A 53,565-nucleotide genomic window follows, 5' to 3' on the forward strand; every position below is an offset into this window, starting at 1 on the left:
AGGCCGCGGCGGCCGCGCCGGCGACGTCGGAGCGGTGCTTCGGGAGGGTCGTCGTCCCGGCGCCCTCCACCTCGAAGCCCGCGTCCGCGATCATGTCGAGGTCGGCCTGGCCCGCCTGGCCCTCACTGGTGAGGTAGTCGCCGAGGAAGATCGAGTTGACCAGGTGCAGCGCCAGGGGCTGCATGGTCCGCAGGTGGACCTCGCGTCCGCCCGCCAGGCGGACCTCGACGTCGGGGCAGACGAAGCGCACCATCGCCAGGATCCGCAGGGCGCGCTGCGGGGTGAGGTTCCACTCCTTGGCGAGCGGGGTGCCCTCGAACGGGATCAGGAAGTTGACCGGCACCGAGTCGGGGTCGAGCTCGCGCAGCGAGTAGACGACGTCGACGAGGTCCTCGTCGCTCTCGCCCATGCCCGCGATCAGGCCCGAGCAGGCCGACAGGCCGGCCGCGTGGGCCTTCTGCACGGTGTCGACGCGGTCCGCGTACGTGTGGGTCTTGGTGATCTGGCCGTAGGTGGCCTCGGAGGTGTTGAGGTTGTGGTTGTAGGCGTCGGCGCCCGCGTCGCGCAGCCGCTCGGCCTGGCCGTCGGAGAGCAGACCGAGGCAGGCGCACACCTCGACGCCCTCGTTCTGCTCCTTGATGGCCGCGATCGTCTTCCCGACGCGGTCCACGTCCCGGTCGGTCGGGCCGCGGCCGCTGGCCACCAGGCAGACCCGCTTGGCGCCGCCGGCGACACCCGCCGCCGCGGCCTCGGATGCCTCCTCCGGCTTCAGCCACGTGTACTTGAGGATCTCGGCCTTCGATCCCAGGCGCTGGGAACAGTACGAGCAGTCCTCGGGACAGAGGCCGGACTTCAGGTTGACCAGGTAGTTCAGCTTGACCCGACGGCCGAACCACTGGCGGCGCACCTTGCCGGCCGCGGCCACCACGTCGAGCAGGTCGTCGTCAGAGGTCGCCAGCACGGCGAGTGCCTCTTCGCGGGTCGGCAGCTCGCGCCGCAGTCCCTTTTCCACCAAGGTGTTCAGCAGGTCCATGAGGCTGATCCTGAACCACGCGACCACTCCCGGCCAAGGAGAGAATGAACAACATGGCCGGAACGGAGTGTGTGTATCGCCACACCTGGCGCACGGGGTGCTGCGGCTAGGGTCTTTCTGATCTGTGGACTGCCGACAAAAATCGAGGACCCGCCGATGCCTGAGCACGCTTCCGAGCGCCCGGACGTCTTCACCTGGATCGACGAAGCCGAACGGGCCCGTGAGCGGGCCGGGCTGGTCCGGACCCTGCGTCCGCGCCCGGCCTCCTCCCCGCTGCTCGACCTGGCGAGCAACGACTATCTGGGGCTGTCCCGGCATCCCGAGACCGTCCGGGGCGCGTGCGAGGCGGCGGAGCGTTGGGGAGCGGGAGCGACCGGGTCCCGTCTGGTGACGGGCACGACCGAGCTTCATGCGGAGTTCGAGCGGGAACTGGCGGCGTTCTGCGGCTTCGAGGCCGCTCTGGTCCTTTCGTCCGGTTACGCCGCGAACCTGGCCGCCGTGACGGCGCTCAGCGACCGGGGCACCCTCGTCGTCTCCGACGCCGGCAACCACGCCTCGATCGTCGACGGCTGCCGCCTCTCGCGCGCCGAGGTCGCGGTCACCCCGCACGGGGAGCCGGAGGCCGCGCACAAGACCCTCGCCGCGCACGCCGGGCGCGCGCTGCTGGTCAGCGACTCGGTGTTCTCCGTCGACGGCGACGCCGCCCCGCTCGCCGCGTACGCCGCGGCCTGCCGGGCCGAGGGCGCGGCGTTGGTCGTGGACGACGCCCACGGGCTCGGGGTGCTGGGTGAGGGCGGCCGGGGCGCGCTGCACGCGGCGGGCCTCGCGGGCGCGGCGGACGTGGTCGCGACGGTGACCCTCTCGAAGTCGCTGGGCAGCCAGGGCGGCGCCGTGCTGGGGCCGGCCAAGGTGATCCGACACTTGATCAACACGGCGAGGACGTTCATCTTCGACACCGGGCTGGCCCCGGCCGCCACGGGCGCGGCACTGGCGAGCCTGCGGTTGCTCCAGCGGGAGCCGCAACGCGCGGACCGGGCCCGGGAGGTGGCCGCCCTGCTGTACGAGCGGCTCACCGCGTCCGGCCTGACCGCGGCCCGGCCGGACGCGGCCGTGGTGTCGGTACGGTCCCCGTCGGCCTCGGAGGCACTGCGCTGGGCCGCCGATTGCCGCGAGGCGGGACTGTCCGTGGGGTGCTTCCGTCCGCCGTCCGTGCCGGACGGCATTTCCCGGCTGAGGCTGACGGCGCGCGCCGATCTCACGGGGGACGAGATCGGGCGGGCCGTGGAGACGATCCTGCGGACCGCTCCGGCGGGGGCCAGGGACCTGCGGGCGACCCGGGACCGGCCGAGCCCGTACCAGCCGGCCGACCGAACCCGTACCGCCCGGCAGGATCCGGAAGGGACGGCCTGGGGCGAGTTTGAGAAGTAGCGCCAGGCGTCTCGGGCCAGGCGGGACTTCTAAAACACGGCCTGGCCGAGCCCGTCCGCCCGTACGGATGCGAGGAAGCCGTCCCAGGCCGGCCCGGTGAAGAGCACGGCCGGGCCGTCCGTCCGCTTGGAGTCGCGGACGGCCAGCAGGCCGCCGGTGAGGGCGGCCGCTTCCACGCAGTTGTTCATTCCGGTGCTGCGGCTGCTCCGCCGCCACCGCGCGCTGTTCAGAAGTCCGCCGGTGGATAAGGGGGTTGCGGACACGGGGGGTGCCTCCTTACGCGTCGTCAGCGATAGAGCTGATGAGATCCGACGAGTCACGGGGCGGGAGGGCGTGCGCCTGGATGGTGCGGAACGCGGCGCTGTACGCGTCCAGGTCTTCCTTCCGCTCCAGATAGAGGCTACTCGTCAAATGGTCGAGTACCACCACATCCAGATCAGCGATGCTCGGAAATGAGAAAATTACGAACGGTCCGGTGAGGCCGAGATGTCCCCCCACGCTGAACGGCAGTACCTGTAGCCGCACTTGGGGCAGCCGCGCCACCTCCACCAGGTGCCCCAGCTGTTCCTCCATCACCCCCGGCCCCCCGATCTGCCGGCGCAGCACGGCCTCGTCCAGCACCGCGCTCAGCTCCAGCGGCGGATCCGCCCGCAACACCGCCTGCCGTGCCAGCCGCACCTCGACCAGCGCGTCCACCTTGGGCTCCGGCAGCCCGCCGAGGGCGGCGCGGGTCACGGCCCGCGCGTAGTCCGGGGTCTGCAACAGGCCCGGGACCACGGAGAGTTCCACGGTCCGGGCGGCGCGCGCCCCCGCCTCCAGGCTGATGAAGTCCCGGTACTCCTGCGGCAGCAGGCCCCGGTAGTCGTGCCACCACTGGCGGCCCCGCCCGGTGTCCGCGCCCGCGGCGGGCCCGGCCGCCGAGGCCCCCAGCGCCTCCAGCAGAGCCCGTTGCTGGACGCTCACCACCTCGCCGTAGGCGTCCAGGAGCAGGCGGATGTCCTCCGCCTTCACGCCACTGCGACCGGTTTCGATGCGGCTGATTTTTGACTGGTGCCATCCCACGATCCGGGCAACCTCACCGCTGGTGAGCCCCGACCGGTCGCGAAGGGCACGCAATTCCTCGCCGAGCTTGCGCCGACGCACTGCGGGACCGTGCTGCATACCCGCTCTCCTTCCACCGGCACAGCTCGCACCAGTCTGCCGTCCAAATACGCTCTTCCGTAGCAGAGTTCACCGCATCGAGCGACAGATATATGCATATCTTGGGGGATCTCCGGATTCGACGGCACGATGGGTGGCACTCTGGCGCTCAGCGTAGATCCGGGGCGGCTCCGTCCCGGTGGGAAAGGGACGTCGCCATGGCAGATCACCAGGAAGCATCCATCACTCTGCCGAGCGATCCGGTCTCGGTCGCCGCCGCCCGCCGCTACGTGGGGGAAGTGCTGGGCGCGTGGGGCCTGCCCGAGGACGCCGTCACCGCGGACACCGTCCGGCTGATCGTCTCGGAACTCGCCACCAACTCCGTCCAGCACACCTTCGGCAAGTCACCCACCTTCACCGTCGACGTCCGCCTGGAGCGCGAGGAATGGCTGCGCATCGGCGTGACGGACAGTCATCCCCGCTGGCCCAAGCGGCTCCCGGCCGCCGTCCAGCAGGACAACGGCCGCGGCATGGTCATCATCCGCTGGCTGGCCGCCGAGGCGGGTGGCCGGCTGTCGGTCAGCCCGACCGAGGACGGCGGCAAGACGGTGTGGATCGCGCTGCCCTGGCAACCCGTCGACGCGCCGGCGGCCGGCGCCGCCCGGGGGTGCTGACCGGATCCACCGAGCCCCGCCGCGGGTTCGGACACACGTGGCGATGAGCCGGACCGGGTCGAGGAACTCCCCTCCCCGCTCCCGTCGCCCCGGCCGTATACGGAAGCCGGTCCGAGTTCCCGCCCGGGCGCAACCGGGTGCCTCGTCGAAACGTGGGTTAACGCGGCGGAAAAGCGCGAGCCCTACCGTGGGGCCCGCGGTCTTCCGTCAATGATCACCCATGGTCCGGCAAAGCGACGGTGATGGGGGCGGAAAGCCTCTCCCCGCGTTGGGCAAGACCTGCTTGGCACGGATATGCACAGGTCAACAAAGCGTTGAAGGGGGCTACGGTCGTCCCGGCGCGATGTTGATCATGTCCTGGAAGCTTGGTGATACGTGTGCGACTGACACCACATGAACAAGAGAGACTCCTCATCCACGTCGCGGCCGACGTGGCCGAGAAGCGGAGGGCGCGCGGGCTCCTGCTGAACCACCCCGAAGCCATCGCCCTCATCACCTCGCACCTCCTCGAAGGGGCCCGCGACGGACGGACCGTGGCCGAGCTGATGACCTCCGGCCGGACCGTCCTGCGGCGCGACGAGGTCATGGAGGGGATCCCCGAGATGATCCACGACGTCCAGGTCGAGGCGACCTTCCCGGACGGCACCAAGCTCGTCACCGTCCACGACCCGATCGTCTAGAGGGAGTGCCCGCATGATCCCGGGGGAAATCGCCTACGGGGACGGTCCGGTGCGCCTCAACGAAGGCCGGCCCGTCACCCGCATCACCGTGCTCAACGCCGCCGACCGACCCGTCCAGGTCGGCTCGCACTACCACTTCGCCGAGGCCAACCCCGGCCTCGACTTCGACCGGCGGGCCGCGCACGGGCTGCGCCTGAACGTCGCCGCCGGAACCGCCGTCCGCTTCGAGCCGGGCATCCCGGTCGCCGTGGAACTCGTACCGCTCGGTGGCCTCAGGCAGGTACCCGGACTGCGCGGGGAGACCGGGGGGCCGCTCGATGGCTGAACTGTCGCGCCAGGTGTACGCCGGACTCTTCGGGCCGACGGTCGGCGACCGGATCCGGCTCGCCGACACCGACCTCTTCGTGGAGATCGAACAGGACCTCAGCGGAGGTCCCGCCCGCTCCGGCGACGAGGCCGTGTTCGGCGGTGGCAAGGTCATCCGCGAATCCATGGGCCAGGCCCGCACCACCCGCGCGGAGGGAGCCGCCGACACGGTGATCACGGGGGTGGTGGTCCTGGACCACTGGGGCATCGTCAAGGCCGACATCGGCATCCGGGACGGCCGCGTCAGCGCCCTCGGCAAGGCGGGCAACCCCGACACCATGGACGGCGTGGACCCGGCGCTGGTGATCGGCCCCGAGACCGAGATCATCGCGGGCAACGGGAAGATCCTCACCGCCGGCGCCATCGACGCGCACGTGCACTTCATCTCCCCGACCGTCATCGACGAGGCCCTCGCCTCCGGCATCACCACCCTCGTCGGCGGCGGCACCGGCCCCGCCGAGGGCTCCAAGGCCACCACCGTCACCCCCGGCCCCTGGCACCTCGCCCGGATGTTCGCCGCGCTGGAGGGCTACCCCGTCAACATCGGGCTGCTCGGCAAGGGCAACACCATGTCCCGCGAGGGCATGTACTCCCAACTGCGCGGCGGAGCCCTCGGTTTCAAGATCCATGAGGACTGGGGTGCCACCCCCGCCGTCATCGACGCCTGCCTGACCGTCTGCGAGGAGACCGGCGCCCAGGTCGCCATCCACACGGACACCCTCAACGAAGCCGGCTTCGTCGCCGACACCCTCGCCGCCATCGCGGGTCGGTCCATCCACTCGTACCACACCGAGGGCGCGGGCGGCGGGCACGCCCCCGACATCATCACCGTCGTCTCCGAGCCCAACATCCTGCCCAGCTCCACCAACCCGACCCGGCCGCACACCGTCAACACCGTCGAGGAACACCTCGACATGCTGATGGTCTGCCACCACCTCAACCCGGCCGTTCCCGAGGACCTCGCCTTCGCCGAATCGCGGATCAGACCCTCGACCATCGCCGCCGAGGACGTCCTGCACGACCTCGGAGCCATCTCCATCATCTCCTCCGACTCCCAGGCCATGGGACGGGTCGGCGAAGTGGTCATGCGCACCTGGCAGACCGCCCACGTGATGAAGAAGCGCCGCGGCTTCCTGCCCGGGGACGGCCCCGCCGACAACCACCGGGCACGCCGCTACGTCGCCAAGTACACGATCAACCCGGCCGTCGCCCAGGGGATCGCCCGCGACGTCGGCTCGGTCGAACCCGGCAAGCTCGCCGACCTCGTGCTGTGGGACCCCGCCTTCTTCGGAGTGAAGCCCGACGTCGTCATCAAGGGCGGCCAGATCGCCCACGCCCAGATGGGTGACGCGAACGCCTCGATCCCCACCCCCCAGCCCGTGCTGCCCCGGCCCATGTTCGGCGGCCGGGGGAGGGCGCCCGCGCTGAACTCCCTCAACTTCACCTCGCAGGCCGCTCTCGACGACGGCCTTCCCGAACGGCTCGGCCTCGTCAAGGAGTTCGTGGCGATCGAGAGCACCCGCAAGGTCGGCAAGGCGGACATGCGCAACAACGACGCCATGCCGAGGGTCGACGTCGATGCCGACACCTTCACGGTCACCATCGACGGCGAGGTCGTGGAACCCGCGCCCGCCCGGGAACTTCCCATGGCCCAGCGTTACTTCCTGTTCTGATGGGACGCCACACGAAGACGCGGGAGCTCCCGAGGTGAGCCTCGCCGCACTGCTCGTCCTCGCCGACGGCCGCTTCCCCGCCGGAGGGCACGCGCACTCCGGCGGGGCGGAGGCTGCCTGCAAGGCCGGACGCATCCACGACGCCACCACCCTGGCCGCGTTCTGCCGGGGCCGACTGCACACCGCCGGCCTCACCTGTGCCGGGCTCGCCGCCGCCGCGGCCCTCGGCCTCGACCCCGCCGCACTCGACGAGGCCGCCGACGCCCGCACCCCCTCGCCCGCGCTGCGCACCGCCGCGCGGCGCCTGGGACGGCAACTGCTGCGGGCCGCCCGCGCCACCTGGCCCGACCCCGAACTGGACGCGCTGGCCGCCGCCTTCCCGCGCGGGGCGCACCAGCCGGTGGTCCTGGGCGTCGCCGCCAGGGCGGCCGGGCTCGGACCGCTGGAGGCCGCGCACGTGGCGGCGTACGAGAGCGTCAGCGGGCCCGCCACCGCCACCGTACGGCTGCTGGGCCTGGACCCCTTCGAGGCGAGCGGGGTGCTGGCCCGGATGGCCCCCGAGCTGGACGCGGTGGCCGCGCGGGCGGCCGAAGCCGCCCTGCTGGCACGCACCCGGGGCCCGCGGGCACTACCGGCGGCCTCCTCGATCCTGCTGGACATCGCCGCCGAGGCCCATGCCGCCTGGCCCGTACGCCTCTTCGCTTCCTGACCACTTCCGAAGGAGCCCCATGCACCTCGACCACGACGTGATCCCGACCCACCGGCACACCCACAGCGCCGACCCGGTACGGGCCGACGGCAGCAGGCGCGCCCTGCGGATCGGCCTCGGCGGGCCCGTCGGTTCCGGGAAGACCGCCACCGTCGCCGCCCTCTGCCGGAGTCTGCGCACCGAACTGTCCATGGCCGTCGTCACCAACGACATCTACACGCGGGAGGACGCCGAGTTCCTGCTCCGGGAGGCGGTACTGCCGCCCGAGCGGATCGCCGCCGTCGAAACCGGGGCCTGCCCGCACACCGCGATCCGCGACGACATCTCCGCCAACCTGGAGGCCGTCGAGGAACTGGAGGAGGCCTTCCTGCACAGCGGCCCCCTCGACCTGATCCTCGTCGAGTCCGGCGGGGACAACCTGACCGCCACCTTCTCCCGGGGCCTGGTCGACGCCCAGATCTTCGTCATCGACGTGGCCGGGGGCGACGACATCCCCCGCAAGGGCGGGCCCGGAGTCACCACCGCCGACCTGCTGGTCGTCAACAAGACCGACCTCGCACCGCACGTCGGCTCCGACCTCGGCCGGATGGCCCGCGACGCGGCCGAGCAACGCGGCGACCTGCCCGTCACCTTCCAGTCCCTGCGCGGCCCCGAGGGCGTGGCCCCCGTGGCTGCCTGGGTGCGCGAGCGGATCGCGGCCTGGATCGTACGGTGACCCCCGCGCCCGCCGTCACCCCGCCGCCGGCGCCCCCGACCGCCCCACCCGCCGCGGGCCTGTCGGCCACCGCCCGGATCCAGGCCGTCGCCGACGGCAGGGGCGGCACCGCCCTGCCGCTCCTGTCCGGGGAGGGGCCGCTCGCGCTGCGCCGCGTCCGGGGCGCCGGGGGCGAGGCCGAGGTGATGCTGGTCGGCGCGATGAGCGCCCCACTCGGCGGTGATCACCTCACGGTCGAGGCGGCGGCGGGACCGGGCGCGCGCCTCGCCGTGCGTTCGGCGGCCGCCACCCTGGCCCTGCCCGGCCGGGGCGGCGAGCCCGCGCGGTACGACGTACGGCTGACCCTCACCGGGGACGCCGCCGTGCGCTGGCTCCCGGAGCAGTTGGTCTCCGTGCGCGGCAGCGACCTGCGCGTGCGGACCCGGGCCGAACTTGCGCCGGCCGCCCGGCTGGTGCTGCGGGAGGAGCAGGTGCTGGGCCGGAGCGGCGAGGATCCCGGTCTGCTGCGCAGCCGGCTCACCGTCACCCGGGACGGTCGCCCGCTCCTCGACCAGGACACGGCCTGCGGCCCCGGCGCGCCGGGCGGCTGGGACGGGCCGGCGGGACTCGCCGGACACCGGGCGCTCGGCCAGCTGCTGGTCGTCGACCCTGCGTTCGCCGCGGCTCCGCCGACCGCGGCGGTCCTGGGGGAGTTCGCGGCGGCCGCACCGTTGGCCGGTCCGGCCGTGCTGGTGACGGCACTGGCCCCCGACGCGCTGCGCCTGCGCGAGCTGCTGGACACCGCCTGCCGCACGTACGGTTGGTGACGGGAGGTCACATTCGAAGATCGACGGCATCCGGCACCGGTCAGCGGTACAGGCCTCTCCGGTTATCGGGTTGGCAAAGAACGGGCCCGGGCACTGTCGCCGGGTACGAGCCAGGCAGCAGGATCCCCTTGCACCCCAAGATCGAGGCAGACCGACCGGCCGCCGATGGCGGCACCTACGCAAGGGGAACCACCACGTGATACGTACCGCGGCGCTGGGGAGCGCCGCCACTCTCGTCACCGGCGCACTGGCCGCAGGCCTGTTGCTCGCGACGCCCGCCACGGCGGCTCCGGCCGGCCGTGACAACGGATCCGCCGAGGCGGCCGGGGTACGGATCGCCGCCGCGCGCGCCGCGCGGACCGGCATCGAGTGGAAGGACTGTCCGGCCGACTGGGGCTTCGAGAAGCCGATCCAGTGCGGCTGGGTCAAGGTCCCGCTCGACTACACGAAGCCCTTCGGCAAGACCATCGACCTCGCCGTCGACCGTGCCGTCAGCACCGGGACCAAGGAGGAGCGCCAGGGCGCCCTCGTCTACAACCCGGGCGGCCCCGGCGGCTCCGGCATGCGCTTCCCGCGCCGGGTCACCACCAAGAGCCCGCTGTGGGTGAACACCTCGAAGGCCTACGACTTCGTCGGCTTCGACCCCCGCGGCGTCGGGCACTCCGCGCCGATCTCCTGCGTGGACCCGCAGGAGTTCGTCAAGGCCCCCAAGGCCGACCCGGTCCCCTCCAACGAGGCCGACAAGCGCGCCCAGCGCAAGCTCGCCGCCGAGTACGCGGACGGCTGCAAGGAGCGCAGCGGCGAGATGCTGCCGCACATGACCACCCCCAACACCGCGCGCGACCTGGACGTCATCCGGGCCGCACTCGGCGAGCAGAAGCTGAACTTCCTCGGCGTCTCCTACGGCACCTACCTGGGCGGGGTCTACGCCACCCTGTTCCCGACCCACGTGCGCCGCATGATCGTCGACAGCGTGGTCGACCCCGACCAGGACAACATCTGGTACGAGGCCAACCTGGGCCAGGACGTCGCCTTCCAGATGCGTTGGAACGACTGGCAGGACTGGGTCGCCAAGAACGACAGCGTCTTCCACATCGGCGACACCCGCGCCAAGGTCGAGGCGAAGTACCAGGAACTGCGCGCCACCGCCAAGGCCAACCCCATCGGCGGGGTCGTCGGCCCGGCCGAGCTGATCGGCTTCTTCCAGGGCGCCCCCTACTACGACTCCTCCTGGGTGCCCGTCGCCCAGACCTGGAGCGCGTACCTCGCGGGTGACACGCAGGCGCTGGTCGACGCGATCGCCCCGGACATGTCCGACACGGTCGGCAACGCGGCGTCGGAGAACGGTAACGCCGTCTACACCGCCGTCGAGTGCGCCGACGCCAAGTGGCCCACCAGCTGGGCCAAGTGGGACCGCGACAACACCAAGCTGCACCAGAAGTACCCGTTCCTGACCTGGTCCAACGCATGGATGAACCTGCCCTGCGCGACCTGGAAGTCCAAGCAGAGCACCCCGATCGAGGTCGGTGCCAAGCGCGGTCTGCCGCCGGTGCTGATCGTCCAGTCCGAGCGGGACGCCGCCACCCCGTACAAGGGTGCGGTCTCGCTGCACAAGCGGCTGGCGGGCTCGCGCCTGATCACCGAGAAGAACGCCGGTTCGCACGGCGTCACCAGCCTGGTGAACCCCTGCATCAACACGCGGGTCGACACCTACCTGCTGACCGGCAAGGTCGACGCCAAGGACGTGACGTGCGCCCCGCACGCCACGCCGGTGCCGCCGGCCCCGGCCGCCGCGAAGTCGGCCGACCGGGCGACCGGCTCCGACCTGCCGGCGCGCGAGGAGCTCCCGGCCGTCCGTTGAGACCCGGAAGCACTGACGTGAGGTGAGGGAGAAGGCTCAGCGCCCCGGGCGCCGGGCCTTCTTCCGCTTCTCCTCCTCCTCGGCCTTGACCTCGCCCGCGTACCGGTCGACGTACTCCTGCCCCGACAGCCCGAGGATCGCGTACATGATCTCGTCGGTGACGGCCCGCAGGACCGCCCGCTCGCCCTCCATCCCGGCGTACCGGGAGAAGTCCAGCGGGGCACCGAAGCGGATCGTGACCCGCCGGACCTTGGGCAGCTTCTGACCGGGAGGCTGGATCTCGAAGGTTCCCACCATCGCGCAGGGCACCACCGGCACCCCGGCGCCGAGCGCCATCGCCGCCACCCCGACCTTGCCCTTGTACAGCCGGCCGTCGTGGGAGCGCGTGCCCTCGGGGTAGATGCCGAGCAGCTCGCCCTTCTCCAGCACGCCGAGCCCCTCGCGGAGCGCGGCCTTGCCGGCGTCCTTGCCGGAGCGGTCCACCGGGATCTGCCCGGCGCTGCGGAAGAAGGCGGCGGTCAGCCGGCCCTTGACCCCCGGCCCGGTGAAGTACTCGGCCTTAGCCAGGAAGGTGATCCTCCGCTTGAGGATCGCGGGCATGAGGAAATGGTCCGAGAAGGAGAGGTGGTTGCCCGCGACGATCGCGGCACCCTCCGGGGGGATGTTCTCCAGTCCTTCGATCCGCGGCCGGAACAGCAGCCGCAGCAGCGGGCCGAGCAGGACGTGCTTGAGCAAGTGGTAGAACACCGGGCAGCTCCCGTCGATGCCTCAAGGTCACGACCATCCTACGGACAGTCAGGCACCGAGCAGGAGGGGTGGGTACGGTCCACGGCGCGACGGGGCACGGGCCCGCGCCGGGCGGGCCCCGCCGGGCGGGTCGGTCAGACGCTGCGGGAGACGGCCAGTCCCAGGGTCAACAGCCCCAGCACGATCCAGCCGAACCACAGCCAGCCGTTGCTGCCGATCACCACGGAATACGCCGAGACGGCCACCAGGGCGGCGAAGGTCGTGACGGCCATCGCCTTAACGGATCCGGTCATGCCCCATGGTGGCGCGCGAGGGTGCCCCCGCGCTACTGGCCGCGCCCTTGGAGCGAGGCGAGATACGAGTTGTACGCCGCGAGCTCCTGGTCGCCGTCTCGGTCCGCGGCCCGGTCGGAGCGCTTCGCGGCCCGTTGCTCCGAGTGGTACCACTGGTAGACCAGCGCGATCAGGACCAGCACGGAGGGGATCTCGCTGAAGGCCCAGGCGATGCCGCCGCCCCACTGCTGGTCGAGCAGGGGGTCGATGTCGAGGGAGGCCGGGGGGCTCGCGTACGTCCCGATCATCGGCTCACTGGCCATCATCAGCGCGATGCCGAAGAAGGCGTGGAAGGGCATGCCCGCGAACAGCTCCAGCATCCGCATCACGTAGCCGGGGCGGTGCGGGCCCGGGTCCACGCCCATGATCGGCCAGAAGAAGATCAGACCGACGGCGAGGAAGTGGACCATCATCGCGATGTGCCCGGTCCGGCTCTCCATGAGGAAGTCGAAGAGCGGGGTGAAGTACAGCCCGTAGAGGCTCGCGATGAACATCGGGATGGTGAAGGCCGGGTGCGTGACGATCCGCATGTACCGGCTGTGCAGCAGCTTCAGCAGCAGCTCGCGGGGGCCCTTGCGGCCGCGCCCGGCGGGCGGCAGCGCGCGCAGCGCCAGCGTCACCGGGGCGCCGAGCAGCAGCAGGATCGGGGTGATCATGCTGATCACCATGTGCTGGACCATGTGCACGCTGAACATGACCATGCCGTAGTCGTTCAGCTTGGTGCACATCACCAGGATCACCGTCAGGACACCGATGGTGAAGGCGACCGTCCGGCCGACCGGCCAGGCGTCGCCGCGCCGGCGCAGTCGCAGCACGCCCCACGCGTAGAGGGCGAGTCCGGCCAGCGACGCGAACAGGAAGAAGGCGTCGAAGGAGAATTCCAACCCGCGCCCGAGAGTGAACGGCGGCAAGTCCATGGGCATGTCCATGCCGTGCCCGCTGTGATCCATCTGTTCACTCCCTTGACCGTGGTGCTCCACCACAGTAATGGGGGCCCCGGAGCCGAACGCGTCCGGGGCCGCCCTCAGAAGGGGGGAAACATCACAGAACGGTCTGGGCCTCTTCGTACCGCTCGGCCGGCACCGTCTTGAGGGTCTCCACGGCCCCGGCGAGCGGAACCATCTCGATGTCCGTACCGCGCAGGGCGGTCATCATGCCGAACTCGCCGCGGTGAGCGGCCTCGACCGCGTGCCAGCCGAAGCGGGTCGCGAGCACCCGGTCGTACGCGGTGGGCGTGCCCCCGCGCTGGACGTGGCCCAGGATCACCGGACGGGCCTCCTTGCCGAGGCGCTCCTCCAGTTCGACGGCGAGCCGGTTGCCGATGCCGGCGAACCGCTCGTGACCGTAGATGTCCGTACCGCCCTGCTCCAGGGCCATCGAGCCCTCGGCCGGCTTGGCGCCCTCGGCGACGACGACGATCGCGAACCGCTTGCCCGCCTCGAACCGCTCGCCGACGATCGCCGTCAGCTCCTCGATGTCGAAGGGCCGCTCCGGCACGACGATGGCGTGCGCGCCGGCCGCCATGCCCGAGTGCAGCGCGATCCAGCCGGTGTGGCGACCCATGACCTCGACGACCATCACGCGCTGGTGCGATTCGGCGGTGGTCTTCAGCCGGTCAAGGGCCTCGGTGGCGACGCCCACGGCCGTGTCGAAGCCGAAGGTCACGTCGGTCGAGGCGATGTCGTTGTCGATCGTCTTCGGCACGCCCACGATCGGCAGCCCGCCCTGGGACAGCAGGTGGGCGGCCTTCAGGGTGCCCTCGCCGCCGATCGGGATGATGGCGTCCAGACCGAGGTCCGCGACGTGTCCGCGAGCCCGCTCCACACCGTCGCGCAGGTGCGCGGGCTGGACGCGGGAGGAGCCGAGGATGGTGCCGCCGCGGGCCAGGATGCCGCTCACGGCGTCCAGGTCGAGCTTGCGGTAGTCGCACTCCAGCAGGCCGCGCCAGCCGTCGTGGAAGCCGATCACCTCGTCGCCGTGGTCGACGACGGCGCGGTGCACGACGGAACGGATGACGGCATTGAGGCCGGGGCAGTCGCCTCCGGAAGTGAGCACACCAATGCGCATGGCAGGAAGAACCTTTGCAACGTGGGCCGACGACCGGACCACGTCGTCCGGTTGGAACTAACCGTCACCCTACAAGCGGATCCGCGATGGACTGAACCATCCTCCACATGCTGGTCCGATCAATCGTACGAACGAACGCACGCCGGGCCCGGATCCCCGCGGGGGGATCCGGGCCCGGCGTGCGGTACGGAGCGGCCGCGCGTTACGCGGGCTGCGTGGCCGCCGCGATGCGCTCGGCGCGCAGCGCGTCGTACCAACGGTCGTCTATGGCCGGCAGCGCGTTCACGTCGAGGGCCAGCTTCAGCAGCAGGTCCGCGATGAGCGGGTTGCGGGCCATCACGGGGCCGTGCATGTACGTACCGAAGACGGTGTCGTTGTACGCGCCCTCGGTGCCGTCGCCGGTGCCGTTGCCCCGGCCCATGCTCACCCGGGCGAACGGGCGGGCCGTCGGACCGAGGTGGGTGACGCCCTGGTGGTTCTCGAAGCCCGTCAGCTGCGGCAGGCCCAGGCGCGGGTCGATGTCCGCGAGGACGTCGCCGACGCACCGCTCGCCCTCGCCGCGCACGGTGACGACGTCCAGCAGGCCGAGGCCCTCCTGACGCTGGCCGACGTCGTTGACGAACTCCTGGCCCAGGATCTGGTACCCGGCGCACACCGAGAAGACGATCGCCCCGTTCGAGACGGCCCGCTCCAGACCGCCGTCGCGCAGCAGGCGCTCCGCGGCCAGTCGCTGCGGCCGGTCCTCACCGCCGCCGATCAGGTAGATGTCGCCCGACGTGGGGATGGGCTGGTCGCTGCGCACGTCCACGCGCTGCACGTCCAGGCCGCGCTGACGCGCCCGGCGCTCCACGACGAGGGCGTTGCCCTGGTCTCCGTACGTGCTGAGCAGGTCGGGGTAGACCCACACCAGACGCAGGCTGTTGTCGCTCATGCTCTTGTCCTCTGCGTTTCTGACGGGGGCTAGTTGCCGACGCGGCGGCGCACGTCCTGGAAGGCGGTGTAGTTCGCGATCAGCTCGATCTGTCCGGGCGGCGCGAGCTGCACGGCCTCGTCGAGGGTCTCGCACACCCGGAAGTCCAGCCCCGCGACCTCCAGGCGCACCGCCAGGTCCAGCTTGCGGTCGCCGATCACGAAGATCGGGTGACCGGCCAGGCGCGGGTAGTCGACGTCCCACAGCCAGGAGGTGTCGGTGCCGTCGGCGCCGCGCGCGTTCACCGAGAGGATCACCGGGGTCGGCGGCGGGTCGATCAGCGAAAACGTTTCGAGCCAGCCCGCGGGGTTCTTCGCGAGCAGCAGCCGCAGCTCGCGCCCCATGAAGTTGACGACGTCGTACCGGCCGGCAACCGCCTGCACCTGGTACATGCGCTCCAGCGCGACCTGCGGCGGCACGCCGAACACGGCGGCCACGGCGGCCGACTGCGCGGCGTTGGCCTTGTTGGCGCGGCCCGGCAGCTGGAGGTGGATCGGCCAGGCCGAGCCGTGCGGGTCCAGGACGTGGTCGCCGGAGAGGACCCAGCTCGGGGTCGGGCGGCGGAAACCGCACTCGGCGCAGAACCAGTCGTCGCCCGGACGCTGCATCACGCCACCGCAGGAGGGGCACGACCAGGCGTCGTCCTTCCACTCCTGGCCGGCGGCGACCCACACCACGTTCTGCGAGGACGAGGCCGACCACACGATCAGCGGGTCGTCGCAGTTCGCGACGATGACCGCCTTCGAACCCTCCAGGCCCTCGCGCCACTTCTCGGCGAGCATGCGGGTCTCCGCCGCCCGGTCGAGCTGGTCGCGGGAGAGGTTGAGCAGGGCGATCACCTTGGGGGTGACGTCCCGGGCCACTCCGGCCAGGTACTTCTCGTCGACCTCGATGACTCCGTACTTGGCGTCCGAGCCGCCGGCCAGGGCCGAGGTGATGCCCGCCGGCATGTTGGCGCCCAGCGCGTTGGAGACGACCGGACCGGCGGCGCGCAGGGCCTCCGCGATCAGGCGGGTCGTCGTGGTCTTGCCGTTCGTCGCGGACACGAGGACGACATCGAGGTGCTGCGCCAGCGCGCCGAGAAGATCGGGGTCCAGCCTGAGTGCGACCTTGCCACCGATTACCGATCCGCTTCCGCGTCCCGCGGCCCGCGACACCGCCGCCGCGGCCTTGCCCGCCGTCACGGCCAGCTTGGCCCGCGGCGAAAGCGGCTCCGTGTTGCCTGCCATCGTCCCTTGTCCTCCTTGCGTCGGTCGGCCCCAGCCTATCCAGTACCGGCCGCGGCCTTGACCGCGGCGCCCCCGGGCCGCCGCGGATCTCCTCATATATTCGCCCGTCGTACCCTTACGGCCATGCGACAGCGCCCCCTTCCCGGTACCACCGGACTCGTCCGCACCATGAGCCTGCTGGGCGATCCGGTGCTCCATTCCGCCTGTGCGGAGGTCACCGCCTTCGGCCCGGAGCTCGACCGGCTCATCGAGGACATGTTCGCGACGATGTACGCGGCCCAGGGAGTCGGCCTCGCCGCGAACCAGGTCGGTGTCGGGCAGCGCGTCTTCGTCTACGACTGCCCGGACGACGAGGACGTGCGCCACGTCGGGCACGTCGTCAACCCGCGTCTGGTGGAGGCCGACGGGGGCGAGTACCGCGGCCCCGAGGGCTGTCTGTCCCTGCCCGGGTTGGAGGCGGGGACCGTGCGTCACGACCGCGCGGTCGTCGAGGGCGTGACCTCCGACGGTTCGCCCGTGCGCATCGAGGGCACCGGGTTCTTCGCCCGCTGCCTCCAGCACGAGTGCGACCACCTCGACGGCACGGTGTACGCGGACCGCGTCACCGGACTGCGGGCCGGGCGGCTCCGGCGGGCGATCCGCAAGGCCCCGTGGGGCGCACGGGAACCTCGCGGCTGAGCCGGGGCCGCCGACCGGGGCCGGGCGCCGGTGTGGCGGTCCGTCAGAAGCCGGGGCCGTCCGCGCGGTTGCCCGCGGTGGCCAGCCGGCCCCACAGCAGGTCGGTCAGGCCCTCGACCAGTTCCGCCCGGTCGCAGGGGCGCTCGCCGAGCCACCAGTCCCCGGCCGCGTGCATCATGCCGACGATGCCGTGGCCCCAGATCCGGGCCAGGCGTTCGCCGCCGGGGCCGAGGTCGACCCGTTCGCCGACGACCTGGGCCAGTTCCTCGCCGAGGCGGCGCAGCAGCGGGGCCGAGTGCAGGCCGACGTCGAAGCCGCGCTCGGGGCTCTGCGGGTCCTCGGCGGGGTGCATCAGGAAGCGGTAGACCTGGGGGCGGGCCTCGATGGCGGCGAGGTAGGTGTCGAGCGTGGCCTCGACCCGCCGACGCCGTTCGGCGGGTGCGTCCAGCGCGGCCCGCAGCGAGTCCAGGAGCGCGTCGGTGTGCCGGACGGCGAGGGCCTGGTAGAGGCCCGCCTTGTCCCCGAAGTGTCGGTAGAGGATCGGCTTCGTGATGCCGGCCTCGGCCGCGATGGCGTTCATGGAGGCCTTCGGGCCGTCCCGGAGTACGACGCGGTCGGCCGCTTCCAGCAGCTCCCGACGGCGGCGGTCCGCCGCTCCCGGTTCGCCGGCCTGCTGAGTGGTCTGCATGACGTGTTTCTCTCCCCGCCCTTGCGATGTGCGTGACGCCCACGCAACGTAACACCCCGCACACCCTGGCGATCGAACCGGCGGCGCTTGACAGTGCTTACCGGCCGGTAACAGACTGTGGTCATTGTTCAGGTTACCGGCAGTAACTTCGTTGGTGGCCACGTGAGACAGCTGGAGGGGACATGGCGGAGTTCACCATGGAGCTCAACGACGACCAGAAGCAGGTGCGCGATTGGATCCACGGCTTCGCCGCCGACGTGATCCGCCCCGCCGCCGCCGAATGGGACGAGCGCGAAGAGACTCCGTGGCCCGTCATCCAGGAGGCGGCCAAGGTCGGCATCTACTCCCTGGACTTCTACGCCCAGCAGTTCTTCGACCCCACCGGCCTCGGCATCCCGATGGCGATGGAGGAGCTCTTCTGGGGCGACGCGGGCATCGCCCTGTCGATCGTCGGCACCGGCCTCGCGGCCATCGGCGTCGTCGCCAACGGCACCGAGGAGCAGATCGGCACCTGGATACCCCAGATGTACGGCACTCCCGACGACGTCAAGGTCGCCGCCTTCTGCTCCTCCGAGCCGGACGCGGGCTCGGACGTCGGCGCGATGCGCACCCGCGCGGTGTACGACCAGGCCAAGGACGAGTGGGTGCTGAACGGCACCAAGACCTGGGCGACCAACGGCGGCATCGCCAACGTCCACATCGTGGTGGCCGTGGTCGACCCCGAACTCGGCACCAAGGGGCACGCCTCCTTCATCGTGCCGCCCGGCACCCCGGGGCTCTCGCAGGGGCAGAAGTTCAAGAAACACGGCATCCGCGCCTCGCACACCGCGGAGGTGGTCCTGGAGGACTGCCGGATCCCGGGCTCCTGCCTGCTCGGCGGCAAGGACAAGCTGGACGAGCGGCTCGCGCGGGCCCGCGAGCGGGCGGCGGCGGGCGGCGGCGAGCGGGTGAAGAACGCCGCGATGGCCACCTTCGAGGCCTCCCGGCCCGCGGTCGGCGCGATGGCCGTCGGCACGGCCCGCGCGGCGTACGAGGTGGCCCTGGACTACGCGAAGACCCGCACCCAGTTCGGCCGCCCGATCATCGACAACCAGGGCGTCGCCTTCCAGCTGGCCGACATGCGCACCCGGATCGACGCGGCCCGGTTGCTGGTGTGGCGGGCGTCCTGGATGGCGGTCACGGGCAAGCCGTTCACCTCGGCGGAGGGCTCGATGTCCAAGCTGTTCGCGAGCGAGGCGTGCAAGAAGGTCACCGCCCAGGCCGTCCAGATCCTCGGAGGCAACGGGTTCACGCGCGAGTACCCGGTGGAGCGGATGCACCGGGACAGCGCCATCTACACGATCTTCGAGGGGACCAGCGAGATCCAGCGGCTGGTCATCGCGAGGACGCTCTCCGGGATGCCCATCCGCTAGCCGCGGCCGGAACGGGCTCCGGCGGCCGGGTCCGAGAGGAGACGGGTCAGGGCGCGGGTGAACACGAGGCGGCCCGCCGCGGCCGTCAGCGGATCGAGCAGGCGCGGCAGGCCGCGCACCCGCAGGTCCTCGCGCCAGTGGGCCTCCGCGCCCCCGGAAGGCAGCGGGCGGACTTCGATCTCCGCCCAGCCGGTCACCGTCCGCCCGCGCTTCTCCAACCGGACGATTCCGGCGGAAGGGGGCGCGGGCGGCTGCCAGCGCACCACTTCCATGGTGTCGTCGAACGTGATCCTGCCCACCCCCGTGCGCGCCGTGAACCGCGTTCCGACGTGCGTCGGGGGTTCCGTTTCGATGATCGTCCGGGTGAGCGGAACCTGTGCGCCGTGCCGTTCCCAGTCCGTGAGCCGGTGCCAGGCCTCGGCCGGCGGAAGCGGAGTGCGATGAATGATCCGGATGGCTGGCATGAGCGCATGGTAAGCGGGCATACACACCGTGAACTGGACCGCGAATATGGGTTCCGTCCGGGGGCGGCGATCAGTAATACTCACCGCCACCGTGGATCGCGGATTCGACCGGGTGACCACCGGCCCTCCCGCCCCACTCTGCGAGGAGGTGCGCCAATGTGCTCCCACCAGCCCCCCTGCCCGCCCGCAGACAGCGCCGATCACGACGCTGCCCGCACTGTGGCCTCCCACCCCGAGCAGGGCTGGAACCTGCTCTGCAACGGCGTGGTGGTCTTCGACGACACAGGTGAACTGCTCCCCGAAGGCCGGACGGTGGAACCCCGTCGCCCGGCCCTGGTCTGAGCGAGGAGGCAGCATGCGCCAGCAGCTGATCCGCAAGCCCGTCCCCAAGCCCGCCCCCCGAGACCTGGATCTGCGTACCCCGTCGGGCAGACCCCTCCCGTACTGACGGGAGCCCCCGAGTTACGCCGTCCACCGGCTGCCGGTCAGCCGGTGGACGCCGCCGTGCCGCCGAGGAACGCGCTCTCGTACGCCGCGTCCCCGATCGCCGCGCGGGCCTGCCGCTCGCCCCGGTCCCGCAGCGCCGTGAGCGAGGGAGAGCCGCCCATCTGCGGCCTGCCCACCGTGCGCCACCAGGCGTGCCCGGTGCCGAGCAGTCGTGCGGCCAGCTCCCCGTCGCCCAGGGCCGCCACCGCGGCCGCCAGGACGTCCAGGCCCAGCGCGATGCCGAAGCGGTCGCCCAGCAGCCGCTTGCCCGACAGCATGGACCGTACGTAACGGGCGGCCTCGCCGTGGTGGCCCAGTCCGAGCGCCGACACGGCCAGGATGTAGTCCGCGTAGGCCCGCAGCCACCGCTCGCCCAGCTCCGCGCACGCCTCCCGCAGCTCGCGCGCCTCGTCGGCGGCCTCCTCGAAGCGCCCGAGGTCGCACAGGGCGTATCCGGTGGCCAGCCGGCACAGCAGCCAACCCGTCCCGCTGGGGCGCCCGCCGCGGCCCGCCCGCGCCCGTGGGCCGGCCAGGAGCAGCGCCGTCTCCGGGTCGCCCGGCATCAGGACCGACACCGCCCGCAGGTAGGCGGCGCGCAGCTCGCGCTCCGGGTCGGCCAGCGCGTCCGCCTCCCGGGTGCACCGCGCGCCGAGGTCCTGGGCGACGGCCATGTCGCCCTGGAGCAGGGCCGTCAGCCCGAGCGCCCACAGGGCTTGGACGTGACCGGGCCCGCCCGGGGGACCCCCGTCCAGGGCCCGTTCCAGGAACCCCCGGCCCTCGTGCACGTGCCCGCAGGCGAACCAGAAGAACCACAGGGCCCCGGCCATCTCCAGGGCGGCCCCCGGATCCGTGCCGAGGAGGTGGTCCAGGGAGGTGCGCAGCTGCGCGTGCTCGGCGGTCATCCTGCGGTACCAGTCGACCTGGCCGGGCCCCATCCAGCCCCGCTCGGCGGCGTGGGAGAGGGCCGCGTACCAGTGGGCGTGCCGGTCCGCGACGGTCCGTACCTCGTCCAGCTCGGCCAGCCAGTCGTGGCCGAACTCGCGGATGGTGTCCAGCATCCGGTAGCGGGTACCCGCGCCGCGTTCGTCGGAGCGCCGGACGACGGACTTCGCGACCAGGCCGTGCAGGACCCGCTCCACCCGGGACGCGGCCAGCGGGCCGCCGGCGCACACGGCCCGGGCGGCGGCCACGTCGAAGTCCCCGGTGAACACCGACAGCCGGGCCCACAGCAGTCGCTCCACGGGCTCGCACAGTTCGTGGCTCCAGCCGATGGCGGTGCGCATGGTCCGGTGCCGGGGCAGCAGCACGGTGCGCGTGTCGGTGAGCAGGTCGAACCGCGCCCCCAGTCGCTGCGCCACCTGTTCCAGGGACCACAGCCGCATCCGGGCGCCGGCGAGCTCCAGGGCGAGCGGGATCCCGTCCAGGCGGCGGCACAGTTCGGCGGCGATCTCGGTCCGGTCGGGGTCCGCGAAGATCTCCGCGGCCTGCGCGGTGGCGGCCGTGGCGCGGGCCCGGAAGAGGGCCAGGGCGTCGCTGTCGGGGCCCTCGCAGGGCAGCGGTCGTACGTCGAGGACGGTCTCGCCGGGGGAGTCCAGTCGCTCCCGCGAGGTGGCCATGACCGTCAACCCGGGTGCGGACTGGAGGAGTTCGGCCACCAGGTGGCGGACGGCGGGGACCAGGTGCTCGCAGGTGTCGAGGACGAGCAGGAGTTCCTTGTCGGCCATCCAGGCGCACAGTTCCTCGTCGAGGGAGTGTGCGGAGTGGTCGGCGAGGCCGATGGCGTGGGCGACGGTCGTGGTGAGCAGTCCCGGGTCGCGCAGGGGGGAGAGTTCCACCCACCAGACGCCGTCGGGTCGGGCCTGGCGCCGGTCGGCGGCGGCCCGTAGGGCGAGGCGGGACTTGCCGACGCCGCCCACCCCGGTCAGGGTGATCAGCCTTCGATCGCCCAACATTGCTCCGAGATCGGTGAGTTCACCGTCCCGGCCGACGAAGCTCGCCGTTTCCGGCGGCAGGTTTCCCGGCACGGCGCCAGAGTCTGGCGCAGGGCCCCCGCCTGCGGAGTCTGCCTGATTGTCGTTGACCGAGTACTCACCGAACACGGTTGTATTGTGCGCGATCTTCTTTCGCGGCAGTGCCGTTCAGGTCGGATGGCCGGCCGGAACGCGCGGGCGGCGTCAGCCCGCGAGGACGACCTGCCGCTCCGCCGAGAAGGCGCCCCAGTTGCCGTCGGGCAGCCGGGCCCGGAGTTTCAGGGTCCAGGCGGTGCCGGCCGGATCGGTGGCGGTGAGGCGGTGCGCGGCCGGTCCGCCGGGTTCGGCGCCGGCGCCGAACTGGATGACGGTGACCGGCCGCCCGTTGACGTAGAGCTGGTACTCGGTGGTCGCCCGGCCGGTGTCCGGCGCGGTCCAGGACAGGTCCACGGCGCCGGGCGCGGCGGTCGCGGTGAACGCGGCGGGGGCGGTGCCGGGGCCCTGGGCGGGGTCGGCCGGGGTGGTCACGGCGACGGGCGGGCCGTCGGGGGAGGAGTTGTCGGCGCCGTCCCGGGCGCGGACGGTGAAGGTGTAGGAGGTGCCGGGTTGGAGCCCGTCGAGGGTGGTGGAGGTCTCGCCGGGGCCGACCGTGTGGATCCGGACGCCGCCCTGGTGCACGTCGTAGGCGGTGACGCCGGTGTCGTCGGTGGCCGCCGCCCAGGTGAGCCGGACCGTACGGGGCCCCTGGGCGCTGCCGGCGCCGGAGGGCGGGGCGGTGGGCGGCTGCCGGTCCTCGGCGCGGGCGGCCGGGGTGGTGGCGCGCGCGGGGGCGCTGAGGGAGGAGCGGTTCCCGGCGGCGTCGCGCGCCCGGACGGTGAAGTCGTAGGGCGTCCGCGGGGTCAGGCCGGTGATGTCGATCATGGTCTTGTCGGCGGGGAGGTCGCGGACCAGTTGCCCGGCCTGGAACACCTGGTACCCGGTCACGCCGTCGGCGGGCGCCGCCGCCTCCCACATCACGTGCACGGAGGTGGCGCTGCCGGCCTGGGCGGTGAGCCCGGCGGGCGCGCGCGGGGGCTCGGTGTCGCCGCCGGCGCATGCCGTCAGGGCGGCGAGGGCCAGACAGAGGGCCAGGCGGAGGGGCAGGCGGAGGGTGAACGCCGGCGGGAGGGCGCGCGGCGGGGCGGTGCGTCGCACGGGCCTCCTTCGTGTGTGCGTCGTCCCCGTAAAGGTCTAGACATATATGGCACGTGCGGTGGTGGCCGGGCAAGCCCCCGACGGCCGGAAACCGCCCGCGACGCAAGGGATTTGCCCGGGTCGAGGGGGTCCGGGCCGCTGTGTCGACCGCGGGGCGATTCGGTTTCCCCTGTCCCCGTCTGGCATTATTGCCATTTCTTTGCAATAACGGATGATCGTGAACAAGGATGTGCGCAGCATGACGGCCCGGACAGCACGGGGAGCGGCCGCGGCGACGCTGGCCGCCGTACTCATCACGGGCGTGGCGGCCTGTTCGAACCCGGCGGGCGGCTCCGGGGCGTCCGCCGCGGCGGCCGACTCCGCGGTGGTCGGCATCGCTACCGAGCCGGAGACCCTCAGCCCGCTGCTGGGCTACGGCAAGGACGGGAACTCCAAGGTCTTCGACGGGCTGCTCGCCCACGACGCCGACATGAAGCTCAAGCCCGCGCTGGCCGAGGCCCTGCCGGAGGTCTCCGCCGACGGCCGCACGTACACCTTCAAGCTCCGCCAGGGCGTGAAGTTCAGCGACGGGGCGCCCTTCGGTGCCAAGGACGTCGTCTTCACCTACCGGACCATCCTCGACCCGGCGACGAACAACGCGTCGCGGACCGAGCTGGACGCCGTCGAGAACGTCACCGCGCAGGGCGAGGACCGGGTCGTCTTCACCCTGAAGTACCCCTACGCGCCGTTCGCCGAGCGGACCGTCCTGCCCATCGCCCCCGAGCACATCGCGGGCAAGCAGGACGTCAACAGCGGCGAGTTCACCACCAAGCCCGTCGGCACCGGCCCGTACCTCCTCGCCGGCTGGTCCCGCGGCGAGAAGATCAGCTTCAAGGCCAACCCCTCGTACTGGGGCGGCGAGCCGGCGGTGAAGAAGTTCACCATGGCCGTCATCAAGGACGACGACGTCCGCGCCACCCGACTGCGCTCCGGCGAACTGGACGCGGCGGTGCTGCCCCCGAACCTCGCCCGCGGCTTCGAGAAGGACCCGGCGCGCACCACCTACGCCGCCAAGTCCTTCGACTACCGCAACGTGACTCTCCCGACGGACCACAAGGTCACCGGTGACGTGGCCGTCCGGCAGGCGCTGGACATCGCCGTCGACCGGAAGACCATGGTCGACAAGCTCCTGGAGGGCGCGGGCAAGGCCGCCTACGGCCCGGTCCCCGTCGGCAGTCCCTGGTTCACCGCGGGCACAGAGCGTCCGTACGACCTCGACAGGGCGAAGAAGATCCTCGACGACGCCGGCTGGAAGGCCGGTGAGGACGGCGTCCGCGTCAAGGACGGGGTCCGCGCCGCATTCCCGCTCTGGTACCCCTCCGGCGACAAGCTCCGCCAGGACCACGCCCTCGCCTTCGCCTCCGACGCCAAGAAGGCCGGCATCGAGGTCAGGACCGAGGCCGGGACCTGGGAGGTCATCGAGCCCCGCATGAAGACCGACGCCGTCCTCGCCGGCGGCGGCTCCCCGGCAGACCCCGACTTCGACCAGTACCTCCTGCTGACCTCCTCCCTCGGCGGCGACGGCTTCAACAACATGGCCCGGTACTCCAACCCCGTCGTCGACCAGGCCCTCGTCGAGGGCCGCAGGAGCGGCGACCGGGCCGTCCGCCAGAACGCCTACGACACGGTGCAGCGCGAACTCGTGAAGAACCCGGGCTACGTCTTCCTCACCCACATCGACCACCTGTACGTCGTGAACGACAAGTGGGACGGCCCCACCACCCAGGTCGAGCCGCACGACCACGGCCTCGGCTCCGGCCCCTGGTGGAACGTGGAGACCTGGAAGCCGAAGCAGAAGTGAGTCGACCCGCGTGACCAGCCGCTCCCACCGCCTCCCCTGGGGGCCGATGGCGCGCATGGCCGGGCGGCGGTTCCTGTTCGCCGCCCCGGTCCTGCTCGTCGTCACCTTCGGCGTCTTCGCCGTCGCCGCGATGTCCCCCTTCGACCCGGTCAAGGCGTACGCCGGCACGGCCGGACTCACCGCCTCCCAGGCCGAACTCGACCAACTGCGCCTCAACCTCGGCGTCGACCGGCCGATGCCGGCCCGTTGGTGGGAGTGGCTCACCTCGGCCCTCACCGGCGACCTCGGCACCTCCTCCGTGATGCGCCGCCCCGTCGTCGACGTGATCGTCGAGCGGGTGGGCTGGTCCGCGCTGCTGGCCTCCTGCGCCTTCGCCGTGGCCGTGCTGCTGGGCACGGGACTCGGCGTGCTCGCCGCCCGCCGTCAGGGAGGCCTCCTCGACCGGGGCGTGTCCGCCCTCGCCTACACCCTGGAGGCCGCCCCCGCGTTCTGGCTGGGACTGCTGGCCATCTGGTTCTTCGCCGTGCGCCTGGGCGTCCTGCCCTCCGGAGGGCTCACGGACGCCGCCGACGACACGGTCACCTTCGGGCAGGTCACCTCCCACCTGGTGCTGCCCGCACTGGTCCTCGGCATCTCCCAGCTGCCCTGGTTCTTCCTCTACGTCCGCCAGGGCGTGGCCGACGCGCTGGAGGAGGACCCCGTCCGCGGAGCCCGGGCGCGGGGCGTCGCCGAACGGCGGATCCTGCTGGGCCACGGCCTGCGCTCCGGCATGCTGCCGATGCTCACGCTCATCGGCTCGCGCGTCCCGGAACTGATCACCGGAGCCCTCCTGGTGGAGACCGTGTTCAGTTGGCCCGGCATCGCCGCCGCCACCGTCGAGGCCGCCACCTCGGTCGACTTCCCGCTGCTGGCCGCGCTGACCGTGCTGGCCACCGCCGCCGTCCTCGCCGGGAACCTGCTGTCCGACCTGCTCTACGGGCTGGCCGACCCGAGAGTGGGCTTCGATGGCTGAGCCGGCGATCACCTGGAAGTCCCGCGGCACGGCCCGGCGCTCCCACCGGACCCTGCGGGTGCGCGTCTGCGCCGCCCTCGTGGCCGTCATCGTCCTCGCCGTCCTGCTGGTGCCCCCGCTGGCGCAGTTGGACCAGCAGGCCGTCGACCTCACGGCGAAGCTGCTGCCGCCGTCATGGGAACACCCCTTCGGCACCGACGACGTCGGCCGGGACCTGCTCCTGCGCTGCGTCTACGGACTGCGGGTCTCCCTGCTCGTCGGCCTGGTGGCGGCCCTGGTCGCCACCGTCATCGGCACCGCGGTCGGGGCCGCGGCAGGGGCGCTGGGCGGCTGGACCGACCGCCTCGTCATGCGGGCCGTCGACACCCTCTCCTCCATCCCGCACCTGCTGCTCGGCATCTTCATCGTGGCCATGTTCCGGCCCGGGGTGTGGCCCGTCATCGTCTCGGTGGCCCTGACCCACTGGCTGTCCACCGCCCGGATCGTGCGCGCCGAGGTCCTCTCGCTCCGGAGCCGCCCCTACGTGGACGCCGCCGTCTCCGGCGGCGCCTCGCGGTGGCGCGTCGCCGTACGGCACCTGGTCCCGGGCGTGCTCCCGCAGGCGGGCCTCGCCGCGGTGCTCATGATCCCGCACGCCATGTGGCACGAGTCCGCCCTGTCCTTCCTCGGCCTCGGCCTGCCGTCCCACCAGGCCAGCCTCGGGAACCTGGTCCAGACGGCCCGGGGTTCGCTGCTCGCCGGGGACTGGTGGCCCACGCTCTTCCCCGGCCTGCTGCTGATCGTCCCGACGCTCGCCATCGCCGGCCTCGCGGGCGCCTGGCGCGACCGGCTGAACCCCCGACGCCGCTCGGAGCTGACCCTGTGACCACGCCCCCGCCCGTCCCCGCCGGAAGCCACCCCGCCGCAGCCGTCCGTGCCGAGGCCGTTCCCGCGGCCGCCGTCCTCGACGTGGACCGCCTCTCGGTCCGCTTCCGGATGCGCGGCGGCCACCACGTCGAGGCCGTCACCGGCGCCACCTTCCGGTTGGGCCCCGGCGAATGCCTCGCCCTCGTCGGCGAGAGCGGCTGCGGCAAGTCCGTCCTCGCCTCCGCCCTCCTCGGCCTGCTCCCCGGCAACGCCGAGACCGCCGGGTCCGCCCGGCTCGCCGACGGCCTCGACCTGCTCGCCGCCGACGAGGCGACCCTCGCCCGCACCGTACGGGGCCGCCGGATCGGGCTGGTCCCGCAGAGTCCGGCGGCCCACCTCACCCCCGTCCGCACCGTGCGGTCCCACCTGGAGGAGACCGTCCGGGAACTCGCCGGCAAGGCCCTGAAGGGCCGGCGCGGCAGCGGACCGCGCGGGGCGCGCCTGCGCGCCGCCGCCGAGGACGCCGCCACGCGCGCGCAGTTCCCCGCGAGCCACCTCGACCGCCACCCGCACGAACTGTCCGGAGGCCTCGCCCAGCGCGCCGCCACCGCTCTCGCCCTCGTCGGCGACGCCCCGTTGCTCCTCGCCGACGAGCCGACCACCGGCCTCGACCGGGACCTCGTCCACCGCACCGTCGACGAACTGCGGGCCCACACCCGGGACGCCGACCGGGCCCTGCTGATGATCACCCATGACCTCGCGGCCGCCGAGCGGATAGCCGACACCGTCGCCGTCATGTACGCCGGCCGGATCGTGGAGATCGCCCCGGCCGAAGCCTTCTTCGGCGCACCCGGGCCCCGCCACCCCTACGCCCGCGGACTGCTCGACGCCCTGCCCGAGCGGGCCTTCACCCCCATCCCCGGAGCCCCGCCCGAACTCGGCGACCTCCCGGCCGGCTGCGCCTTCGCCGCCCGCTGCGCCCTGGCCGACGACTCCTGCCGGACCGACCGGCCCCCGCTCACCGAAGGGGTGGCCTGCCACCATGCTTGAGCTCGCCGGGATCACCGCCGGATACGACCGACGCGAGCCCGTCGTGCGGGACGCGAACCTCACCCTGCGCCCCGGGGAGGCCCTCGGCCTGCTGGGGCCCAGCGGCTGCGGCAAGTCCACCCTGGCCCGGGTGGCGGCCCTGCTGCACCGGCCCGACCGCGGGACCGTGACCCTCGGGGGCCGCCCCGTGACGGGCTTCCGGCACCGGGCCCCGCGCTCCCTGCGCACCGAGGTCGGCGTCGTCTTCCAGCAGCCGCGCCTGTCGGCCGACCCCCGCCTGCGGCTGCGCGACCTCGTCGCCGAACCGCTGCGCGCCACGGGCCGGCGCGAGGAGGTGGACGCACGGGTGGCCGAGCTCGCCGACCGGGTCGGCCTGGGCGCGGACCTGCTCGTCCGGCGCCCCCACGAGGTCAGTGACGGTCAGCTTCAACGCGCCTGTGTGGCCAGGGCGTTGGTGCTGCGACCGCGCTGGCTGGTGTGCGACGAGATGACCGCGATGCTGGACGCCTCCACCACGGCCGCGCTGGTCGCCGTCGTCGAGGAGTACCGGGCCGAGACGGGCGCCGGACTCCTCGCGGTGGGCCACGATCCGGTCCTCCTCGGCCGCTGGTGCGACCGTACGGCGCAGTGGAGCGACATCACGGCTGCTTGATCGACTGTTGCGCCTTCATGAATCATCCGGCTCTTCCATGGACTCCTCGGGCAGTGCGATCTAGCGTCTGGCGGCGGCGCGATGTCAGACGCAATGTCAACAACACTGAAGACGAAGGAGGATGCCCGGATGTTCCGAAGAGCGCTGAACTGCGCCGTGGTCCCCGCCCTCGCCGCCCTGACGGTGATGTACGGGGTGGCGCCGGCCCAGGCGGAGGAGATCCCCAAGGCGCCCGGCCACCGCCTGATCAGCCAGTACGACGGCGGTCCCGCCACCGCCGCCCCGCTGCCCGGACAAGCGCCGCCGCAGCACCCCCACCTCGCGCCCAACGGCCGCAGCGGCATGCACTCCGACGCCGCCGGCAGCGCCACGTCCCCGTGGTCCGGCCCCCTCGGCCGCAACCCGCAGGTCAAGAGCGAGAAGATCGCCGCCCTCGGCGGCGAGTGCGCCACCGCCACCTTCGACACGGGCGGCCGCCTGGTCACCGTGTGCGGCACCTTCACCGGCTTCAAGGTCAAGCTCCTGGAGCCCCGCACGCTCGCCACGCTCGCGGAGTACCAGCTCCCGCAGCGTTCTTCGACGGTCGAGGCGATCACCTCGCTCGACTTCGCGAAGATATTCAAGGACACCTCGGGCGGCGCCTACTTCTACCTGGACAACCAGGACCGGGCCGTGCTGGCCGACTCCCGCCAGCACGTACTGCGCCTCTCCCACTCGCAGAACGCGGACGGGAGCTGGAAGTTCACCGTCGACAACGACTGGGACCTCACCGGCCACGTCCCTCATGACTGCGTCACGTGGACCAACCTGTGGCCCAGCGGCACCTGTGACCCCATCACCTCCGTGATGCCCGACTGGAACGGCCGCATCTGGTGGGTCACCCGCCAGGGTCGGGTCGGCACCGTGGACCCCGTGACCTCGCAGATCCGTTCGCTCCGGCTCGCCGGTGAGGAGATCCAGAACTCCTTCTCGGTCGCCGAGGACGGGGTCTCCATCGTCACCGACCACGCCCTGTACGGCTTCCGCGCCACCGCCGACGGCACCCCCGAGGTGCAGTGGCGCCAGACGTACGACCGCGGCACCGGGACCAAGCCCGGTTCCGTGAACCAGGGTTCGGGCACCACCCCGGACCTCTTCGGTGAGAACGGCGAGAAGTACGTCGCCATCACGGACAACGCCGACGACCGGATGAACGTCCTGGTCTACCGGCGAGGCGCTGACGTCCCCGCCGACCGGCGCCTCGTCTGCAAGGTGCCCGTCTTCGGATCCGGCGCCTCGACCACCGACAACTCCCTCATCACCTGGGGCAACAGCATCGTCGTCGAGAACAACTACGGCTACGAGAACCCCACCTCGCTGCTGCTGGGCAAGTCCGTCGTGGGCGGCGTCAGCCGCATCGACGTCCGCGCCGACGGCAGCGGCTGCGACACGGTCTGGGAGAGCGCGATCCGCGCTCCCTCCGTGGTCCCCAAGCTCTCCACCGCCAACGGGCTCCTCTACTTCTACGAGAAGGAGCCCAACTTCTGGGGCATCGACGCCTGGTACCTCACTGCGGTGGACTTCCGCACCGGTGAGCGCCGGTGGCGCCAACTGACCGGCACCGGCCCGCTGTACGACAACAACTGGGCGCCGATCACCCTCGGCCCCGACGGCACCGCGTACGTCGGCGTGTTCAACGGCATCGTCTCCGTCCGCGACGGCGGCTGACCAGCCGCAGGGCCCCCGTCCGACGGGCGGGGGCTCAGCGGGGTCCGTCGCCGGGCCGCCACAACGGGTGCTCGTGCTCGGCCCACCACCGGGCGACGGAACCGGTGCGCAGGCCGCGCCGGGCCTCCGGGTCGCCCAGCGCCTTGCCGATGTGCCCGGCGAGCACGATCCCCACGGCCAGTGCCAGCCAGTCGTGGACGAACGTCGCCCCGGTGCGCACGACCAGCGGGGCGAGCCCCGTGAACCACATCAGCAGTCCGGTGCCCAGCATCACCAGGACCGCTCCGGCCAGCCAGGCCGCGTACAGCTTCTGCCCCGCGTTGAACTTGCCCGCCGGCCTCGGCCCGCGGCGGCGCAGCGCCGAGCGCAACCAGACCCGGTCGTGCGGCCCGAACCGGTTCAGGAACCGCAGGTCGCTACGGAAGGCCCGGGAGGCCAGACCCGCCAGGAGGGGCACCGGCAGGAGCAGCCCCGACCATTCGTGGACGGTGACGACCAGGTGGCGGCGCCCGACGAGCTCCGCCAGCGGTGGCAGGTACAGACAGCCGGCGGAGGCCACGCACACGCCCATGAGGGCGGCCGTGACCCGGTGGATCCAGCGCTCGGCACGGCTGAACCGCCTCACGCGGGGCGGGAGGTCAGGCTGTGGGTGCATCGTCGCGTCCGTTCGACTTGCCGACCCAGGCGTCGACGTCGTAGCCGAGCTTCTCCCAGTAGCCGGGTTCCACGTCACGGGTCACGGTGATCCCCGAGAGCCATTTCGCGGACTTGTAGAAGTACATCGGTGCCACGTACAGCCGGACCGGTCCGCCGTGCCGGTGGCTCAGCGGCCGGTCCTGCATCCGCAGGGCCACCATGACGTCCTCGCGGCGGGCCTGCGGGAGGGTGAGGCTCTCCGTGTAGGTCCCGTCGAAGCAGTCGAAGCGGATGGCCCGCCCCTCGGGCCGCACCCCCGCGGCGTCCAGGAGCCGCCACACGGGCACGCCCTCGAAGGGGGTGGCCGGCACCCGCCAGCCGGTGACGCACTGGACGTCGCGCACCACCCGGGTCTGCGGCATCCCGAGCAGCTCGTCGAGCCGGTACGAGACCGGCCGCTCGACCAGGCCCCCGATCGTGAGGCGGTAGTCCGCCGGGCCGCGTTCGGGCACGGAGGAGGCCACCGAGTAGTAGCGGAAGCCGCCCCCGTTGGGCAGCATCCCGGTCAGGCCCGTCGGATCCTTGCCCGCGACGGCGCCGAGACCTGCCTCGGCCGCCCGGCGCAGCCAGGGCGAGGCGGCCAGCCCCAGGGCGCCGAGGCCGGCCATTCCCAGCACCAGCCGGCGGCCGACCGGGCTGCCGTGGCCGTCGGGCCCTTCGGCGGCCCGCCCGGTGCCGGTGCCCGGGTCCTCCCGCGGTCCGGTGCCCGTTCCGGTGTCCTCGTGCGTGCTCACCCCTCGATTCGACCACCGCGGCCGCCCCGGGCGCCAGGGCGACCGGCCGCTCGTCAGACTTCCGTCACAGCCCGCCCCGGGCCCCGTCCCGCTCCCGCCCTGGTCAAGGACGCTCGGGCCGCCCTACACGGCCGACTCCAGTTCCCTTTCCCGTTCCTTCCCCCGGTTCCCGGCGGCGGGGGAGGGCGGGACGTCGGCGAGACTCGCCTCCAGGTCGTCCAGGGCCATCCGGGCCGCCACGATCCGCTCCCGCACCTCCCCGGCGGGATCGTTCGCACCCTCGGCGCGGTCCCGCGCCCGCTTGTCCTCCGCCTCCATCTCCCGGGCTTCGTCGAGGGAGTTGAGCACCACCCCGATCAGGACGTTGACCAGGACGAACGAGGCGAGCAGCGCGTACGAGGCGTAGTAGACGATGCTGAACCGGGAGATCTGCAGACCGGCCCGGACGGCATCGGTCAGACCGTCCAGGGTGGTGAGCAGGAAGAGGGTGAGGGAGGCCCGCCCGATCGAGCCGTAGTGCTGCGGGTCCGATTCCGCGAAGCAGACCCAGCCGACCATCGCGTACACGTAAAGCACCAGCGCGCCGACGAACAGGAAGCTGGCGGTGCCCGGCAGGCTGCGCCCGACCGCGACCAGCAGGATGCGCAGGTGGGGCAGGAACCGGGCGGTGCGCAGCACGCGGGCCAGTCGCAGCAGTCGCAGCACGGTGGTGTTCTCGCGCAGCAGCGGTACGAACGCCGAGGCGACGATCACCAGGTCGAAGACGTTCCAGGGGTCCCGGAAGAATGCTTTCGGCCGGTCGGTGAACGAACCGATGCGCAGCAGCATCTCCAGGGTGAACAGGGCGAGGCAGCACTGTTCGGCGATGCCCAGCACCTCCCGGTGGCTCCGGGCGAGCCCGCTGTACGTCTCCGCCCCCATCAGGGCCGCGTTGAGCAGGATCACGACGAAGACGGCCATCCCGAACGAGCTGTCCTCGGTGATCCGCCGGCATCGGGCTGCCAGTCTCCTGCGACCGGGTCCGGCGGGCATCGGGTCCGTCATTTCGCTCCTCGTACTTCCGTCGGCATCAGACCGGACCGGCACGGTGCGCTGGCGCGCACGCCGGTCCGAACCGTCTAACGCCGTACGGACGAACGGGTTTCAGACGCCACTCGGCCGGCCACGGGGCCGGGGTCGCCCCGCGGAGCGGTCGGGGCGGTTCGTGCGGTCCGTGGCGCCCGACCCCGTCGGACGGGTCGGGCGCCACGGACCCCGTTGCGGCGGAACGATTCCTCAGGCGATCGCGGCCTCCGGGCGGGCCTCCGCGCGGTCCCGGCGGGCGCGGTCCGCGAACAGTCCGTCGAGGGCGAGGGCACCGGGCCCGGTGAAGATCAGCAGGGCGAAGGCCCAGCAGAACATCGCCGAGGCCTCGCCGCCGTTCTGAAGGGGCATCAGGGACTGCGGCTGGTGGACGGTGAAGTAGGCGTAGGCCATCGAACCGGACGCCGCGAACGCCGCCGAGCGGGTGCCGAGGCCCAGCAGCACGAGGGTGCCGGCGACGAGTTGGATGACGGCCGCGTACCAGCCGGGCCAGTCGCCGACGGGCACCGTGCCGCCGCCGCGGGCACCGCCCAGGACGCCGAAGAGGGAGGCCGCGCCGTGGCAGGCGAAGAGGAGGCCGGTGACGATCCGGAAGAGCGAGACGGCGTACGGCCGTACCGCGTCGAGGCGTTCGGGCATGGGGGGAGGCTCCTTCGGTGGGGACGGTGGCCGAAGTGTGGCCGGCCGATGGCCGGGCGAGCACAGGTTAGGTATGCCTCACCTGGTGCGGCAAGTTCAGTTTCCGGCCACCCGTGACGAGGCTCCCGCCATGATGCGGAGGCCGTGCCGGCCGCCCCTGTCGACCCGCCGGGTCCGGTACGGATCCCCCTCCGAGCGGCCTCGGGCCCTTGAACAGGTGCCGACGGGGTCGACCGCTGCTGCGGCCACCTCCCGTCCGCGGTCGCCCGCACCACCCGGCGGCTGCGCCCGTCCGGACCGGACGTCAACGTCGTCGAAGCGGTCTGCCGCAAGGGTCCGATCCGCCGTGCAATGGCGGAGACTGGGGTTCCGGATCATGCTCGGAGGTCTGCGACGCATCCGGGCGCGGCCAGGGGGACCGGTCACCCGCCGGTCGTCGAACCCGTGGACCCGTGCGCCGGGATGCCGGCGCGGGAGGGGGGAGCCGAGCGGGAACCGGAACCCACGGCCCGCGACCCGCGACGGGGTGGGAGCGGAGCGGCTCGGCCTGCTCCCGATCGGCAAGGACTCGCGGCGGCCGCCGCCCTCGCGGACCGCATCGCGGTGCTCGACGCGGGACGCGTCGTGGAGAAGGGCCCGGCGCACCCTCTGCTCGGCGCCCCCGGCACGCCTCCGCCCGGGCCTCACCGGCAGCTGACACCGGCCGCGGCCGACGGGCCGGGACAGCGGTCGGACCGGTCCCCGGCGACGATCGTCGGCCGGGACCGGGGGAGCGGCGGGGGCGGGAACGCCGCCCGGCCGCCCACTACTGCTGGTCCTACTGCTGGTCGCGCTGCGCCTTCTCCGCCTTCTCGGCGTTCTTCTCCTTGATGCGGACGGTCTCCTTGCGGACCTCCGCCTGGGTGGCGCGCTCCTTCTGCAGCCACTCGGGGTTCTCCTGCTTCACGGCGTCGATCTGCTCCGTGGTCAGGGCCTCGGTGACTCCGCCGCGCGCGAGACCGGCGATGGAGACGCCGAGCTTCGCCGCGACCACGGGGCGGGGGTGCGGACCGTTCTGCCGCAGTTCGACCAGCCACGCGGGCGGATCGGTCTGGAGGGCGTTCAGCTCGGTGCGCGAAACCACACCCTCCTGGAACTCGGCGGGGGTGGCTTCGAGGTACACACCCAGCTTCTTCGCCGCGGTGGCGGGCTTCATCGTCTGGGTGCTCTGGTGCGACGTCATGAGGTCAAGGGTATCGAGCGTGTGCGCTACCTCCGACCACGACCGGTAACCTGGCGGGGTGACAGGCTCGGAAACTTCCCCTTCGTTCCGGCTCGCCTATGTCCCGGGAGTGACGCCCACCAAGTGGGTGCGGATCTGGAACGAGCGGCTGCCCGACGTCCCCCTGACCCTCGTCGGAGTGCCCGCCGCCGAAGCGTTCGACCTGCTGCGCGGCAGCGGTGCCGACGCGGGCTTCGTGCGGCTGCCCGTCGACCGGACCGACCTCAGCGCCATCCCGCTGTACACCGAGACGACCGTGGTCGTCATCCCCAAGGACCACCTGGTGGCCTCGGCGGAAGAGGTGTCGACCGGGGACCTCGCCGACGAGATCGTGCTGAACCCCCTGGACGACGTCCTCCCCTGGGAGACCCTCCCGGGCAAGCCCGCCTTCGAACGCCCCGAGACCACGGCGGACGCCATCGAGCTGGTCGCGGCGGGCATCGGCGTCCTCGTCGTCCCCCAGTCCCTGGCGCGGCTCCACCACCGCAAGGACCTCACGTACCGGACCGTGTCGGACGCCCCGGAATCGCGGATCGCGCTGTCCTGGCCGGAGGAGAAGACCACCGACCTGGTCGAGGAATTCATCGGCATCGTCCGCGGCCGGACCGTGAACAGCACGCGCGGCCGTCCGCCGACGCCGCCGCAGCCCAAGCAGCGCAAGCGCCCGGACGCGGCCGGCGGCAAGGGCAAGAACCCGGCCGCGAGGGCCGGCGGAAAATCGGGCGGGAAATCGGGCGGCGGCAAGCAGGCCGGCAAGAACCCGCGCGGCGGCTCCGCCGCTCCCAAGGCCGCCAAGCGCGGCAAGCCGCGCGGCCGACCGTAGTCCGGTCCCGCCGCGACGCCGCCCCCGACGTCACCCCTCGACGGGTGGGCTCCTCACGCCGGTGACCGGCGCCCCCGCACGGGGGCGCCGGTCACCGGGGGACGCTCCGTCAGTGCCGGCCCTTGGACTTGTTCATCGCGTCCGTCGCCTTCGCGACCATCTCCTCGGCCTTGCCGCTCATCCGCTCGGCGCTGCCCTCCGCCTGCATGCGGTGGTCGTCCATCGCGCTGCCCGCGGTTTCCTTCATCTTGCCCTTGACCTGCTTGGCCTTCGCCTTTGCCTTGCCCATGACGGGGTCGTTCCTTCCTGGGGGGACGTTGCATCCTCACCATGCGTCCGCCCCCCGGGGCCCGCAATCCGTGGCGGTGCGGCGCCCGCAGGAGCACCCGGGTACCGGCCCTCGCGTTGCGCCGCGGTGACCCGGCGGGCAGGGTCTATGGGGCGGTTCCCTCCGAGGAAGGGCGGACCATGAGCATCGCCACCGTGAACCCCACGAACGGCAGGACGCTGCGGACCTTCGACCCGCTCGACGCCGACGGCATCGAGGAGCGCCTGGCCGAAGCGGCACGCACGGCCGCCACCTACCGGCGCACCACCTTCGCCGAACGGTCCGCGCTGCTGTCCCGGGCGGCGGACCTCCTGGAGGAGGACGCGGAGGCCGTCGCCCGCACCATGACCACCGAGATGGGCAAGCCGCTGGCGGCGGCCCGGGCCGAGGCCGCCAAGTGCGTCAAGGCGATGCGCTGGTACGCCGCGCACGCCGAGGGCCTCCTCGCCGACGAGCACCCCGCGGACGCCGACGTGCGCGACGCGGGAGCCTCGTCGGTCCGGGTCCTCTACCGGCCCGTCGGCGTGGTCCTGGCCGTCATGCCCTGGAACTTCCCGCTGTGGCAGGTCGTACGGTTCGCCGCGCCCGCCCTGATGGCCGGCAACGTGGGCCTGCTCAAACACGCCTCGAACGTCCCGCAGACCGCCCTCTACCTGGGCGAACTCTTCCACCGGGCGGGCTTCCCGCGCGGCTGCTTCCAAACCCTGCTCATCGGCTCGGGAGCCGTGGAAGCCGTCCTGCGCGATCCGCGGGTCGCCGCGGCCACCCTGACCGGCAGCGAACCCGCCGGGCGCGCCGTCGCGGCGGCCGCCGGCGACGAGGTCAAGAAGACCGTCCTGGAGCTCGGCGGCAGCGACCCGTACGTCGTGATGCCCTCGGCCGATGTCGCCCGCGCCGCCCGCACCGCCGTCACCGCCCGCGTCCAGAACAACGGCCAGTCCTGCATCGCCGCCAAGCGGTTCATCGTGCACACCGACGTCTACGACGCCTTCGCCCGGCACTTCACGGACGGCATGAAGGCACTGACGGTGGGCGACCCGATGCTCGACACCACCGACGTCGGCCCGCTGGCCACCGAGAGCGGTCGCCGGGACGTGGAGGAACTCGTCGAGGACGCCGTGGGCCTCGGCGCCACCGTCCTGTGCGGCGGGCGCCGCCCGCCGGAGCACGAGGAGGGCTGGTTCTACGAGCCGACGGTCCTCGCCGACATCACCGACGGGATGCGCATCGACCTGGAGGAGACCTTCGGGCCCGTCGCCACCCTCTACCGGGTGGGCGGCCTCGACGAGGCCATCGAGCGGGCCAACCACACCCCCTTCGGGCTCAGCTCGAACGTCTGGACCCGCGACGACGCCGACCTGGAGCGGTTCGTGCGCGACCTGGAGGCGGGCGGCGTCTTCGTCAACGGCATGACCGCCTCCCATCCCGCTCTGCCCTTCGGCGGCGTCAAGCGTTCCGGTTACGGGCGGGAGCTGTCCGGGCACGGCATCCGCGAGTTCTGCAACATCACCACCGTCTGGCGGGCGGCGGAACCCGACGGAGGGTGACCCGCGGTACGGGGGGTGCGGGGGCGCCGAGGGGGTAGGCGCCGTCCGAGTCCGGTCCTTCGGCGCAGTCGGCAAGGAGATCCCGTGGACGTTCCGACCGTGGGAGTCGAGGAGGAGTACCTCCTCGTCGACCGGGGCACCAGGGCCCCTGTCAACCGGGGCCCGCAAGTGATCGCCACGGCGGCCCGTGAGCTCGGCGAACTGGTCCAGAGCGAGTTCTACGACGCCCAGGTGGAGGTCTGTACGCGGCCCACCACCGACTTCGCGGACCTGCGCGGACAACTGTCGATGCTGCGGGAGACCACCACGCGCGCGGCCCGCGCCGCGGGCTGCCTGCCGGTGGCGTCGGGAGTCCCCGTGATCGCGCCGCTGCAACCCCTGACGGTGACGGACGACGAACGGTACCTGCGCATGGCCCGCTCCTCCGCGCACCTCATCGACCGGTTCACCGCCGTCTGCGGCTGTCACATCCACGTCGGCACCCTGGACCGGCCGCGGGCCCTCGCCCTGGCGAGCCACATGCGGCCCTGGCTGCCGGTGCTCCAGTCCCTGACCGGGAACTCGCCCTTCATGGCGGGCCGGGACACCGGTCACGACAGCTGGCGCTCGGTCGCCTTCTCCTGCTGGCCGACGGTGGGGCCCCCGCCCGTGGTCGACGAGGCGCACTACCTCGCCCACGTCGACGGCCTGGTCGCCGCCGGGGTGCTGCTCGACCGCCGGATGCTGTACTGGTACGCCCGCCCTTCGGAACACGTGCCGACGCTGGAGATCCGGGTTTCCGACGTCAACGCCGACCTGGACACCGTGATCCTGACGGCCGCCCTGGTACGGGGCCTGGCGGCCGTCCTCCTGCGGGACGTGGACGCCGGGGTACCGCCCCCGGCGGCGCCGCCGCACCGCCTGTGGGGCGCGCACGCCCTGGCGGCGCGGGGAGGCCTCGAAGGCCCCGGCGCCGACCCGTGCAGCGGCCGGCAGCTGCCCGCCGAGCTGCTCGTGGAGCGGCTGCTGGACCGCGCCGCACCCGGGCTCGCGGCCGCCGGCGACCTGGATATGGCACGGACCCTCTGGGAGGGGCTGCGCCGCCGGGGCACCGGCGCGAGCCGGCAGCGGGCCGTCCTCGCCCGCACCGGCAGCCTCACCGCCGTCGTCGACCGCCTCGCAGTGGCCCCCGTGGACGTCCCGCTGCCGTGCTGAGCCGCCCATACCGGCCGCCCCGTGCCATCCTCGAAACATGAAGAGCGATCCCGCGCTTCCCGGCGACGGCTCCGCTCCCGAGGTCCTGGCCCTGGCCAGGGTCGTGGCGAAGTTGCGGGCCGAGGCGGAGGGCATGGAAGCGGTCGCCTCCACGACGGCCGTGCTGGAGCGGGCCAAGGGCGTGCTCATGGCGCAGGCCGGCGTGAGCGCCGACGCGGCGTACGCCCTGCTGCTGCGGCGCGCGGACCGGCGCGGCCGGACCCTGATGGAGGAGTGCTGGATCACCCTCGGCGGCCTGCGCACCCGCCCGGAGCCCCCCGCCGAACCGCCCGCCGCAGCCGGCGCGGGAGAGCCCGGGGCGGCGCCGGACCCGTCGCCGTTCGACCCCGGGCGCTACCTCGCCCGGCCGGCACGCACCGCCGGGAAGCGGCGTCCGCTGCTCGCCCGGCTCGCCGACGGACTGGCCGGGGTGCACGGCGCGGACGAGGTCGCGGGGCTGCTGGTGACCGTACTGGGCGGCGCCGAGGACATCGACGCCGTGATGATCTACACCGCGGCGCCCGCCGGCGGCCTGGAACTGGCCGGAGCCGCCGGAATCAGCGAGGCCCTGGCCGAGCAGTGGCGGCATGTCCCCCCGCTGAGCGGGGTCGCCGCCATGGTCGCCCTCGCGGGCCGGGAACCGGTCTGGCTGGAGGATCCGGCGCGCGACGCCCTGCGCTACCAGCTCATCGGCGACCCGCCCGAACGCTGGCAGTCCCGCGCCTGGGTACCGGTGTTCGCGGAGGGCCCCGCGACCGCCGCCGTCGGCTTCTTCCGGACGCACCGGGCCCCCTTCACCCCCGACACCCGGCTCCTGCTGCGGCGGGCCGCCCGGATGTGCGCGGGCCCGCTGCGCGACCTGCGCCGGCCCGGCACGACCGACCCGGTGGGAGAGGCGGACGTGGCCGCCGTGCAGCGGATCCTCGACGCGCTCTCCGGCGCGGCGATCCTGCTCACCCCGCTGCGCTCGGGGGCGGGCGAGGTCGAGGACTACCGGATCGACGCGGCCGCCCCCGCGTCGGTGGACGTGGCCGGCCGCCGCGGCAAGGAGCTCGTCGGCCGCAGCATCCTGGAGACGTACCCCACGGTCGCGGGCACCGACCTGTGGGAGGGGTACCTGGACACGCTGACCACGGGAACCGACTACTACGGCCCCTCCTTCACCTACCACGAGGTGACCGCCGGGCTGCCGCGCGAGTCCTCCTACGCGGTCCGGGCGACCCGGTTGGGCGGCCGGCTGGTCGTTTCCTGGATCCGCCTCGACACCAGCGACCGCGAGGCCCGCAGATTGGCCGACATGCAGCGGTTGGGGAACCTCGGCTGGGCGGACTGGGACCTGGTCACGAACGTCATCAACTGGTCCGACCAGGTGTTCGTCATCTTCGGCCGCGACCGGGCCGCGGGGCCCATGCCGCTGGAGGAACTCCCCCTGCACCTCGTGCCGGAGGACCTGCCACGCCTCGGCGGCGCCGTCCGCCGGCTGCTGGGCGAGGGCCGGGCCGTCGACCAGCAGTTCCGCATCACCACCGCCGACGGGATCCGCCACCTGCGGATCGTCGCCGAGGCAGGCACCGACGAGGCCGGTACCCCGGTCGAGGTCCACGGCTTCTTCCAGGACCTCTCGGCGCAGCGGGACACCGAACTCGCCCTGCGCGAGAGCGAGCGCGCCGTCCTGGTCCAACGCGGCATGCTCCAGGCCGAACGGATCCTCGCCGCCCGGCTCCAGCACGCGCTGCTGCCCCTGCAGGAGCAGTCCCTGGAACTGGCCGGGCTGTGCGTGGACGTCGCCTACCTGCCCTCCGACAGCGGGGTGAACGTCGGCGGAGACTGGTACAGCGCCATCGGACTGCCCGACGACAGCGCCCTCTTCGTCCTCGGGGACGTCGCCGGCCACGGCCTGGACGCCGTCGGCACCATGGCCCAACTCCGGTTCACCGCCAAGGGCATGATCGTCACCGGGTCGGAGCTGCCCGACGCCCTGAGCCGGCTCAACAGCCTCCTCCTCCACACGGCCACCGACACGCACGGGGCCACCGCGACCATGATCATGGGGCGCTACCGGCCCTGGGACCGCCGACTGACCTGGGTGCGGGCGGGCCACCTGCCCCCGTTGCTGATCCGCGACGGGGAGGCCTCGTTCCTGCCGCAGCCCACGGGCGCCCTCCTGGGAGCCGACTTCGGCTCCGTCTACGAGCAGAGCGCCCTCGACCTGCGGCCCGACGACCACCTCCTCCTCTACACCGACGGGCTCGTCGAGGAACCGGGGGAGGACATAGACCTCGGCCTGGCCCGGCTCGCCACCACCGCGCGACGGCTCGTCGAGGAGGGCGGCGGAGCGAGCCTGGCGCGCAGTCTGGCCGCGCTGCGCCCGGAGCGCCGGGACGACATCTGCGTCATGGACATCCACGTCCCCGCCGAGGGGGACCCGGAGGACCCCTGCGGCGACGAGGAGGACTCCTGCGGCGACGCGGAGGACCCGCATGGGCCCGCCCCCTGCGGGTAGGCGGCCCCCGACCCGGAGCGATGGAGGAGCCATGAGAAGAGCCGCCCCCGATGACGGCCGGAGCGAAAGCCCCGCGGAGCGCGCGGACCGTCAATGGGAGGAGTTGGTCCAGGAGATACGGGTCACCCAGACCGGCGTACAGATCCTGTTCGGCTTCCTGTTGACCGTCGTCTTCACCCCGCACTTCCAGGGCCTGCCGCAGACCGACAAGACGCTCTACATCGTCACCGTCGTCCTCGGGTCCCTCGCGACCGGAGCCCTCATAGCGCCGGTCGTCTTCCACCGGATCGTCACGGGCCGCCACATGAAGCCGCAGGCGGTCGCGTGGGCCTCCCGCCTCTGCGCCGTCGGGCTCGTGCTGCTGTTCGCGACCCTGGTGGCCGCGCTCTTCCTGATCCTGCGGGTCGCCACCCACGACGCCTTCGTGCCCTGGCTGGTGGGCGGAGTGGTGGCCTGGTACCTGCTGTGCTGGTTCGTCCTGCCCATGTGGGCGCGCCTGCACCACACCAAGGACGACTGACCGCCGACGGGGGTCAGGGACCGGCCTGCGGCCGGGGGATCACGAGCCCCGCGACGTGGTCGGTGATCATGTCGAGGATCTCCTTGGTCGCCGTCTCGTCGCAGAGGACGAGGACGTTGAGGGTCAGCCCGTCGGTCATGGCGGCCAGGTAGCGGGCCAACACCGGAACCGGTACCAGAAGTTCGAGATCCATGCTGTCGCGCAGCTGCCCGATGAGCTCCTCGTAGGTGACGCAGTACAGCTCGTACTGCCGGCGCGCCAGGTGCTCGAAGCCGGGCTGGCGCAGGGCGTACTGGGTGAGTTCGTAGGTGAGCATGTGCTCGCCGGGCTGCTCCGTCACGTGGTCCCAGTAGGCCTGGAAGCCGGCCCGGACCGTCTCGCGCAGGGTGGACCGCGGCCGGATCGCCTCCTTCACCACGCTCACGTAGTGCGCGGTGATCGCTTCGATCACCGATTCCAGCAGCGCCTGCTTGGAGTCGAAGCAGTAGTGGAAGACGCTCAGCGACACGCCCGCCTCCGCCGCGATGGAGCGGGTCGTGGTCCGGGCGACGCCGTCCCGGGTCATCGCGCGGATCGCCGCCTCGGTCAGTTGGCGGCGCCGATCGGCCGACGGCATCCGGGCCATGGTGGTTCCCTTCGTCTCGTTCGCAGGACGCACGGGCCGGCCGGAAGGAATCCGGCCGGCCCGTGTCCTGGTCGGTGCGCCGTGCGCTCAGCTGCTGTAGACGCCGAACTCGCGCACGGAGTAGCCCCATTGGGTCGCTCGTTGGAGTCCCTGGACGCGGACGTGGCGGGCCGTCACGCCGGAGAAGCGGGCCGTGTCCAGGCCGCCGTCACCGGCGTTCGTCGACCAGACCTGCTGCCAGTTCGTGCCGTCCGTGGAGACCTCGATGCGGTACGCCCTGCCGTAGGCGCGCTCCCAGTCGAGGGTGACGCGGCCGACCCGGCTGGAGGAGCCGAGGTCGACGCGCAGCCACTGGTCGTCGTTCCACTCGCTCGCCCAGCGGGTGCCCGTGTTGCCGTCCACGGCCTGGCCCGCCGAGTAGTTCACGAACGGGTTCCACCACTCCGCGGACGAGGCGCCGGCGGCGGCGCCGGCCGCGAGGTTCACCCCCGCCTTGTGCTTCTCGGAGTTGCCCCAGGTGGTCAGGTAGGACTCGGCGCCCTTGAACAGGTCGTCCACGACGTCCTGCCCGCCGACGATGCGGACGTCCTCGATCCAGTCGGGGACCAGGCCGTAGTGCGCGGCCCCGTCCTTGTTCAGGTCCCAGGTCCGCTGCCCGGTGGTCTGCTTGTCGATGACGGAGCCGCCGTCGGTGCTGCGGAACGGGTAGCGCACGGGGTTGGGCGTGTCCGCGCCGCGTGGGCCCGGCCAGCCGCCGACGCCGTTCATGTCGGTGCCGTACCCGTAGCCGACGTTGTACTTGTCGCGCAGCGCCTTCGTCCGGTCGGCCTCGGCGCTGAACGCCTCGGAGCCGTTCATGTACTGGGCCACGAAACCGCCGAGCCGGTAGACGCGCTCGGTCCAGTCGAGGTCCATCCAGCTGTGCGAGGAGATGACCCCGGAGTACGACTCGGACTCCAGGACGTCGAAGGCCCGGCCCGCGGCCTTGACGCTCATGTGGTCGATCTCCAGCATCATCTTGCGCTTCATCATGCCGCGCAGCGCGTACTCGCCGAGATCGGTGAGCCCGCGCGTATTGCACTGCGCGTCGGCCGCGTACGAGGGGACGGCGACGCCCGCGGGCAGTTCCTTCTGCGCGGCGGGAGCCGCCGCCAGGCCGATGGGGTTGTCGTGCTGCGGGCCGGCGCACTTCTCCGTCTGCCAGAAGGTGCCCGTGGACAGGAACTGGCCGACGTTGATCGCCGTGCCGAGGGCGCCCTGGTCGAAGCGGACCCCGCACAGCGCGTTGTCGAACTTGTGGCACAGGAACATGCTGCGCACGCCGAGGCGGTGCAACTCGTCCAGGCCGCGGTCGATGTCCTCCTTGCTGCACTGGGCGATGTCCAGGACCTGCTTGCAGCCGAAGGGCTCGGAGGTCTCCACGCCCAGGACCACGGCGAGTTTGCCCTGCTGGACGACGTCGCGGGCCTGCGCGGAGTCGGTGACGATGCGGAACCAGCCCTTGCCCGGGCCGCCGTACATCCTGTCGACGAAGGCCTGCATGTCGTAGGTCTTCTGCGCCTCCAGCCGGATGGCCGTCATCTCGTCGCAGCCGCGGTCCTTGAAGAAGTAGACCGAGCAGATCACGCCATTGGTGACGAGGTCGTTGACCAGCACCCGCTGGCCGCCGCGCCAGGCACGCTCCACCCAGGCGTAGTAGTTCTGCTGGTGGGTGAGGGAGTCGTGGGCCGGCCAGTCCTTGAAGGTGGGCCAACCGTTGGGGTCGTGCTTGCCGTCCCCGCCGTTGGTGATGTAGTCGAAGATCGCGAGGGAGCCGTCCGGGTAGTGCTCGGGACAGTCCTTGAGCGCGTCGGCGACCCCCATGTCGGAGAACGGCTTGCCGCAGATGAGTCGGCCGCCGAAGCCCTCGTTGGACATCAGGTGGTCGTGCGCGTCGACGAAGCCGCGGACCTTGCCCTGGGCGTCGGTCCCCTTGAAGGGTTCGCCGGTGACGTTGATCTCGGAGTCCGGCGCGGGCCGGGCCGTCGGGTTCCACCAGCCGGCGTCGGCCGAGGAACTGGGCACGGGCCCGAGCACCATGGCCATGACGGCGAGGAGCAACGACAGGACCGTGAGGGGGCTGCGCCTGCGGTGTGGCTGTCGGGTCAAGGTCATCACTCATGTCTTCGGTCGGCGGAGGGGCGCGGTCGGATCCCGGCATGAATTGTCATGCCCCGCACAATCGGTGCGACGAGAATCGGTCCTGGTGCAAGCGGAGTCAAGGGTCCGGGACGGATGACCTGATGGGCCGTCGGAAACAGTTCGGAAACGTCCGCCCCCGACCGGGGATGACCGTGCGGCGGCCCACCGGGGTTTCCCGCGCGCTCCGATCGGATGATGATCGGAGCATGGCCGGAAAGGCGGGCGGTGTGCCCACGGGCTCCTAGTCTGCCCGCATGCGTCCACTGCCGGGGCGGCGCCCGACCGCGTGCGCCCTCGTGCTCGCCGTGGTCCTCGCCCTGGTCGGCGGGGCCGCGGCGGCCCCCGCCGCCCTGCCGTGCCCGGAGCCCGTGAGGGTGACGTACGCGAACCATCCCTTCAGCCGGGTCGCGCACGCGTTCCGCGAGAGGACGTTCACCCACACGCGCGGGCACGAGGGCCGCAACGTCGCCGTCGCCTTCGTCGACGTCACCGGGATCGAGGGCATCCGGCCGCGGGGGAAGGGCACCGCCGTCCGGGACGTGAAGGAACTCGCGGCCGAGGACCCCGAGCTCCTCAAGGCCCTCGCCCCACCGGCCGGGGTCGAGCGCATCCTGATCGTCACCAAGTCCAACGACCCGGCGGACCTGAAGAAGCCCAAGGAACAACGGCGCTGGGAGAAACCGCGCGACCACTCCGAGGTGCGGATCCTCGACTTCCTGACGAACAGCGCCGTCCCGCACGACCGGATGCTGGCCCTCTACTCGGACCGCTCCCCGTGCCCCACCTGCGCACCCCGGATCCCACCCTGCACCCCCGTCTTCTACGTCACCCACAACGGCACTGTGCGGCGCGGGAAGGGCGAGCCGAGCGCGAGCGAGGACATGGGCCGCGCCCTCGACTCGATGCGCGGCGCGAAGAACGGCAGGCGGCAAGGGTCGGAGAAGCGGGAGGAGGCGGGCCGGGGGGAGGCCGGGGCGGACGGCTCCGCAGCGCCCGCAGCGCGGCCCGCGGCAGCTCTCCGCCTGCTGGCCGACCCGGCCGCTGCGCCCCCGTGCCGCCCGGCCGCTCCTGCGGGCCAGGTCCTCGCCGCCCGCCGGTGCGATCCGCAGACCCCCTCCGGCGGCTTCTACGAGGAGCTCTCCAAGGCCCGCACCGAACAGGGCGGCATCGACTTCTCCACCCTGGAACTGCGTTACGTCTCCGACCGCGCCGCAGTCGGCCGCGGACTCGCCTACGCCTTCCGGGCCGACGCCGCGCCGGAGGACGCCCCGCCGCCCGCAACCCCCGACGCGGGCCTGCTCGAGGCGCAGGAGGCCTCCGACGCCTTCTTCGTCTGGCTGCGGCTGCCCCCGCACAAGCAGACCGTGAACCTCAGCCCCGTCGAACCCGAACGGATCATCGACCCCGGCCTCGGCCGTACCGATGCCGGGCGCATCCTGTTGGAGGCCGACCTCGAACTCAAGAGGACCGTGGGCCGGCTCATCCACCCGGACTCCCGGCTCGGTCCCGCCTTCTGGGGGAGCCTGCGCGGCAGGTGCATCTCCTTTCGCCAGTGGATCGTGCCCGCCCCGGCCACCGTCCGCGACGACGGCGACGCGCTGCACATCCTCGACGCCCCGCTGTCGGTCCGCATGGAGACCGAGTACCTCGAAGGCCGGAACGCGGCCGGCGTGACCTCCTCCTGCCGGGAGCAGTCCCCCGACATCGAGGCCCACAACGCGGACGTCTTCCGCAGGACGGTCCTGCCCGAACTGGAACGGCAGGTGCGCACCGCGCCCGAGTACGCGTCCCTGCGCAGGATCTACCACAGCCGCGTCGCCGCCGAGTGGTACCGGCTGCGCGCCGCACGCGGCCCCGCCCCCTTCGCCGACCTCGTGGACCGCGAGGACCTCACCCACCTCGCGGCGCGCCGGCCCCGGGACCCGAAGGACGTGTTCCGCCGTTACGTGGAGTCCTACACCCGGGGCGAGTTCGACGTGACGCGCAGCCGTCCGCTCCCGGGCGGAACGTCCGACGTGCGCCACTACGTATTCGGCGGCGTCGACTTCTCCAGGATCGCCTTCCGGCGGCTCGGCGCGGCCGACTTCCGGGGCCGCCACCGCGAACGGGCCGACACGGTCGCCACCGCCCTCGCGCACGCCACGGCCGACACCGACGGGGGCTCCGGGGTCTGGCTCGGCGGTACGACGCCCGGCGCCTACCGGCCGTTGCCGGTCACGGGTTTCGGTCGGAGCCTGCTGAACGGACTGCCCGGCGGCCCCGCGACCCTCGCCATGGCCGCGTTCCTCGTCCTGCTCCTCAGCGCCCGCCCGATCCGCCCGGCGGACCGCCGACCGCCCCGTCGGCCTCCCCGCCGACCGCCCCGCCCCCGCCCCTGAAAGGCCGCCGCCCGTGCACCGGTTCCCCCTGCCCGACCATCCGCTCAAGACCAACAGGCTCCTGCTGAACGTGACGGCCGCCCTGGTCACCGTGCCCTTCCTGGGCGCGCTGCTGTTCATCGGCTTCCTCGCCGGCGGCATCGTGCTGGCCGTCATCCTGATCGGCTTCGGGACATGGGGCTTCCGTCGGCGCAAGGCGGACCTGCGGGGCCTGGAGGTCGAACGCGCCGAGGCCGTCCTGGCCCACGCCGCGCTGTTGGAACGGCGCGAGCGGTACGCCCGCGAGAACGGCCACTCCTACCAGGAGACCTGCGCGCAGTCCGCGCTCGGCTTCGGCCGGATCGAGCAGCGGATCCCCGAGGACCGCAAGGACTGGGAGGGCGGCGCGACGATGGGGGAGCGGGTCAAGGAGGCACCGCACCTGGAGAAGCTGGTGGGCCTCGCCCGTCACGCCGGGGAGCTGGTCGCGGAGGGCGTCGTCCGGATGCGTCGGGAGGGCCTGGAGGTCACCGTGTTCGACCTGGAGGTCATCGACCACCACGACCTCGAAGGCCTCGTCACCTGCATGAAGCCCGCGGTCGCGCTGGAGGTCGCCAAGGACTACATGACGGTCTGGTCGGTGGAGCTGCCGCACGCGCTGCCCTACGTGTCCTCCGCGTACGCCTGGGACGGCAGACGCGGGCCGATCGAGGCCCTCGTCGAGGGGGAGGCGCGCCTGGAGCGCCGTACCGAGAACAAGGAACTCGCCGACTTCCTGCTGAGCCTGCCGGCCGTGCGCTTCGACGCCCTCTCCGACACCGTCCACCCGTGGTTCATCGACGGCAACAGGCTGATGGCCTGCGCGAGGGGGAACGAGGGCGTCGACCCGGAGGCGCTGGAGGTCACCGCCGCGCGCCTCGCCCGGCTCGCCGCGGGTCTGCCGTGGACGGCGTTGGGGCGCTTCACGCTCACGGACCCGCAGGACGGGCCGCGGCGCGCCTCCCGGATCCGCTGGACGCAGCGCCGGTACGGGAGCACGGCAGTGGCCCCGTCGGCCCGCCTCCTGTGGGAGGAACGCCGGATCACCCACGCGGGCCTGCGGGCCTTCATGCCGGCCGACGACACCGACTAGGCCGCCTCTTCGGCAAGGGATGCGGCAGCGCCGCCGCGCGGACGTCCGGTCCGCGCGACGGCGCCGCACCCGGCCGGCCCCGGGGCCACGGGCGGGACCGGCAGGACTGTGACCGGGTGCCCTACGGGGCCGGTCGGAGCTCCAGGGTGCAGCACTTCACGCTGCCGCCGGCCTTGAGCAGTTCGGACAGGTCGACGCCGATCGGGTTGAAGCCGCGCTCGCGCAGCCGCTCGGCGAGGCCGGAGGCGTTCTGGGGCAGGACGACGTTGTACCCGTCCGAGGTCGCGTTGAGGCCGAAGACGGCGGCGTCCTCGGGGTCTGCCTCGATCGCGTCGGGGAAGAGGCGCCGCAGGACGGCCAGGCTGCCGGGGGAGAAGGCCGCCGGGTAGTAGGCGATCGTCCGCTCGTCCAGGACGGTGAGCGCGGTGTCCAGGTGGTAGTAGTCCGGGTCGACGAGCGTCAGCCCGATCACGGGACGGCCGAAGAACTCCTGGGCCTCGTCGTGGGAGCGGGGGTCGCTGCGGAAGCCGGTGCCGGCGAGCAGCCATTCGCCGGTGAGCAGGTAGTCGCCCTCGCCCTCGTTGACCACGTCGGCGGTGCGCAGGTCCGGGAAGCCGTTGTCGCGCAGCCAGTCGTGGTAGGCGGGGCCCTCCGCGATGCGTTCGGCGTCCCGGAAGCGCGCGACGAGCGCGCGGCCGTCGATGACGGTGGCCCCGTTCGCCGCGAACACCATGTCGGGGAGGCCGGGCAGCGGTTCGATCGTGTCGACGGTGTGGCCGAGGCTCAGGTAGACCTCGCGCAGCTGCTCCCACTGGGCGATGGCCAGCCGGGTGTCGACGGGCTTCTTCGGATCCATCCAGGGATTTATGGAGTAGACCACGTCGAAGTGCGTGGGCCGGCACATGAGGTAGTGCCGAGGCCGTGCTGTGCGCATGGGTGATGTTCCCTTGGGGTCAAGGGCGGCCGGGGTGCCGGCCGCCCATCGAGGGCGAGTGAGCGGTCGCGGGCACCTCGTCGCCTTCCGGGGTGCGTTGTGCGCGGGGAGGGCGAGTTCGGGCAGGGACACGAGCCTGCGCCAGTAAAGCAAGGCTTACCTAAGCTTCGCAATAGGGCTTCTTTCGAAGGGAGTTCGGCATGTCGAGTCGGGGGGTCGATCTGATTTGCCCATCGACAATCACTCGAAGATCAGGTTAGCCTTGCCTAAGTTCTGCTCGGCCGCCGCTCCTTCGGTGTGCCTTGCCCCGGTTCCCCAATGCCCGGCAAGCGACTGCCCCGCACGATTGGGAGTGACATGTCAGAGGCTCATCCTGACGACGCGCCAGTGATCCACGACCTCATCGGAATCGGCTTCGGGCCGTCCAACGTGGCCATGGCCATAGCGCTCAGCGAGCACAACGCAGGCGTCGGACGGCAGGAGGCGGTCACGGCTCACTTCTTCGAGCGGCAGCCGCACTTCGGCTGGCACCGGGGCATGTTGATCGACGACGCGACCATGCAGGTGTCCTTCCTCAAGGACCTGGTGACGCTGCGCAATCCGACCAGCGAATACAGCTTCCTCTGCTACCTCAAGAGCAAGGGGCGGCTGATCGACTTCGTCAACCACAAGAACCTCTTCCCGCTGCGCGTCGAGTTCCACGACTACTTCGAGTGGGCGGCGGCCAAGGTCGACGACATGGTCTCGTACGGGTGCGAGGTCGTCGACATCCGGCCCGTCGTGCGCGACGGCGCGATCGAGTACGTGGACGTCACGGCCCGGTCCGGAACCGAACGCGTCGTCCACCGCGCCCGCAACCTCGTCATCGGCACCGGGCTGCGGCCCCACCTCCCGGAAGGCGTCGAGCGCACCGAGCGGGTCTGGCACAACTCGGACCTGCTGACCCGGGTGGAAGGCCTCAAGGACGCCGACCCGACCCGCTTCATCGTGGTCGGCGCAGGCCAGAGCGCCGCCGAGAACGTGGCATTCCTGCACCGCGCCTTCCCCCGCGCCGAGGTCTGCGCCGTCTTCTCCCGCTACGGCTACAGCCCCGCCGACGACAGCAGCTTCGCCAACCGGATCTTCGACCCGACCGCGGTGGACGAGTACTTCACCGCCCCCGAGGCGATCAAGCGCAAGCTGATCGAGTACCACGGGAACACCAACTACTCCGTCGTGGACGTCGACCTGATCGACGAGCTCTACCGCCAGGAGTACCAGGAGAAGGTCCTCGGCACCGAGCGGCTGCGCTTCCTCAAGGTGTCCCGGATCGCCGACGTCGTGGAGACCCCCGAAAAGGTCCGCACCACCGTCGAATCGTTGGTCACGGGGGACAGGACGCCGCTCGACGCCGACGTACTGGTCTACGCGACCGGATACCGGTCCGCCGACGGTCTCGGACTCCTCGGCGAGGCCGAGGCCCACTGCCTGCGCGACGACCAGGGCCGCGTCCGGGTGGAGCGGGACTACCGGGTGACCACCGATCCCGCGCTGCGGTGCGGCATCTACCTCCAGGGCGGTACCGAGCACACCCACGGCATCACCTCGGCGCTGCTGTCGAACACCGCCGTGCGGGTCGGGGAGATCCTCGACTCGATCATCACCCGGGCCGGCGTACGGGGTCCGGGGCAGGTGCCCGGTCCCCGTCGCGCCGCCGACGGTCTCGGCACGGCGTTCCAGGTCGCCGCCGCGGACCCCGGCCGGGATCCGGTCTGACGGTCGGGCTCCGGCGGCCCGGGAGGGGTGGCCCCGTCGCGGCGGGGGGCTGGTGCGGGGGCGGGTGCGGCGCCGATACTGCGCCCGGCGGACCAGCCCGCCGACGACGGAGGGGATCCCGATGAGGCCGACCCGCACGGTGCGCACCGCCTCCCGACTGCTGCGCGGGCTGCGCCGCCGCGTGCGGCCCGCACTCGTGCCGGTGGTCGCCCTGGTCGCGGCGGCGGGCGTGCTCGCGCCGGGCCCGGCGTACGCGGCTCCCCCGTGCGCCGCGCCCGCCGCCGCGGGCCCGCCCGTCGAGGTGGCACGCCTGCCCGACTGGGTCGAGTCGATCGCCGTCGACGCGCGGGGCCGGATGTTCGCCACCGCCTACTACACGGGCCGCGTCCACCGCATCGACTCGCCCGGCAGTGCCCCGGTCGCCCTCACCGGCAGCATCGGCGCCAACGGCGGGATCGTGGTCCGGCCCGACGGCAAGCTCCTCGTCGGCACCGGCAACGACCTCGCGCACTCCCTCACGGGTGATCTCTTCCCCCGCTCGGAGCTGCTGCTGGTGGACCCGGAGTCCGGCGCGGTCAGTACGTACGCCTCCGGCCTCGGCGGCATCGACGGAGTGGCCCTCGCACCCGACGGAACCGTGTACACCACGACCCTGGGCGGTCGGAACATCGGCCGCGTCACCCCGGACGGGCGCGTGGACCCCGCCTGGGCGCGCGTCCCGCAGCCCAACGGGATCGCCGTCTCCCCGGACGGCTCCCAGGTCTACGTCGTCCAGACCACGCTCGCCCCCGGCCTGTACCGGATCCCCGTGTCGGACCCGGACCACCCCCGGCGCTGGATCTCCACCGCCCCGTCCGACGCCCTGGCCCTGCCCGACGGCCTCACCCTCGACGGCGGCGGACGCCCGCTGATCTCCACCCACGCCTCGGGCCAGATCTGGCGGGCGGAGGGCGACAGCCTGTGCGCCGTGGCCTCGGGGCTGCACCTCTCCACCCAACTCACCCACGGGCGCGGCGACACCGGCTTCGCGGCGGGCCGGCTCTACCGCGCCGGCGTCGACGGCAGGATTCTGGAGGTCCCGGCGGGCGCCGACCCCGCCGCGCGACCCGCCCCGTAGGCCGTACGCGACACGGGTGCGCGCCCCTCCGTCGGAGATCCACTCGGGATCCGCCGGCGCGCCGATCGGGGCGGGGCCGGGGGAGGGGCACCCCCCTGGGTGATCAAACGAACAAGGGGTTAGCATATGAGCGCCGCCTAGCTCGAAAGATAAACCTGTGACTGTCAAAGATGACTCGTTCACCAACTGGAAAAACCGCGAGGAGATCGCGGAATCGATGATCCCGATCATCGGGAAGCTGCACCGGGAACGGGACGTAACGATCCTGCTCCACAGCCGCTCCTTGGTGAACAAGTCGGTCGTCAGCATTCTGAAGACCCACCGGTTCGCCCGGCAGATCGCCGGTGAGGAGCTCTCGGTCACCGAGACCCTGCCGTTCCTCCAGGCCCTCGCCACCCTTGATCTCGGCCCGTCCCAGATCGACCTCGGCATGCTCGCCGCGACGTACAAGACCGACGGCCGCGGCCTCTCGGTCGAGGCGTTCACCGCCGAGGCCGTCGCCGGCGCCACGGGTGCCAACAAGATCGAGCGCCGCGAGGGTCGCGACGTCGTCCTCTACGGCTTCGGCCGCATCGGCCGCCTCGTCGCCCGCCTCCTCATCGAGAAGGCCGGTTCGGGCAACGGGCTGCGCCTGCGCGCCATCGTCGTCCGCCAGGGCGGCGAGCAGGACATCGTCAAGCGCGCCTCGCTGCTGCGCCGCGACTCCATCCACGGTCAGTTCCAGGGCACCATCACCGTGGACGAGGCGACGAGCACGATCTTCGCCAACGGCAACGCGATCAAGGTGATCTACGCCAACGACCCCTCCGAGGTCGACTACACGGCGTACGGCATCAAGGACGCCATCCTCATCGACAACACGGGCAAGTGGCGCGACCGCGAGGGTCTGTCGAAGCACCTGCGCCCCGGTATCGACAAGGTCGTCCTGACCGCCCCGGGCAAGGGCGACGTCCCGAACATCGTCCACGGCGTCAACCACGACACGATCAAGCCGGACGAGCAGATCCTGTCCTGCGCGTCCTGCACCACGAACGCGATCGTGCCGCCGCTGAAGGCCATGGACGACGAGTACGGCGTCCTGCGCGGTCACGTGGAGACCGTCCACTCGTTCACGAACGACCAGAACCTGCTGGACAACTACCACAAGGCCGACCGCCGCGGCCGTTCCGCGCCGCTGAACATGGTCATCACCGAGACCGGTGCGGCCTCCGCCGTCGCGAAGGCCCTGCCCGACCTCAAGGCGCCCATCACCGGCAGCTCGATCCGCGTCCCCGTCCCGGACGTCTCGATCGCCATCCTCAGCCTGCGCCTGGGCCGCGAGACCACCCGCGAGGAAGTCCTCGACTACCTCCGTGACGTCTCGCTGCACTCGCCGCTGAAGCGCCAGATCGACTTCACCACGGCCCCCGACGCCGTCTCGATGGACTTCGTCGGCTCGCGCCACGCCTCGATCGTCGACGCCGGCGCGACCAAGGTCGACGGCGACAACGCGATCCTCTACCTGTGGTACGACAACGAGTTCGGCTACTCGTGCCAGGTCATCCGCGTCGTCCAGCACGTCTCGGGCGTCGAGTACCCGACCTACCCGGTCCCGCAGGTCTGACCCGCAGGTCACCGACGAGCGCGGCTCCGCTGATGTGAGAAGGCGCCCGCCCCGGCTTCCAGGCC

At 72.3% G+C, this 53,565-nt stretch carries 50 protein-coding genes (1 of these 50 running past the window's edge); 28 read left to right on the forward strand and 22 right to left on the reverse strand.

The annotated features are described in order from the left end of the window. A protein-coding gene (gene bioB, locus ACFVS6_RS18170; protein ID WP_389704853.1) for a biotin synthase BioB crosses the window boundary here: on the reverse strand, positions 1-1,033 show its 5' portion. 287 nt of this gene lie to the left of the window's left edge; only the first 1,033 of its 1,320 coding nucleotides appear in the window; its start codon is at positions 1,031-1,033; its stop codon lies beyond the left edge, outside the window. A 156-nt stretch (positions 1,034-1,189) separates the two neighbouring features. On the opposite strand from bioB, the gene ACFVS6_RS18175 reads away from it, so the two are divergent. Beyond that, a complete protein-coding gene (locus ACFVS6_RS18175; RefSeq protein WP_389704854.1) occupies positions 1,190-2,461 on the forward strand; it encodes an 8-amino-7-oxononanoate synthase in 1,272 nt (423 codons plus the stop codon). A 29-nt stretch (positions 2,462-2,490) separates the two neighbouring features. Here ACFVS6_RS18175 and ACFVS6_RS18180 read toward each other — a convergent pair whose 3' ends face one another. Together ACFVS6_RS18180 and ACFVS6_RS18185 are read right to left on the reverse strand one after the other, a co-directional pair. Continuing rightward, on the reverse strand, positions 2,491-2,724 hold the full coding sequence (locus tag ACFVS6_RS18180; RefSeq protein ID WP_389704856.1) for a DUF397 domain-containing protein: 234 nt from the start codon (positions 2,722-2,724) through the stop codon (positions 2,491-2,493). Positions 2,725-2,737: 13 nt separating this feature from the next. Next, positions 2,738-3,622 (reverse strand): helix-turn-helix domain-containing protein, encoded by an 885-nt coding sequence (locus ACFVS6_RS18185; protein WP_389704857.1) that lies wholly within the window; start codon positions 3,620-3,622, stop codon positions 2,738-2,740. A 197-nt stretch (positions 3,623-3,819) separates the two neighbouring features. Here ACFVS6_RS18185 and ACFVS6_RS18190 point away from each other — a divergent pair, with 197 nt between their 5' ends. From ACFVS6_RS18190 to ACFVS6_RS18225, 8 genes are all read left to right on the forward strand, one after another. After that, positions 3,820-4,275: an ATP-binding protein gene (locus ACFVS6_RS18190; RefSeq protein ID WP_389704859.1), complete on the forward strand. Its 456-nt coding sequence runs from the start codon at positions 3,820-3,822 to the stop codon at positions 4,273-4,275. Positions 4,276-4,652: 377 nt separating this feature from the next. Further along, the gene (locus tag ACFVS6_RS18195) at positions 4,653-4,955 is read left to right on the forward strand and encodes an urease subunit gamma (RefSeq protein ID WP_389704936.1); all 303 of its coding nucleotides are present in this window, start codon (positions 4,653-4,655) and stop codon (positions 4,953-4,955) included. 13 nt (positions 4,956-4,968) lie between these two features. Continuing rightward, the gene (locus ACFVS6_RS18200) at positions 4,969-5,280 is read left to right on the forward strand and encodes an urease subunit beta (RefSeq protein ID WP_389704860.1); all 312 of its coding nucleotides are present in this window, start codon (positions 4,969-4,971) and stop codon (positions 5,278-5,280) included. Then, complete coding sequence (locus ACFVS6_RS18205) at positions 5,273-6,994, forward strand: urease subunit alpha (RefSeq protein ID WP_389704862.1); 1,722 nt, start codon at positions 5,273-5,275, stop codon at positions 6,992-6,994. The genes ACFVS6_RS18200 and ACFVS6_RS18205 overlap by 8 nt, the downstream gene beginning before the upstream one ends. A 34-nt stretch (positions 6,995-7,028) precedes the next feature. Next, positions 7,029-7,703, forward strand: coding sequence for an urease accessory protein UreF (locus tag ACFVS6_RS18210; RefSeq protein ID WP_389704863.1), 675 nt, complete (start codon positions 7,029-7,031; stop codon positions 7,701-7,703). Positions 7,704-7,722: 19 nt separating this feature from the next. Beyond that, positions 7,723-8,418, forward strand: coding sequence for an urease accessory protein UreG (ureG, locus tag ACFVS6_RS18215; protein ID WP_389704865.1), 696 nt, complete (start codon positions 7,723-7,725; stop codon positions 8,416-8,418). Further along, positions 8,415-9,224: an urease accessory protein UreD gene (locus ACFVS6_RS18220; RefSeq protein WP_389704866.1), complete on the forward strand. Its 810-nt coding sequence runs from the start codon at positions 8,415-8,417 to the stop codon at positions 9,222-9,224. The genes ureG and ACFVS6_RS18220 overlap by 4 nt, the downstream gene beginning before the upstream one ends. Positions 9,225-9,420: 196 nt before the next feature. After that, the gene (locus tag ACFVS6_RS18225) at positions 9,421-11,085 is read left to right on the forward strand and encodes an alpha/beta hydrolase (RefSeq protein WP_389704868.1); all 1,665 of its coding nucleotides are present in this window, start codon (positions 9,421-9,423) and stop codon (positions 11,083-11,085) included. A 36-nt stretch (positions 11,086-11,121) separates the two neighbouring features. Here ACFVS6_RS18225 and ACFVS6_RS18230 read toward each other — a convergent pair whose 3' ends face one another. From ACFVS6_RS18230 to ACFVS6_RS18255, 6 genes are all read right to left on the reverse strand, one after another. Then, positions 11,122-11,832, reverse strand: a complete 711-nt coding sequence (locus ACFVS6_RS18230) for a lysophospholipid acyltransferase family protein (protein WP_389704870.1) — start codon at positions 11,830-11,832, stop codon at positions 11,122-11,124. 134 nt (positions 11,833-11,966) lie between these two features. After that, positions 11,967-12,125, reverse strand: a complete 159-nt coding sequence (locus ACFVS6_RS18235; RefSeq protein ID WP_389704871.1) for a hypothetical protein — start codon at positions 12,123-12,125, stop codon at positions 11,967-11,969. Between the two features lie 32 nt (positions 12,126-12,157). After that, complete coding sequence (locus tag ACFVS6_RS18240) at positions 12,158-13,114, reverse strand: cytochrome c oxidase assembly protein (RefSeq protein WP_389704873.1); 957 nt, start codon at positions 13,112-13,114, stop codon at positions 12,158-12,160. A gap of 91 nt (positions 13,115-13,205) precedes the next feature. Continuing rightward, positions 13,206-14,231, reverse strand: coding sequence for a 6-phosphofructokinase (locus ACFVS6_RS18245; protein ID WP_385571610.1), 1,026 nt, complete (start codon positions 14,229-14,231; stop codon positions 13,206-13,208). 202 nt (positions 14,232-14,433) lie between these two features. Further along, the gene (locus tag ACFVS6_RS18250; protein ID WP_389704875.1) at positions 14,434-15,162 is read right to left on the reverse strand and encodes a type 1 glutamine amidotransferase; all 729 of its coding nucleotides are present in this window, start codon (positions 15,160-15,162) and stop codon (positions 14,434-14,436) included. Positions 15,163-15,191: 29 nt separating this feature from the next. Continuing rightward, positions 15,192-16,430 (reverse strand): MurT ligase domain-containing protein, encoded by a 1,239-nt coding sequence (locus ACFVS6_RS18255; RefSeq protein WP_281205252.1) that lies wholly within the window; start codon positions 16,428-16,430, stop codon positions 15,192-15,194. 123 nt (positions 16,431-16,553) lie between these two features. Between ACFVS6_RS18255 and def the strand changes: the two genes are divergently transcribed. Next, on the forward strand, positions 16,554-17,108 hold the full coding sequence (def, locus tag ACFVS6_RS18260) for a peptide deformylase (protein ID WP_389704877.1): 555 nt from the start codon (positions 16,554-16,556) through the stop codon (positions 17,106-17,108). Positions 17,109-17,151: 43 nt separating this feature from the next. Here the strand turns inward: def and ACFVS6_RS18265 are convergent, their stop codons facing one another. Beyond that, positions 17,152-17,796, reverse strand: coding sequence for a TetR family transcriptional regulator (locus ACFVS6_RS18265; protein WP_389704879.1), 645 nt, complete (start codon positions 17,794-17,796; stop codon positions 17,152-17,154). Between the two features lie 182 nt (positions 17,797-17,978). Here ACFVS6_RS18265 and ACFVS6_RS18270 point away from each other — a divergent pair, with 182 nt between their 5' ends. Beyond that, the gene (locus tag ACFVS6_RS18270) at positions 17,979-19,208 is read left to right on the forward strand and encodes an acyl-CoA dehydrogenase family protein (RefSeq protein ID WP_389704880.1); all 1,230 of its coding nucleotides are present in this window, start codon (positions 17,979-17,981) and stop codon (positions 19,206-19,208) included. Here ACFVS6_RS18270 and ACFVS6_RS18275 read toward each other — a convergent pair. Continuing rightward, positions 19,205-19,672, reverse strand: a complete 468-nt coding sequence (locus tag ACFVS6_RS18275; RefSeq protein ID WP_389704881.1) for an SRPBCC family protein — start codon at positions 19,670-19,672, stop codon at positions 19,205-19,207. The two genes, ACFVS6_RS18270 and ACFVS6_RS18275, sit on opposite strands and share 4 nt — an antisense overlap. Positions 19,673-19,828: 156 nt before the next feature. Here ACFVS6_RS18275 and ACFVS6_RS18280 point away from each other — a divergent pair, with 156 nt between their 5' ends. After that, the gene (locus ACFVS6_RS18280; protein ID WP_385006612.1) at positions 19,829-20,014 is read left to right on the forward strand and encodes a DUF5999 family protein; all 186 of its coding nucleotides are present in this window, start codon (positions 19,829-19,831) and stop codon (positions 20,012-20,014) included. A 143-nt stretch (positions 20,015-20,157) separates the two neighbouring features. On the opposite strand, the gene ACFVS6_RS18285 is transcribed toward ACFVS6_RS18280, so the two are convergent. Then, a complete protein-coding gene (locus tag ACFVS6_RS18285) occupies positions 20,158-22,182 on the reverse strand; it encodes an ATP-binding protein (RefSeq protein ID WP_389704884.1) in 2,025 nt (674 codons plus the stop codon). A gap of 150 nt (positions 22,183-22,332) precedes the next feature. Continuing rightward, complete coding sequence (locus ACFVS6_RS18290) at positions 22,333-23,322, reverse strand: fibronectin type III domain-containing protein (RefSeq protein ID WP_389704885.1); 990 nt, start codon at positions 23,320-23,322, stop codon at positions 22,333-22,335. Positions 23,323-23,560: 238 nt separating this feature from the next. Here ACFVS6_RS18290 and ACFVS6_RS18295 point away from each other — a divergent pair, with 238 nt between their 5' ends. The 6 genes from ACFVS6_RS18295 (at position 23,561) to ACFVS6_RS18320 (ending at position 30,429) form a co-directional block, all read left to right on the forward strand. Then, positions 23,561-25,162: an ABC transporter substrate-binding protein gene (locus tag ACFVS6_RS18295; RefSeq protein ID WP_389704887.1), complete on the forward strand. Its 1,602-nt coding sequence runs from the start codon at positions 23,561-23,563 to the stop codon at positions 25,160-25,162. 46 nt (positions 25,163-25,208) lie between these two features. Then, positions 25,209-26,174 carry an ABC transporter permease gene (locus tag ACFVS6_RS18300; protein WP_389704937.1) on the forward strand — a complete coding sequence of 322 codons (966 nt, stop codon included), beginning with the start codon at positions 25,209-25,211 and terminating at the stop codon, positions 26,172-26,174. Beyond that, positions 26,167-27,039 carry an ABC transporter permease gene (locus ACFVS6_RS18305; protein ID WP_389704889.1) on the forward strand — a complete coding sequence of 291 codons (873 nt, stop codon included), beginning with the start codon at positions 26,167-26,169 and terminating at the stop codon, positions 27,037-27,039. The genes ACFVS6_RS18300 and ACFVS6_RS18305 overlap by 8 nt, the downstream gene beginning before the upstream one ends. Before the next feature lie 110 nt (positions 27,040-27,149). Further along, positions 27,150-28,070, forward strand: a complete 921-nt coding sequence (locus tag ACFVS6_RS18310) for an ABC transporter ATP-binding protein (protein ID WP_389704939.1) — start codon at positions 27,150-27,152, stop codon at positions 28,068-28,070. Continuing rightward, a complete protein-coding gene (locus ACFVS6_RS18315) occupies positions 28,063-28,722 on the forward strand; it encodes an ABC transporter ATP-binding protein (RefSeq protein ID WP_389704891.1) in 660 nt (219 codons plus the stop codon). Before ACFVS6_RS18310 ends, ACFVS6_RS18315 begins: the two co-directional genes overlap by 8 nt. A 129-nt stretch (positions 28,723-28,851) precedes the next feature. Continuing rightward, positions 28,852-30,429: a hypothetical protein gene (locus tag ACFVS6_RS18320; protein WP_389704893.1), complete on the forward strand. Its 1,578-nt coding sequence runs from the start codon at positions 28,852-28,854 to the stop codon at positions 30,427-30,429. 34 nt (positions 30,430-30,463) lie between these two features. Here ACFVS6_RS18320 and ACFVS6_RS18325 read toward each other — a convergent pair whose 3' ends face one another. The 5 genes from ACFVS6_RS18325 to ACFVS6_RS18345 all read right to left on the reverse strand — a co-directional run bounded on the left by ACFVS6_RS18325 (position 30,464) and on the right by ACFVS6_RS18345 (position 34,803). Then, positions 30,464-31,084 carry a cytochrome b/b6 domain-containing protein gene (locus ACFVS6_RS18325; protein WP_389704894.1) on the reverse strand — a complete coding sequence of 207 codons (621 nt, stop codon included), beginning with the start codon at positions 31,082-31,084 and terminating at the stop codon, positions 30,464-30,466. Further along, entirely contained in the window at positions 31,068-31,859 is a 792-nt protein-coding gene (locus tag ACFVS6_RS18330) for a molybdopterin-dependent oxidoreductase (RefSeq protein WP_389704896.1), read from the reverse strand. The genes ACFVS6_RS18325 and ACFVS6_RS18330 overlap by 17 nt, the downstream gene beginning before the upstream one ends. 123 nt (positions 31,860-31,982) lie before the next feature. Beyond that, positions 31,983-32,903, reverse strand: coding sequence for an ion transporter (locus ACFVS6_RS18335; protein WP_389704898.1), 921 nt, complete (start codon positions 32,901-32,903; stop codon positions 31,983-31,985). Positions 32,904-33,134: 231 nt separating this feature from the next. Beyond that, complete coding sequence (locus tag ACFVS6_RS18340) at positions 33,135-33,581, reverse strand: DoxX family protein (protein ID WP_389704900.1); 447 nt, start codon at positions 33,579-33,581, stop codon at positions 33,135-33,137. 817 nt (positions 33,582-34,398) lie between these two features. Further along, complete coding sequence (locus tag ACFVS6_RS18345; RefSeq protein WP_389704902.1) at positions 34,399-34,803, reverse strand: DUF5997 family protein; 405 nt, start codon at positions 34,801-34,803, stop codon at positions 34,399-34,401. Positions 34,804-34,861: 58 nt separating this feature from the next. On the opposite strand from ACFVS6_RS18345, the gene ACFVS6_RS18350 reads away from it, so the two are divergent. Continuing rightward, positions 34,862-35,665 carry a LysR family substrate-binding domain-containing protein gene (locus ACFVS6_RS18350; RefSeq protein WP_389704904.1) on the forward strand — a complete coding sequence of 268 codons (804 nt, stop codon included), beginning with the start codon at positions 34,862-34,864 and terminating at the stop codon, positions 35,663-35,665. Between the two features lie 109 nt (positions 35,666-35,774). Here ACFVS6_RS18350 and ACFVS6_RS18355 read toward each other — a convergent pair whose 3' ends face one another. Continuing rightward, positions 35,775-35,954: a CsbD family protein gene (locus ACFVS6_RS18355; protein WP_389704905.1), complete on the reverse strand. Its 180-nt coding sequence runs from the start codon at positions 35,952-35,954 to the stop codon at positions 35,775-35,777. A 179-nt stretch (positions 35,955-36,133) separates the two neighbouring features. Here ACFVS6_RS18355 and ACFVS6_RS18360 point away from each other — a divergent pair, with 179 nt between their 5' ends. The 4 genes from ACFVS6_RS18360 (at position 36,134) to ACFVS6_RS18375 (ending at position 41,796) form a co-directional block, all read left to right on the forward strand. Further along, on the forward strand, positions 36,134-37,540 hold the full coding sequence (locus tag ACFVS6_RS18360; protein WP_389704907.1) for an NADP-dependent succinic semialdehyde dehydrogenase: 1,407 nt from the start codon (positions 36,134-36,136) through the stop codon (positions 37,538-37,540). A gap of 84 nt (positions 37,541-37,624) precedes the next feature. After that, complete coding sequence (locus ACFVS6_RS18365) at positions 37,625-38,734, forward strand: glutamate--cysteine ligase (protein WP_389704909.1); 1,110 nt, start codon at positions 37,625-37,627, stop codon at positions 38,732-38,734. A 37-nt stretch (positions 38,735-38,771) separates the two neighbouring features. Further along, positions 38,772-41,276, forward strand: a complete 2,505-nt coding sequence (locus tag ACFVS6_RS18370; RefSeq protein WP_389704911.1) for a SpoIIE family protein phosphatase — start codon at positions 38,772-38,774, stop codon at positions 41,274-41,276. Between the two features lie 31 nt (positions 41,277-41,307). Beyond that, on the forward strand, positions 41,308-41,796 hold the full coding sequence (locus ACFVS6_RS18375; protein ID WP_389704912.1) for a DUF6328 family protein: 489 nt from the start codon (positions 41,308-41,310) through the stop codon (positions 41,794-41,796). A gap of 13 nt (positions 41,797-41,809) precedes the next feature. Here the strand turns inward: ACFVS6_RS18375 and ACFVS6_RS18380 are convergent, their stop codons facing one another. Further along, positions 41,810-42,421, reverse strand: coding sequence for a TetR/AcrR family transcriptional regulator (locus tag ACFVS6_RS18380; RefSeq protein ID WP_389704914.1), 612 nt, complete (start codon positions 42,419-42,421; stop codon positions 41,810-41,812). Between the two features lie 87 nt (positions 42,422-42,508). Then, the gene (locus tag ACFVS6_RS18385; protein WP_389704940.1) at positions 42,509-44,506 is read right to left on the reverse strand and encodes a discoidin domain-containing protein; all 1,998 of its coding nucleotides are present in this window, start codon (positions 44,504-44,506) and stop codon (positions 42,509-42,511) included. A 350-nt stretch (positions 44,507-44,856) separates the two neighbouring features. On the opposite strand from ACFVS6_RS18385, the gene ACFVS6_RS18390 reads away from it, so the two are divergent. After that, positions 44,857-46,980: a hypothetical protein gene (locus tag ACFVS6_RS18390; protein ID WP_389704915.1), complete on the forward strand. Its 2,124-nt coding sequence runs from the start codon at positions 44,857-44,859 to the stop codon at positions 46,978-46,980. A gap of 13 nt (positions 46,981-46,993) precedes the next feature. Further along, entirely contained in the window at positions 46,994-48,091 is a 1,098-nt protein-coding gene (locus ACFVS6_RS18395) for a hypothetical protein (protein WP_389704917.1), read from the forward strand. Positions 48,092-48,212: 121 nt separating this feature from the next. Here ACFVS6_RS18395 and ddaH read toward each other — a convergent pair whose 3' ends face one another. Next, positions 48,213-49,025, reverse strand: coding sequence for a dimethylargininase (gene ddaH / locus ACFVS6_RS18400; protein ID WP_389704918.1), 813 nt, complete (start codon positions 49,023-49,025; stop codon positions 48,213-48,215). Positions 49,026-49,382: 357 nt separating this feature from the next. Between ddaH and ACFVS6_RS18405 the strand changes: the two genes are divergently transcribed. The 3 genes from ACFVS6_RS18405 (at position 49,383) to ACFVS6_RS18415 (ending at position 53,500) form a co-directional block, all read left to right on the forward strand. Next, complete coding sequence (locus ACFVS6_RS18405; protein ID WP_389704919.1) at positions 49,383-50,780, forward strand: lysine N(6)-hydroxylase/L-ornithine N(5)-oxygenase family protein; 1,398 nt, start codon at positions 49,383-49,385, stop codon at positions 50,778-50,780. 121 nt (positions 50,781-50,901) lie between these two features. Then, entirely contained in the window at positions 50,902-51,897 is a 996-nt protein-coding gene (locus tag ACFVS6_RS18410; protein ID WP_389704921.1) for an SMP-30/gluconolactonase/LRE family protein, read from the forward strand. Between the two features lie 157 nt (positions 51,898-52,054). Continuing rightward, the gene (locus tag ACFVS6_RS18415; protein ID WP_389704923.1) at positions 52,055-53,500 is read left to right on the forward strand and encodes a glyceraldehyde-3-phosphate dehydrogenase; all 1,446 of its coding nucleotides are present in this window, start codon (positions 52,055-52,057) and stop codon (positions 53,498-53,500) included. Positions 53,501-53,565 lie beyond the last annotated feature (65 nt).

The organism is Streptomyces sp. NPDC057939 (assembly GCF_042887545.1).
Lineage (GTDB): Bacteria > Actinomycetota > Actinomycetes > Streptomycetales > Streptomycetaceae > Streptomyces.

Coding starts and splice junctions, on each gene's coding strand:
- ACFVS6_RS18175 (WP_389704854.1), top strand. CDS start 1,190: ATGCCTGAGCACGCTTCCGAGCGCCCGGACGTCTTCACCTGGATCGAC.
- ACFVS6_RS18185 (WP_389704857.1), bottom strand. CDS start 3,622: ATGCAGCACGGTCCCGCAGTGCGTCGGCGCAAGCTCGGCGAGGAATTG.
- ACFVS6_RS18190 (WP_389704859.1), top strand. CDS start 3,820: ATGGCAGATCACCAGGAAGCATCCATCACTCTGCCGAGCGATCCGGTC.
- ACFVS6_RS18200 (WP_389704860.1), top strand. CDS start 4,969: ATGATCCCGGGGGAAATCGCCTACGGGGACGGTCCGGTGCGCCTCAAC.
- ACFVS6_RS18205 (WP_389704862.1), top strand. CDS start 5,273: ATGGCTGAACTGTCGCGCCAGGTGTACGCCGGACTCTTCGGGCCGACG.
- ureG (WP_389704865.1), top strand. CDS start 7,723: ATGCACCTCGACCACGACGTGATCCCGACCCACCGGCACACCCACAGC.
- ACFVS6_RS18235 (WP_389704871.1), bottom strand. CDS start 12,125: ATGACCGGATCCGTTAAGGCGATGGCCGTCACGACCTTCGCCGCCCTG.
- ACFVS6_RS18240 (WP_389704873.1), bottom strand. CDS start 13,114: ATGGATCACAGCGGGCACGGCATGGACATGCCCATGGACTTGCCGCCG.
- ACFVS6_RS18245 (WP_385571610.1), bottom strand. CDS start 14,231: ATGCGCATTGGTGTGCTCACTTCCGGAGGCGACTGCCCCGGCCTCAAT.
- ACFVS6_RS18250 (WP_389704875.1), bottom strand. CDS start 15,162: ATGAGCGACAACAGCCTGCGTCTGGTGTGGGTCTACCCCGACCTGCTC.
- ACFVS6_RS18255 (WP_281205252.1), bottom strand. CDS start 16,430: ATGGCAGGCAACACGGAGCCGCTTTCGCCGCGGGCCAAGCTGGCCGTG.
- def (WP_389704877.1), top strand. CDS start 16,554: ATGCGACAGCGCCCCCTTCCCGGTACCACCGGACTCGTCCGCACCATG.
- ACFVS6_RS18265 (WP_389704879.1), bottom strand. CDS start 17,796: ATGCAGACCACTCAGCAGGCCGGCGAACCGGGAGCGGCGGACCGCCGC.
- ACFVS6_RS18270 (WP_389704880.1), top strand. CDS start 17,979: ATGGCGGAGTTCACCATGGAGCTCAACGACGACCAGAAGCAGGTGCGC.
- ACFVS6_RS18275 (WP_389704881.1), bottom strand. CDS start 19,672: ATGCCAGCCATCCGGATCATTCATCGCACTCCGCTTCCGCCGGCCGAG.
- ACFVS6_RS18280 (WP_385006612.1), top strand. CDS start 19,829: ATGTGCTCCCACCAGCCCCCCTGCCCGCCCGCAGACAGCGCCGATCAC.
- ACFVS6_RS18295 (WP_389704887.1), top strand. CDS start 23,561: ATGACGGCCCGGACAGCACGGGGAGCGGCCGCGGCGACGCTGGCCGCC.
- ACFVS6_RS18300 (WP_389704937.1), top strand. CDS start 25,209: ATGGCGCGCATGGCCGGGCGGCGGTTCCTGTTCGCCGCCCCGGTCCTG.
- ACFVS6_RS18305 (WP_389704889.1), top strand. CDS start 26,167: ATGGCTGAGCCGGCGATCACCTGGAAGTCCCGCGGCACGGCCCGGCGC.
- ACFVS6_RS18310 (WP_389704939.1), top strand. CDS start 27,150: ATGCGCGGCGGCCACCACGTCGAGGCCGTCACCGGCGCCACCTTCCGG.
- ACFVS6_RS18315 (WP_389704891.1), top strand. CDS start 28,063: ATGCTTGAGCTCGCCGGGATCACCGCCGGATACGACCGACGCGAGCCC.
- ACFVS6_RS18320 (WP_389704893.1), top strand. CDS start 28,852: ATGTTCCGAAGAGCGCTGAACTGCGCCGTGGTCCCCGCCCTCGCCGCC.
- ACFVS6_RS18325 (WP_389704894.1), bottom strand. CDS start 31,084: ATGCACCCACAGCCTGACCTCCCGCCCCGCGTGAGGCGGTTCAGCCGT.
- ACFVS6_RS18335 (WP_389704898.1), bottom strand. CDS start 32,903: ATGACGGACCCGATGCCCGCCGGACCCGGTCGCAGGAGACTGGCAGCC.
- ACFVS6_RS18340 (WP_389704900.1), bottom strand. CDS start 33,581: ATGCCCGAACGCCTCGACGCGGTACGGCCGTACGCCGTCTCGCTCTTC.
- ACFVS6_RS18345 (WP_389704902.1), bottom strand. CDS start 34,803: ATGACGTCGCACCAGAGCACCCAGACGATGAAGCCCGCCACCGCGGCG.
- ACFVS6_RS18355 (WP_389704905.1), bottom strand. CDS start 35,954: ATGGGCAAGGCAAAGGCGAAGGCCAAGCAGGTCAAGGGCAAGATGAAG.
- ACFVS6_RS18360 (WP_389704907.1), top strand. CDS start 36,134: ATGAGCATCGCCACCGTGAACCCCACGAACGGCAGGACGCTGCGGACC.
- ACFVS6_RS18370 (WP_389704911.1), top strand. CDS start 38,772: ATGAAGAGCGATCCCGCGCTTCCCGGCGACGGCTCCGCTCCCGAGGTC.
- ACFVS6_RS18375 (WP_389704912.1), top strand. CDS start 41,308: ATGAGAAGAGCCGCCCCCGATGACGGCCGGAGCGAAAGCCCCGCGGAG.
- ACFVS6_RS18380 (WP_389704914.1), bottom strand. CDS start 42,421: ATGGCCCGGATGCCGTCGGCCGATCGGCGCCGCCAACTGACCGAGGCG.
- ACFVS6_RS18385 (WP_389704940.1), bottom strand. CDS start 44,506: ATGGCCATGGTGCTCGGGCCCGTGCCCAGTTCCTCGGCCGACGCCGGC.
- ACFVS6_RS18390 (WP_389704915.1), top strand. CDS start 44,857: ATGCGTCCACTGCCGGGGCGGCGCCCGACCGCGTGCGCCCTCGTGCTC.
- ddaH (WP_389704918.1), bottom strand. CDS start 49,025: ATGCGCACAGCACGGCCTCGGCACTACCTCATGTGCCGGCCCACGCAC.
- ACFVS6_RS18405 (WP_389704919.1), top strand. CDS start 49,383: ATGTCAGAGGCTCATCCTGACGACGCGCCAGTGATCCACGACCTCATC.
- ACFVS6_RS18410 (WP_389704921.1), top strand. CDS start 50,902: ATGAGGCCGACCCGCACGGTGCGCACCGCCTCCCGACTGCTGCGCGGG.